The 57,671-nt window shown below is 57.7% G+C and carries 55 protein-coding genes (1 of these 55 running past the window's edge); 27 read left to right on the top strand and 28 right to left on the bottom strand.

The window, feature by feature from the left end:
• The 3 genes from AUC60_RS00270 to AUC60_RS00260 all read right to left on the bottom strand — a co-directional run.
• Positions 1-2,566: the 5' portion of a translocation/assembly module TamB domain-containing protein gene (locus AUC60_RS00270; protein ID WP_087263887.1), read on the bottom strand. It extends 1,124 nt beyond the left edge of the window; 2,566 of the gene's 3,690 nt are visible here — the first part of the coding sequence; the start codon lies at positions 2,564-2,566; the stop codon falls past the left edge of the window.
• A complete protein-coding gene (locus AUC60_RS00265; RefSeq protein WP_087264474.1) occupies positions 2,563-4,296 on the bottom strand; it encodes an autotransporter assembly complex protein TamA in 1,734 nt (577 codons plus the stop codon). The genes AUC60_RS00270 and AUC60_RS00265 overlap by 4 nt, the downstream gene beginning before the upstream one ends.
• A gap of 66 nt (positions 4,297-4,362) precedes the next feature.
• Positions 4,363-5,013 (bottom strand): GNAT family N-acetyltransferase, encoded by a 651-nt coding sequence (locus AUC60_RS00260; RefSeq protein ID WP_087263886.1) that lies wholly within the window; start codon positions 5,011-5,013, stop codon positions 4,363-4,365.
• Positions 5,014-5,353: 340 nt separating this feature from the next.
• Between AUC60_RS00260 and AUC60_RS00255 the strand changes: the two genes are divergently transcribed.
• Positions 5,354-6,280, top strand: coding sequence for a LysR family transcriptional regulator (locus tag AUC60_RS00255; RefSeq protein WP_087263884.1), 927 nt, complete (start codon positions 5,354-5,356; stop codon positions 6,278-6,280).
• A gap of 10 nt (positions 6,281-6,290) precedes the next feature.
• On the opposite strand, the gene pstB is transcribed toward AUC60_RS00255, so the two are convergent.
• The 4 genes from pstB to pstS all read right to left on the bottom strand — a co-directional run bounded on the left by pstB (position 6,291) and on the right by pstS (position 10,042).
• Positions 6,291-7,070 (bottom strand): phosphate ABC transporter ATP-binding protein PstB, encoded by a 780-nt coding sequence (pstB, locus tag AUC60_RS00250; protein WP_087263883.1) that lies wholly within the window; start codon positions 7,068-7,070, stop codon positions 6,291-6,293.
• Positions 7,070-7,954, bottom strand: a complete 885-nt coding sequence (gene pstA, locus AUC60_RS00245; RefSeq protein WP_027900519.1) for a phosphate ABC transporter permease PstA — start codon at positions 7,952-7,954, stop codon at positions 7,070-7,072. The genes pstB and pstA overlap by 1 nt, the downstream gene beginning before the upstream one ends.
• The gene (gene pstC, locus AUC60_RS00240) at positions 7,951-8,946 is read right to left on the bottom strand and encodes a phosphate ABC transporter permease subunit PstC (protein ID WP_087263881.1); all 996 of its coding nucleotides are present in this window, start codon (positions 8,944-8,946) and stop codon (positions 7,951-7,953) included. The genes pstA and pstC overlap by 4 nt, the downstream gene beginning before the upstream one ends.
• Before the next feature lie 70 nt (positions 8,947-9,016).
• Positions 9,017-10,042: a phosphate ABC transporter substrate-binding protein PstS gene (gene pstS, locus AUC60_RS00235; RefSeq protein WP_087263880.1), complete on the bottom strand. Its 1,026-nt coding sequence runs from the start codon at positions 10,040-10,042 to the stop codon at positions 9,017-9,019.
• Between the two features lie 341 nt (positions 10,043-10,383).
• Between pstS and AUC60_RS00230 the strand changes: the two genes are divergently transcribed.
• The 10 genes from AUC60_RS00230 (at position 10,384) to AUC60_RS00185 (ending at position 18,166) form a co-directional block, all read left to right on the top strand.
• On the top strand, positions 10,384-10,686 hold the full coding sequence (locus AUC60_RS00230) for a hypothetical protein (protein WP_087263878.1): 303 nt from the start codon (positions 10,384-10,386) through the stop codon (positions 10,684-10,686).
• 401 nt (positions 10,687-11,087) lie between these two features.
• Complete coding sequence (locus tag AUC60_RS00225) at positions 11,088-11,588, top strand: ureidoglycolate lyase (protein ID WP_158099081.1); 501 nt, start codon at positions 11,088-11,090, stop codon at positions 11,586-11,588.
• A gap of 5 nt (positions 11,589-11,593) precedes the next feature.
• The gene (locus AUC60_RS00220) at positions 11,594-12,502 is read left to right on the top strand and encodes an allantoinase PuuE (RefSeq protein ID WP_087263874.1); all 909 of its coding nucleotides are present in this window, start codon (positions 11,594-11,596) and stop codon (positions 12,500-12,502) included.
• Between the two features lie 81 nt (positions 12,503-12,583).
• Entirely contained in the window at positions 12,584-13,450 is an 867-nt protein-coding gene (locus AUC60_RS00215; protein WP_087263872.1) for a substrate-binding periplasmic protein, read from the top strand.
• A gap of 23 nt (positions 13,451-13,473) precedes the next feature.
• Complete coding sequence (locus AUC60_RS00210) at positions 13,474-14,145, top strand: amino acid ABC transporter permease (RefSeq protein ID WP_087263870.1); 672 nt, start codon at positions 13,474-13,476, stop codon at positions 14,143-14,145.
• A 7-nt stretch (positions 14,146-14,152) separates the two neighbouring features.
• The gene (locus tag AUC60_RS00205; RefSeq protein WP_087263868.1) at positions 14,153-14,824 is read left to right on the top strand and encodes an amino acid ABC transporter permease; all 672 of its coding nucleotides are present in this window, start codon (positions 14,153-14,155) and stop codon (positions 14,822-14,824) included.
• 34 nt (positions 14,825-14,858) lie between these two features.
• Entirely contained in the window at positions 14,859-15,836 is a 978-nt protein-coding gene (locus AUC60_RS00200; RefSeq protein WP_087263866.1) for an NAD-dependent epimerase/dehydratase family protein, read from the top strand.
• Between the two features lie 15 nt (positions 15,837-15,851).
• Positions 15,852-16,625 (top strand): SDR family NAD(P)-dependent oxidoreductase, encoded by a 774-nt coding sequence (locus AUC60_RS00195; protein WP_087263864.1) that lies wholly within the window; start codon positions 15,852-15,854, stop codon positions 16,623-16,625.
• A 43-nt stretch (positions 16,626-16,668) separates the two neighbouring features.
• Positions 16,669-17,412, top strand: coding sequence for an amino acid ABC transporter ATP-binding protein (locus tag AUC60_RS00190; protein WP_274521384.1), 744 nt, complete (start codon positions 16,669-16,671; stop codon positions 17,410-17,412).
• Positions 17,413-17,464: 52 nt separating this feature from the next.
• Complete coding sequence (locus AUC60_RS00185; protein WP_087263860.1) at positions 17,465-18,166, top strand: GntR family transcriptional regulator; 702 nt, start codon at positions 17,465-17,467, stop codon at positions 18,164-18,166.
• Positions 18,167-18,377: 211 nt separating this feature from the next.
• On the opposite strand, the gene AUC60_RS00180 is transcribed toward AUC60_RS00185, so the two are convergent.
• The gene (locus tag AUC60_RS00180) at positions 18,378-20,057 is read right to left on the bottom strand and encodes a VRR-NUC domain-containing protein (protein WP_087264473.1); all 1,680 of its coding nucleotides are present in this window, start codon (positions 20,055-20,057) and stop codon (positions 18,378-18,380) included.
• A 157-nt stretch (positions 20,058-20,214) separates the two neighbouring features.
• On the opposite strand from AUC60_RS00180, the gene AUC60_RS00175 reads away from it, so the two are divergent.
• Positions 20,215-20,739, top strand: a complete 525-nt coding sequence (locus tag AUC60_RS00175; protein WP_087263858.1) for a nucleoside 2-deoxyribosyltransferase — start codon at positions 20,215-20,217, stop codon at positions 20,737-20,739.
• Positions 20,740-20,939: 200 nt separating this feature from the next.
• Here the strand turns inward: AUC60_RS00175 and AUC60_RS00170 are convergent, their stop codons facing one another.
• Both AUC60_RS00170 and AUC60_RS00165 read right to left on the bottom strand, forming a co-directional pair.
• Entirely contained in the window at positions 20,940-21,170 is a 231-nt protein-coding gene (locus AUC60_RS00170) for a hypothetical protein (protein WP_087263857.1), read from the bottom strand.
• A gap of 97 nt (positions 21,171-21,267) precedes the next feature.
• A complete protein-coding gene (locus tag AUC60_RS00165) occupies positions 21,268-22,170 on the bottom strand; it encodes a LysR family transcriptional regulator (protein WP_087263856.1) in 903 nt (300 codons plus the stop codon).
• 118 nt (positions 22,171-22,288) lie between these two features.
• Here AUC60_RS00165 and AUC60_RS00160 point away from each other — a divergent pair, with 118 nt between their 5' ends.
• Entirely contained in the window at positions 22,289-23,377 is a 1,089-nt protein-coding gene (locus tag AUC60_RS00160; protein WP_087263854.1) for an AbrB family transcriptional regulator, read from the top strand.
• Between the two features lie 74 nt (positions 23,378-23,451).
• Entirely contained in the window at positions 23,452-24,240 is a 789-nt protein-coding gene (xth, locus tag AUC60_RS00155; protein ID WP_087263852.1) for an exodeoxyribonuclease III, read from the top strand.
• A 202-nt stretch (positions 24,241-24,442) separates the two neighbouring features.
• Here xth and AUC60_RS00150 read toward each other — a convergent pair whose 3' ends face one another.
• Both AUC60_RS00150 and AUC60_RS28675 read right to left on the bottom strand, forming a co-directional pair.
• Positions 24,443-25,687 (bottom strand): D-mannose isomerase, encoded by a 1,245-nt coding sequence (locus tag AUC60_RS00150; protein WP_087263851.1) that lies wholly within the window; start codon positions 25,685-25,687, stop codon positions 24,443-24,445.
• Positions 25,688-25,759: 72 nt separating this feature from the next.
• Positions 25,760-27,385, bottom strand: coding sequence for a methyl-accepting chemotaxis protein (locus AUC60_RS28675; RefSeq protein ID WP_087263849.1), 1,626 nt, complete (start codon positions 27,383-27,385; stop codon positions 25,760-25,762).
• Between the two features lie 262 nt (positions 27,386-27,647).
• Between AUC60_RS28675 and AUC60_RS00140 the strand changes: the two genes are divergently transcribed.
• Positions 27,648-28,130, top strand: a complete 483-nt coding sequence (locus tag AUC60_RS00140; protein ID WP_087263847.1) for a GFA family protein — start codon at positions 27,648-27,650, stop codon at positions 28,128-28,130.
• A 52-nt stretch (positions 28,131-28,182) separates the two neighbouring features.
• Here AUC60_RS00140 and AUC60_RS00135 read toward each other — a convergent pair whose 3' ends face one another.
• Positions 28,183-28,560, bottom strand: coding sequence for a VOC family protein (locus AUC60_RS00135; protein WP_087263845.1), 378 nt, complete (start codon positions 28,558-28,560; stop codon positions 28,183-28,185).
• A gap of 471 nt (positions 28,561-29,031) precedes the next feature.
• On the opposite strand from AUC60_RS00135, the gene AUC60_RS00130 reads away from it, so the two are divergent.
• Positions 29,032-29,781: a hypothetical protein gene (locus AUC60_RS00130; RefSeq protein WP_087264472.1), complete on the top strand. Its 750-nt coding sequence runs from the start codon at positions 29,032-29,034 to the stop codon at positions 29,779-29,781.
• 39 nt (positions 29,782-29,820) lie between these two features.
• Here the strand turns inward: AUC60_RS00130 and AUC60_RS00125 are convergent, their stop codons facing one another.
• Positions 29,821-30,486 (bottom strand): hypothetical protein, encoded by a 666-nt coding sequence (locus AUC60_RS00125; RefSeq protein WP_238599485.1) that lies wholly within the window; start codon positions 30,484-30,486, stop codon positions 29,821-29,823.
• Between the two features lie 395 nt (positions 30,487-30,881).
• Between AUC60_RS00125 and AUC60_RS00120 the strand changes: the two genes are divergently transcribed.
• Positions 30,882-32,012 (top strand): alpha/beta hydrolase, encoded by a 1,131-nt coding sequence (locus AUC60_RS00120; protein ID WP_405622783.1) that lies wholly within the window; start codon positions 30,882-30,884, stop codon positions 32,010-32,012.
• A gap of 123 nt (positions 32,013-32,135) precedes the next feature.
• Here the strand turns inward: AUC60_RS00120 and AUC60_RS00115 are convergent, their stop codons facing one another.
• Both AUC60_RS00115 and AUC60_RS27795 read right to left on the bottom strand, forming a co-directional pair.
• Complete coding sequence (locus AUC60_RS00115) at positions 32,136-32,849, bottom strand: FadR/GntR family transcriptional regulator (protein WP_087263840.1); 714 nt, start codon at positions 32,847-32,849, stop codon at positions 32,136-32,138.
• A gap of 217 nt (positions 32,850-33,066) precedes the next feature.
• On the bottom strand, positions 33,067-33,228 hold the full coding sequence (locus AUC60_RS27795; RefSeq protein ID WP_158099080.1) for a hypothetical protein: 162 nt from the start codon (positions 33,226-33,228) through the stop codon (positions 33,067-33,069).
• Between the two features lie 51 nt (positions 33,229-33,279).
• Between AUC60_RS27795 and AUC60_RS00110 the strand changes: the two genes are divergently transcribed.
• The 5 genes from AUC60_RS00110 to pncA all read left to right on the top strand — a co-directional run bounded on the left by AUC60_RS00110 (position 33,280) and on the right by pncA (position 38,718).
• Positions 33,280-34,629, top strand: a complete 1,350-nt coding sequence (locus AUC60_RS00110; RefSeq protein WP_087263839.1) for an MFS transporter — start codon at positions 33,280-33,282, stop codon at positions 34,627-34,629.
• A gap of 34 nt (positions 34,630-34,663) precedes the next feature.
• Positions 34,664-36,004, top strand: coding sequence for a glucarate dehydratase (gene gudD, locus AUC60_RS00105; protein WP_087263837.1), 1,341 nt, complete (start codon positions 34,664-34,666; stop codon positions 36,002-36,004).
• Positions 36,005-36,229: 225 nt separating this feature from the next.
• The gene (locus tag AUC60_RS00100; protein WP_087263835.1) at positions 36,230-36,883 is read left to right on the top strand and encodes a DUF1345 domain-containing protein; all 654 of its coding nucleotides are present in this window, start codon (positions 36,230-36,232) and stop codon (positions 36,881-36,883) included.
• Positions 36,884-36,946: 63 nt separating this feature from the next.
• Positions 36,947-37,903 carry a D-2-hydroxyacid dehydrogenase family protein gene (locus AUC60_RS00095; RefSeq protein WP_087263833.1) on the top strand — a complete coding sequence of 319 codons (957 nt, stop codon included), beginning with the start codon at positions 36,947-36,949 and terminating at the stop codon, positions 37,901-37,903.
• A gap of 176 nt (positions 37,904-38,079) precedes the next feature.
• A complete protein-coding gene (gene pncA / locus AUC60_RS00090) occupies positions 38,080-38,718 on the top strand; it encodes a bifunctional nicotinamidase/pyrazinamidase (RefSeq protein WP_087263831.1) in 639 nt (212 codons plus the stop codon).
• Between the two features lie 18 nt (positions 38,719-38,736).
• Here the strand turns inward: pncA and AUC60_RS00085 are convergent, their stop codons facing one another.
• The gene (locus tag AUC60_RS00085) at positions 38,737-40,506 is read right to left on the bottom strand and encodes a S8/S53 family peptidase (RefSeq protein WP_087263829.1); all 1,770 of its coding nucleotides are present in this window, start codon (positions 40,504-40,506) and stop codon (positions 38,737-38,739) included.
• Positions 40,507-40,561: 55 nt separating this feature from the next.
• Complete coding sequence (locus tag AUC60_RS00080; RefSeq protein WP_087263827.1) at positions 40,562-41,047, bottom strand: GNAT family N-acetyltransferase; 486 nt, start codon at positions 41,045-41,047, stop codon at positions 40,562-40,564.
• Positions 41,048-41,187: 140 nt separating this feature from the next.
• Between AUC60_RS00080 and AUC60_RS00075 the strand changes: the two genes are divergently transcribed.
• The 3 genes from AUC60_RS00075 (at position 41,188) to AUC60_RS00065 (ending at position 44,340) form a co-directional block, all read left to right on the top strand.
• On the top strand, positions 41,188-42,114 hold the full coding sequence (locus tag AUC60_RS00075) for a formate/nitrite transporter family protein (protein WP_087263825.1): 927 nt from the start codon (positions 41,188-41,190) through the stop codon (positions 42,112-42,114).
• Between the two features lie 173 nt (positions 42,115-42,287).
• Positions 42,288-42,971, top strand: a complete 684-nt coding sequence (locus tag AUC60_RS00070) for a response regulator transcription factor (RefSeq protein WP_087263823.1) — start codon at positions 42,288-42,290, stop codon at positions 42,969-42,971.
• Positions 42,949-44,340: a sensor histidine kinase gene (locus AUC60_RS00065; protein WP_087263821.1), complete on the top strand. Its 1,392-nt coding sequence runs from the start codon at positions 42,949-42,951 to the stop codon at positions 44,338-44,340. Before AUC60_RS00070 ends, AUC60_RS00065 begins: the two co-directional genes overlap by 23 nt.
• 290 nt (positions 44,341-44,630) lie before the next feature.
• Here the strand turns inward: AUC60_RS00065 and AUC60_RS00060 are convergent, their stop codons facing one another.
• The 3 genes from AUC60_RS00060 to AUC60_RS00050 all read right to left on the bottom strand — a co-directional run bounded on the left by AUC60_RS00060 (position 44,631) and on the right by AUC60_RS00050 (position 47,721).
• Positions 44,631-45,470 (bottom strand): amidohydrolase family protein, encoded by an 840-nt coding sequence (locus tag AUC60_RS00060; RefSeq protein WP_087263818.1) that lies wholly within the window; start codon positions 45,468-45,470, stop codon positions 44,631-44,633.
• Positions 45,471-45,552: 82 nt separating this feature from the next.
• On the bottom strand, positions 45,553-46,842 hold the full coding sequence (locus tag AUC60_RS00055) for an MFS transporter (RefSeq protein ID WP_087263816.1): 1,290 nt from the start codon (positions 46,840-46,842) through the stop codon (positions 45,553-45,555).
• 147 nt (positions 46,843-46,989) lie between these two features.
• Positions 46,990-47,721, bottom strand: coding sequence for a GntR family transcriptional regulator (locus tag AUC60_RS00050; RefSeq protein ID WP_167384290.1), 732 nt, complete (start codon positions 47,719-47,721; stop codon positions 46,990-46,992).
• Positions 47,722-47,890: 169 nt separating this feature from the next.
• On the opposite strand from AUC60_RS00050, the gene AUC60_RS00045 reads away from it, so the two are divergent.
• Positions 47,891-48,898 (top strand): DUF4917 family protein, encoded by a 1,008-nt coding sequence (locus AUC60_RS00045; RefSeq protein WP_405622764.1) that lies wholly within the window; start codon positions 47,891-47,893, stop codon positions 48,896-48,898.
• Positions 48,899-49,176: 278 nt separating this feature from the next.
• On the opposite strand, the gene AUC60_RS00040 is transcribed toward AUC60_RS00045, so the two are convergent.
• The 7 genes from AUC60_RS00040 to AUC60_RS00010 form a co-directional block, all read right to left on the bottom strand.
• Positions 49,177-50,466: an MSMEG_0569 family flavin-dependent oxidoreductase gene (locus AUC60_RS00040; protein WP_087263812.1), complete on the bottom strand. Its 1,290-nt coding sequence runs from the start codon at positions 50,464-50,466 to the stop codon at positions 49,177-49,179.
• A 143-nt stretch (positions 50,467-50,609) separates the two neighbouring features.
• Complete coding sequence (locus AUC60_RS00035; protein ID WP_087263810.1) at positions 50,610-50,930, bottom strand: MSMEG_0570 family nitrogen starvation response protein; 321 nt, start codon at positions 50,928-50,930, stop codon at positions 50,610-50,612.
• A gap of 1 nt (position 50,931) precedes the next feature.
• Entirely contained in the window at positions 50,932-51,960 is a 1,029-nt protein-coding gene (locus AUC60_RS00030; RefSeq protein WP_087263808.1) for a sll0787 family AIR synthase-like protein, read from the bottom strand.
• Positions 51,953-52,513 (bottom strand): MSMEG_0567/Sll0786 family nitrogen starvation N-acetyltransferase, encoded by a 561-nt coding sequence (locus AUC60_RS00025; RefSeq protein WP_087263807.1) that lies wholly within the window; start codon positions 52,511-52,513, stop codon positions 51,953-51,955. Before AUC60_RS00025 ends, AUC60_RS00030 begins: the two co-directional genes overlap by 8 nt.
• A 25-nt stretch (positions 52,514-52,538) precedes the next feature.
• The gene (locus tag AUC60_RS00020; protein WP_087263805.1) at positions 52,539-53,621 is read right to left on the bottom strand and encodes an MSMEG_0568 family radical SAM protein; all 1,083 of its coding nucleotides are present in this window, start codon (positions 53,619-53,621) and stop codon (positions 52,539-52,541) included.
• Positions 53,608-54,576: a Nit6803 family nitrilase gene (locus AUC60_RS00015; protein ID WP_087263803.1), complete on the bottom strand. Its 969-nt coding sequence runs from the start codon at positions 54,574-54,576 to the stop codon at positions 53,608-53,610. The genes AUC60_RS00020 and AUC60_RS00015 overlap by 14 nt, the downstream gene beginning before the upstream one ends.
• Before the next feature lie 293 nt (positions 54,577-54,869).
• Positions 54,870-55,352, bottom strand: a complete 483-nt coding sequence (locus tag AUC60_RS00010; RefSeq protein ID WP_087263801.1) for an MSMEG_0572/Sll0783 family nitrogen starvation response protein — start codon at positions 55,350-55,352, stop codon at positions 54,870-54,872.
• 239 nt (positions 55,353-55,591) lie between these two features.
• Between AUC60_RS00010 and AUC60_RS00005 the strand changes: the two genes are divergently transcribed.
• The gene (locus tag AUC60_RS00005) at positions 55,592-57,490 is read left to right on the top strand and encodes a sigma 54-interacting transcriptional regulator (RefSeq protein ID WP_087263799.1); all 1,899 of its coding nucleotides are present in this window, start codon (positions 55,592-55,594) and stop codon (positions 57,488-57,490) included.
• Positions 57,491-57,671: the final 181 nt, after the last annotated feature.

Raw genomic sequence — 57,671 nt, 5'->3', positions numbered from 1 at the left:
GGCCTCCAGAAAGCCGACCGCTGCCATTCAGACGCCCATTGAGCTTCTGCACCATGGGCACGAATGGCCGCGCAATGGAGAGATCCAGCCCGCTCAGGCTAAAGTCGCCGCTCAACGTTTTGTTTTTTGCCAAAGGATCAATTCGGGCGTTGACCTGCAATGCGCCAAGCTTTTCACCACGAAAATCCAGACGGCTGTCGATGAGCTTTGGAGTCAGCGTGCTGGTCAGCATCAGACTCTCATAGGGGAAGTCCAGCCATTGAGCCTTCTCCTTCACCCGTAGCGTTCCACCGCTGGCATTGACTGTGATTTGCCCGTTAGGGCCCGCAGCCGGGACGTCGAGTTGCACGTCAGCATTGAGCGAGCCTTTCCAGGCAAAATCCTTGGGAAACCACTGGGCCAGACTGTCGAGAGGAAAGTTCTTGAGGTGGTAACGCAGGCGCGGTTCGGGCATCAAACGCTGATCTTCACCACACAAGCTGGCCGCGCCTGATAACCAGCAATGCGCACCAAAGTTCACCTTGCCGTCAGCTAACCGCTCCAGCCTGGCCGGTTGCTGCAATTGCCAGCGCTGGCCGCCTGTCTGTACATCGCCACTGACCAGGCGTCCGCGCCAGTTGCCTTTGTCCAGATTGCCATCCAGCCCCATCGCCAGTTTGAGTAAGGGTCCCTGCAAGTCGAGTTTCATCTGTTGGCGTTTGATATCACCCTGAGCGTCGACGACCAGCGTACCCAATTGCGTGTCGCCTGCTTGAATACCGGTGCCTTTGATATCGATATTGGCCCGCTGGGCATTGTCGAGTCTGGCACTGACGTTCAAGGCTTTCAGTTGGTTGTCCTGAAAAGCCAGCTGCGAGCCTTGCAGCCCCAACTGGCCTTGCGGCGCTTGTAGTGTTCCGGCCACATCAAGACGACCTTTGACCTGCCCTTGCAACCCGGGCCATAGTTGTCCAAGTCGCGGCAGGTTGATTTCCAGCTGACCGAGCAGACGCTGCTGCAGGCTGCCATTACCCTGAATCCGGTTATCACCGAGACGCACTTCAAGAACACCGACGTTCCATTTGTCACCGGTACCATCGGCTTTGACCTGCAACGCCGCAGGCTGGCCGCGTAAACGCCCCTTGAGATCCAGGTCCGCATTCAGGCTCAACTGTTCGTTCCTGATCTGCCCTTTGCTGCGCAACGGTCCTGCCAGGGTGCCGGGCATCTGCGCGACCCAATAGGCAGGATCGATGGCGCTCAGATCCAGCGCAGTATCCCAACCAATGCCATTGGCAAATTTCAGGTTTAAATGCCCTGTGGCCTTACCCTGCCCGGCAACCATTTCCAACTGCGGCAGGAAGACCTGAGTCAGGTCACCACTAAACGGACTGACAAGACTGAACGCGCCTGCCGGGCCATCCAGATTGGCGCTGAAATTCCCCAGGTACTTGCCGCCGGTGTAGGAGACCTCGCCAGTGAACTTGCGCAAAGCCACCTGGGGTTCTTCGATCAGCGGGTACAAGCGGTGCCAAGGGAAATCAAGCCAGTCGAGTTTCGCGTCGGCACGTAATTCATGTTCCCAGTTCAGCGTGCCATTCAGGCTCAAACGCTGTTCAGCGCTGGCATTCAGGTCGAGCGCCTCAATCACTGCGCCCTTTGCATCCACGCGCCCCTTGAGCGCCAATAGCACAGGGCCCTGTTCGGCGGGCAGGCTGGCGGAACCCTGCAAGCGATAACCGCTCAGCAGGTCGCCCGCTGCATCCAGCAGCAACTGATTGAGCTGCAAAGTATCGGGCAGTGAATCGCTCGCTTTGAACGGCTGCGCACTGATCCTTAACTGCGCGGGCAGATTCTCTGCCAGCGGCTGCAATTCGCCGCTCAACAGGCCCTGCAGGTAGCCACTGCTAATGCCCTTGAGCTGCAAGGTGTTGAGCAGGTTGCCCTTGATATCCAGATTGAGCGTCCAGACGCGACCGTCAACGTCCGGCAATTTCACCAGCCCGGTCGCAGAAAGCGGCCAGTCCCCGGAAGGCTGAAGCAGCCCCGCCAGATCAAGCGCCATTTCATCACGACGAACATGCACGTTATCCAGGCGCAGGCCTTCAGCGGTCCAGTGCGCCGCCAATTGCAAGTCGGCGGCCTGCTCAGTGCCATCCAGAAGAAAGCTGCCGATACGCACATCGCCCAGACGGATTGCCAACGGAAGCTTCAGATCAGGCAATTGCAAAGGCTCGCTTTGCGCTGCGTCGGCACCTGGAGCCAATTGCAGGCGAACCTGATCAGCGTCTAACCGGTCGATGCACAGGGTCATTTTCAGCAAGCATCCCGGCGACCAGTCCAGCGCTGGCTTGTCGATTTCGACGCGCGTTCCGTCTTGCTGCCAGAACAGGTGATCGGCTTGCCACTCGCCGGCCAAACGACCGTGGAAGTTTTCCGTCTGCAAACCGGGCACTTGGGACAACGCCCATCGGCTCCCGGCTTCGGTACCCAGCAGGGCCCACAGACTGGCGAGCACCAGACCGACGATAACAATCAGCGCCAACCCCAGGATTTTCAGCGAGCGTTTCCAGTTGAACGGCCTCATAGCTCTGGCCCCATGGAAAAGTGCAGCCGAATACCGCCGTCATCGTCCAGTGCGTGAGCCAGGTCCAGGCGCAAAGGTCCTACAGGTGAAACCCAGCGCACACCTATACCGACACCGGTCTTGAGGCTCGGTAATTCCAGCGTGTTAAATGAGTTGCCTTGGTCGACAAACGTCGCCACTCGCCATTTTTCAGCGATGGAGTACTGGTACTCAAGACTGCCTGCCACCATGTATCGCCCGCCGATTCGGTCGCCGTCGGAGTTTTCCGGTGAAAGCGTCTGGTAGTCATAGCCGCGAACACTCTGGTCGCCGCCAGCGAAAAAACGCAGCGACGGCGGTATCGATTTATAACCGTTGGTAGCATTGCCGCCAAACTGCACGCGAGCAAGAAAACGGTGGTTGTCCCAGAGCGTGGTCAAGCCCTTGAGCAACACGTTGCCATGCAAAAGGTTCGAATCTGACATCAGCCCTTCCTTGGCGACTTGAGCATCGAACTGCAGACGATAACCATTGCGCGGATCGATGCGATTGTCGCTGCGCAGGTAGGAATAGCTGACACCCGGCATCAGTAACGTGCTGAGACCCGAATCATCCCCAAGTCGATACTCCTCACGCTGCCACTTCAATGAAATGACCCGCTCCCAGCCGCTCGGCAATTTGCTGTGCCATTCCGGGCCAACAGTCAGCAACTTGCTGAGGGTGTCAGTCCCGGCGATCTCTTCGTACTGATAGCCACCGGCGAAGCGCAGCTTGTCAGTCAGTGGTGGGTCCAGCGGAATGTCATACCAGAGACCAACGTTCTGGCGCGGCGCAGACAATTCACTTTCAATGCCGTAACTGTGGCCTTGGGGGTTAACCCAATGGCGAGTCCAGTTGGCCTTGCCTCGCGGCCCGACGTCTGTGGAATAGCCCAATCCGAGGCCCATGGTGCGAGGTTTGCGCGTTTCGAGCTGAACGGTTACCGGAATTTTCTGCCCCACCGCAGCGGTTGGCGTGGCATCGACACGCACGCCATCAAAATAACCACTGGTCTGCATCGCCTGATTCAGTTCAGCAATCAGCTCGGAATCGTACGGGGTGTTTTCCTTGAACGGCACCATGCGCCGCAGAAGGTCGTCATCAAAAGGGGCATCGCCACTAAAGCTGACCTTGCCCAGCGAATAGCGCGGCCCGCTGTCATACACTAGATCGATATCAGCGACGCCTGCTGCCGGGTCTACAGAAAGGCGCTGCTGGACGAATCGCCCGGAAAAGAAGCCATAACGAGACGCCTGGTTCTGGATCAGCCGCTTGGCGTCTTCGTAGTGACCATGATCAAGCACCGCGCCACTTTTCAGCGCATCGCTTTTAGGAACCCGAAATGCCTTGAGCGAGGCGGCCTCACCTTCGATACGCACATTGACAGTACGCAGACGGATAGGCTCACCCGCCTGAACTTTGATAACCAGCTGAAGCTGGTTATCTCGCCCGGCCTTCACTTCACTGGCAATTTTTGCCTGGTAGTAACCCAGTGCCTGTGCAGCGCGTTGCGCCTGTTCTTCGGCTCCGATACTGAAGTGAAGCAGACTGTCGGCATCACGATCGCCGGGGCTGCCCACATAGCCTTCGATATTGGCTTTGAGCGCGGAATTGGCAGGAGTGACCCTTACATCCAGCTGCGCATCGGCGAGCGCCGCGAGACTGGAAACACTGAGAATCAAACCGCTGGTGAACATTGCAAGAAGCTTCATGGCGCGAATGCTAACACGAGCAACGGCTTTCACTGGAAGACGCCAAGCAGTTGAAATTTCATGCCTTTACGCCATTGCTTGCAGCGAAACCTGCGGATTTGGTCGAAAAAATACGTGCTCGCGGATGGGTCCTACAGCAACTTCGCCAATTTCCTCATACCCCTGTCGCTTATAGAACTCCAGATAGCGGGCGTTCCCCGTATTGAGGACGACGCCTTGAGAGTTTTCATCCTCGGCACACCACTTGTGAACCGCCTGCAACAGTTGCTCGCTCAGGTGCTCACCTTGATATTCCGGATGAATCCCGAGCAGCGGCAGCACGTGAACGGACTCCGAGGGCAGATACGCCAGAACTGCGTTGTGGTACTCCAGATAACGGCGCGTACAGTTGAAGCCGGTGCTGAGCACCATGCGCAGACGCCAGGCCCAGCTTTCAGTAATGCCCAGCCGTCTTTGTGGGGGGGCAATCAGCGCTGCACCAACTAGACGGTCGTCGATAAACAGGCCGATGGCCGGTAAATCCTGAAGAAAATGTTGCTTGACCAGTTCTCGGACTGTCGCACGTACCCGTTGATCAAAACCGCTGCGTTCGGCGTTGAACAGGTAGGCAAAACCCGGTTCGTGGCGATAAGCGTGGTACAGCAGCGAGCGGGTTTCCCTCGAATAACCGCTGTCGAGTTGGCGGACTTCAGCCGCAATGGCAGACGATTCAGTCATGGAACAACCTCTCATTAACGGCGCAGCTCGGACGGCAGCGCTCCAGTGCTACAAAGGTTCGAGTCATGGCTCGCAGCCACAGTTCCAATATCCTTGGAGAGCGCCTCCTGGAGCTTAGGTGCCTGCACATCTGCATGCCGTGGATTTTGTGTGCATATATGTTTTTTTAAGGCACGGACTGCTAATCGATGCACTGAGCGCAGCGACGGATATGCGCACAAAAATTGCGATCTGCATTGATTGAGCTGGCAGAACCAAACCGTTTGCAGCTTGAGCGTTACCGCATGTAACTGATAGCTTGGCGCCACAACGCCAAAAGCCCTAACGGATCGCCAGCCCAATGAACCGAAACGAATTGCGCAAGGCCGACATCAACCTGATGGTGGTTTTCGAAACCTTGATGCAAGAGCGCAACGTCACGCGCGCAGCAGAAAAACTGTTCCTTGGACAGCCTACGATAAGCGCCGCGCTCAACCGCCTGCGAGCGCTGTTCGATGATCCGTTGTTTATTCGCGTCGGTCATAGAATGGAGCCCACGGCCAGGGCGCAGGAGATCATCCATCACCTGTCGCCAGCGCTGGACGCCATGTCAGTCGCCTTGAGCCTGACGCGGGAGTTCGACCCGGCAAGCAGCGACATGACCTTTCGTATCGGCCTCTCGGATGACGTTGAGTACAGCCTGATGCCCGCCTTGTTACGGGCGATCCGCAAAGAAGCACCGGGCGTCGTACTGGTCATCAAGCAGGTCAACTACTGGAATATTTCGGAACTGCTCATGTCCGGCGAAGTCACCGTGGGGGTGTGCCTGACACGAGAATTACCCGCCAACGCCAAACGCAAATTACTGCGCTCGATACAACCAATGGTGGTCCGCGCCGACAAATCGGCAACGCCCATGACGCTCGACGAATACTGCTCACGCCCGCACGTGGTGGTGTCACACGTGGCCAATATCAGCAGTTTCGCGGATGAATGGCTGGACGCCATTGGCCGTAAACGCAAGGCGGTCCTTTCAGTGCCGCAATACAGCACACTGCCCGCGCTGATGGAAGGCACTGATTTGCTGTGTAATTTGCCGGATCACCTGACTCAGGCAATGATCAAAACCGGCAGGCTGTATGGCGAACCGCTGCCCTTCATCACGCCCAATCTAGAGCTGTCCATGACCTGGCTGAGCATCATGGACACCGACCCGGCTGAGCGCTGGCTGCGTAAACGACTGGAAGAATTCATGGGAGACCGCGACAGGGTCTCCCCGATTCTCTGAGAAGGGACAATCAGCCGAAACGACCGGTGATGTAATCTTCGGTCTGGCTTTTTGATGGTTTGGTGAAGATGGTGTCTGTATCGCCGTGCTCGATCAGCTCACCCATGAACATGAACGCGGTGTAGTCCGAGCAACGTGCAGCCTGTTGCATGTTGTGGGTCACGATGATCACCGTGAACTGCTCTTTGAGCTCGGTGATCAGTTGCTCGATACGGCCGGTGGAAATCGGGTCGAGGGCCGAAGTCGGCTCATCGAGCAGCAACACTTGTGGACGCAGCGCGATGGTGCGGGCAATGCACAGACGCTGCTGCTGACCACCGGACAAACCGGTGGCGCTCTTGTTGAGCTTGTCTTTGACTTCATCCCACAACGCAGCACCACGCAGGGCCTCTTCTACGCGATCTTCCATCTCACGACGCGACAGCTTTTCGTGGTGTTTGATGGCGTAGGAGATATTGTCGAAGATCGACATCGGAAACGGCACAGGCTTCTGGAAAACCATGCCCACGTGGCTGCGCAGGCGGTTCATCGAGTAACCAGGCGCCAGGATGTTCTCGCCATTGAGCAGCACTTCACCTTTCGCTTCCTGCTTGGGGTACATCGCATAAATGCGGTTGAACACGCGCAGCAGTGTCGACTTGCCGCAACCCGAAGGACCGATGATCGCGGTGATGCGCTTTTCCGGGATGATCATGTCGATGGATTTCAGCGACTTCTGTTCGTTGTAGAAAAACTCCAGACCACGAACTTGAATCTTGGTTTTTTCATTGGCAAGGGAAAGGTTATTCATCAAGACGCCCTATTGCGCAAAAGAATTAAGCGGGAAGCGAGGCTGAGAACCAGCACGAACAGTGTCATAACCAGAGCGCCTGCCCAGGCCAGAGAGTGCCAATCATCGAACGGGCTCATGGCGTACTGGAACACCACAACCGGTACGCTGGCCATCGGCTTGAGCAGATCGCTGCTCCAGAACTGGTTGCCGAACGCGGTGAACAGCAGCGGCGCGGTTTCGCCGGTAATACGGGCCAGCGCCAGCAGGACGCCTGTTACCACACCGGCCTTGGCGGCACGCAGCACGATCTGCAGAGTCAGCTTCCATTGCGGCACACCCAAAGCCAGCGCAGCTTCGCGCATGGTTGAAGGCTGGAGCTGAAGCATTTCATCGGTGGTACGGACCACCACAGGAATTACCAACAGTGCCAACGCCAGCGCACCGGCGATCGCCGAGAAGCCGACCTTGTGATCGGTCCATTCATTGAGTGGCAGAATCACTGCGGTGTACACAAACAGGCCAAGCACAATGGAGGGTGCAGACAACAGAATGTCGTTGACGAAGCGCACCGCGTTGCCCAGTTTCGAGTAACGGGCAAATTCTGCCAGCCAAACGCCAGCCATCAGGCCAATCGGCGTACCGATCAACAGGCCTATGCCGGACATCAGCACGCTGCCGTAGAAGGCGTTGGCCAGACCGCCTTCAACACCCGGCGGTGGGGTCATGCCGCTGAACAGGCGCAGGTTCAATGCATCCACGCCATTGATAATGGTGGTCAGCAGAATCCACACCAGCCACAACAGGCCGAACGCCGTCGCGGCGCAGCTGAGGACCATGGCAGCCTTGTTTTTGAGGTCGCGAACCCGGTACAGGCTCTCGTTGCCAGTCACATCCTTACTCATAACCCCTCCTTGCGGGACAGACGCGACAGCATGATGCGGGCCAGAGCCAGCACGATGAAGGTCACTACGAACAGCAGGAAGCCCAGGGCAATCAACGACGAGCGATGCAGGTCGGTGTATGCCTCGTTGAACTCGTTGGCGATTACTGAAGCAATCGAACTGCTTGGCATCATCAGCGACGCCGAGAACTGGTGGGAGTTACCCAATACGAAGGTCACCGCCATGGTTTCACCCAATGCGCGGCCCAGCCCGAGGAAAATGCCGCCGACTACCGCAGAGCGGGTGTAAGGCAGGACGATGTCCCAGACCACTTCCCAGGTCGTGCCGCCCAACGCGTAAGCAGACTCTTTAAGGGTGGTAGGAACACTTTTGAATACTTCGACCATCACGGAGGTAATGAACGGCGTGATCATGATCGCCAGCACGATACCGGCGGTGAGCATGCCGATACCCAAAGGCGGCCCCTGGAACATCGTGCCTATAACGGGCAACTCGCCAAGGTTGTCATTGATCCACGGTGCGATATGTTCAGCCATGTAAGGACCGAACACGAACAGCCCCCACATGCCGTAAATGATCGAAGGAATGCCTGCCAGCAGCTCGATAGCCGAAGAAATCGGCAGTCGCAACCATGGCGGTGCTACTTCAGTCAGGAAAATCGCGATGCCGAAGCTCACCGGAACGGCGATCAGCAACGCCAGAAAAGAGGTCACCAACGTACCGTAGATCGGTACCAGTGCACCAAACTTGCCGTCGACCACGTTCCACTCGGTGCTGGTCAGAAAGCCGAAACCGAACGTCTGGAATGCAAGGCTGCCGCCCCACAAGGTCGAAAGTGCGATACAGCCGAGCAATGCCAGAACCAGCATCGCAGCACCGCCCATGGTGCGCTTGAACCAGCGATCATGACGCTGATCGCGAGCCGCTCGGCGCTCACCCTCGGTTACGGAAGCAGGGATCGCAGCGGACAAATATTGGGTGTTTTCAGTCATCTTGGGTCCACTCGCAAAGAAACCCTGTCATCGGGCAGCGATGACAGGGGTGAGCCGGAGAAACGTCGAATTACTTGGTGAACTCGGTTTTCCAGTAGTCCTCAACCTTGGTGACCAGGGCTTTTGGCAGTGCTACGTAAGACAGTTTCTCAGCTTGTTCTTGACCGTTTTCCAGCGACCACTTGAAGAAGTCGAAAGCGGCAGCGCTTTGCTCTGCGTTCTTGGCCTTCTTGTACATGATGATCCAGGTAGTGGCAGTGATCGGCCACGCGGTTTCACCCGGAGCGTTGGTCATGATCAGGTTGAAGTCTTTGACGCTGTTCCAGTCAGCAGTATCAGCTGCAGCGGCGAACGCTTTGGCATCAGGCTTGATGAATTTGCCAGCAGCGTTCTTCAGCTGGGTGTAAGACAGTTTGTTGGTCTCGGCGTAGGAGTGCTCAACGTAGCCGATCGAACCTTTGATCTGCTTCACGTAGGCCGAAACACCTTCGCTACCCTTGCCGCCTACACCCGCCGGCCATTGCACGGTCGAACCGAACTTCAGCTTCTCGTTCCACTCCGGACTGACTTTGCTCAGGTAGTTGGTGAAGTTGTACGAAGTACCCGAACCGTCCGAACGGTGAACAACGGTGATGGCCTGGTCTTTCAGTTTGTCTTTGAGCTCTGGGTTCAAGGCTACGATGGCTGGATCGTTCCACTTCTTGATTTCACCCATGAAAATCTTGGCCAGTGTCGGGCCGTCCAGCTTCAGTTGACCAGGCTCGATGCCTTCAACGTTAATGATTGGCACGATACCGCCGATGACGCTTGGGAACTGACCCAGGCCGCCTTTTTCTAGGTCTTCAGCAGACAGCGGGGCGTCGGATGCGCCGAAGTCAACAGTTGCAGCCTTGATCTGAGCGATACCACCGCCAGAACCGATCGACTGATAGTTGATGCGGTTAGGAGCAGACTTGCTGTAGTCCTGCGACCACGCAGAGATAACCGGAAAAACGAAACTCGAACCAGCGCCTGTAACGTCAGCCGCATGAGCCATACCACTCAGGCACATCGAAGCGAGCAGAACCGACAAGCGTTTTTTAGTCAGCAGAATCACGGCGATACCTCAACAAGGGAAATTTTGTGGCCCGTCCATGGGAAGGCCCGATGCGGATTTAAACCCTCAAATGTTTCGGTTTCATGACAATCAGTCGAGTCACCCCCTCCAGGGACTGTTTTGTACGTCTTGGCTGACAACGAAACCGCTGAGAAAAATGGGTTTCGCGCAATAAAATGAAGGGCTTAAGGGTTTTCAAGGCATACCTGACCCACTACTAGCTCTACGCCATTATTTTCCCGGCTAAAAGCGATTTGCCATTGGTCGGGACTCGCGGCACCTATCTCATTGCCCCATACACCAATGGAAGTAACGCCCTAACAACAATGGAGACTCATCTCATGAACAACCGCAGATTGACGGCCTTAGCGCTGGCCAGCCTTATGACAGTGGCGACCGGCTCGGTAATGGCAGGTGCCACTGGACCTACCGATCCGGTGGATGGTTCGTCCAAAACGCCGCCTCCTGTCCTGAAGAAAAACACCGACGGCAGTTCATCAGGCTCTGAAGGCACAAGCCCAGGCACCAAAGGCATGGATCCCGAACCGCAGAAAGGCGGCGCAGAAGGCGGCGGAATGAAGAATGATCAAGGCATGGGCGGCAGTGGTGGCGGTGCCGAAGGCGGGGCGAGCGGCAGTAAGTGATCAGGGTTGCGCGAATGTCTGATTCGGCATAACCCCATGCCTGAACTGAAATGCCTTGTCTGTAGGATCGCGCGAGCACCGCGAGCACCGCGAGCACCGCGAGGCCGCGATAGCGGTATGCCTGACACACCACCATCGCGGTGCTTGTGCGCTCCTACAGGTCTTTGACTCGCTCCGACAGCGTGGTCCGTGACTCAAAGCGGCGCACTGCATGCACCTACTGGTGCAACTCCCCCTTGAAACATTTCACCACCGCCCTTCTCAAAATCCTGATAAACCTATTTAAATCAGTTATTTAGATCAACCGCAGATACCTTGGCATCAATACTGCTTTATCGAAATACAAGTGGGATACCACCTGTATCCAGATATAAATGCTCGTTGATCAAGGCTTCCAGCTCATGAGTTCTCCGTCAGCCTACCCGGCGCGGGTGGTGTTAAAGCCCCTCACCGCAGAAGCGTTCGCACCGTTTGGAAATGTCGTCCAACTGGGTGATGGGCCGCGTCGTCAACATGTCACCGGTGCCGCTGAACGCACCGAACATGCCAGCGAACCACAGTTATGGATCGCCACCGTACAACAGGCGGTGACCTTGCCACTGACACTGAAAGCGCTGGAGCGCCATCCCTTCTCGGCTCAGACGTTCATCCCCCTTAATGCCTGCCCTTATCTGGTCGTGGTTTGCCACACCGATGACAGTGGCCTGCCCGATCTGCAGACCTTGCAGGCGTTCCGCGCCTGCGGCGATCAGGGCGTGACTTATAAGCGCAACGTCTGGCACCACGGTCTTTCGGTGCTCGAGGCCCGTGCCCAGTTCGTGGTGTCCATGGCCTTCACCGGCGAACAGAACGACGACGTCTTCACGCCGCTGCAAACGGCCTTCGAACTGCTGGAGGCTTGACCCGGATGACCCAACATACCCGTGATTTCATTGGCTATGGTGCCAACCCGCCGCATCCGAACTGGCCAGGCAGAGCGCGGATTGCGCTGAACTTCGTGATCAATTACGAGGAAGGTTCAGAGCCTTCCATAGACGACGGTGACGGGTTCACCGAGTCGGGCCTGACCGAAGGCGGAGCCGGCTCGTTCGAGGGTCGTGATCTGGCCGCCGAATCAATGTTCGAATACGGCAGCCGGGTAGGTTTCTGGCGTCTGTCTCGCCTGCTCTCGGAACACGGCATGCCCGCCACGGTTTATGGCTGTGCATTGGCGCTGGAACGCAACCCCGAAGTCGCTCAGACCATCCGCGACCTCAATTACGACGTCTGCGCCCATGGCTGGAAATGGGAACGCCATCAACTGTTGAGCGAAACCGAGGAGCGCGACCGCATCCGGCGCACTGTGCAAAGCATCACTGAAACCACCGGCGAACGCCCGTATGGCTGGTATTGCCGTTATGGCGCCGGTCTCAATACCCGACGCCTGCTGATGGAAGAAGGCGGTTTTCTATATGACAGCGACGCCTATAACGACGAGCTGCCCTATTGGCACCACGGGGCATCGCAGGTGCAACACCAACCCCACCTGATCGTGCCTTATAGCCTGGCAAACAACGACGCCAAGTTCATCCGCGGCGGCATGAGCACCGGGCAGCAGTTTTTCGAATACCTGCGCGACAGCTTCGACATGCTCTACGCCGAAGGTCTGACTGCGCCGAAGATGATGTCCGTGGGCCTGCATACGCGAGTGGTCGGCCATCCGGGGCGCGCCGCCGGACTGGCACGCTTTCTCGACTATGTGCAACAGCATGATCGGGTCTGGGTCTGCCGCAGGCTCGACCTCGCCCGACACTGGTACGCCGAACACGGCGCCTGAGCTGACACATTGACCTCCAAGCCTTTACCTCCAAGCCTTCCCCCAGGCTCTAACCTTCAAAGACAGGACGACCCCGTGGCCATGAATCGAGTATTTCGCAACGCGCTTTTGATCTGCACGTCCAGCCTGTTGCTGGCATCCGCTGGATTGCATGCAGAGGAATCCGAACACCCGCAAGACAAACCGCTGATCGTAGGCAGCGACTTTGGCGTGGCACCGTGGATCATGCGCGGCACTAACGGCCCGGAAGGTTTCGGCGTCGATCTGGTCAGCGAGATTTCCAAACGCCTGAAGCGTCCGGGTGTCGAGATCGTGGATATCAACTTCTCGGGGCTGTTCGCCGGTCTGTTTTCCAAGCGTATCGAGTTCACCGTCAACCCGACCACCATCACCGCCGAGCGCTCAGAGCGGATGTTGTTCTCGCAACCGATCATGTCCACCGGCAACGGCTTCATGGTTAAAGCAGCCAACGACATGAAGGGCTTCGATGACCTCAAGGGCAAGGATGTGGCGGTCAATCGCGGCACCATGTCCGACACTTGGGCCACGGCGAACGCCGAGAAGTATGGCTTCAACGTGCAGCGCTACGACACCTTCCCCGACACCGTTCAGGCGTTGATGACCAACCGCGCATTCACGGCCATTAACGAAGTGCCGACCACTGTCTACGCCGCCAGCAAGAACAAAGCGATCAAGGTGGCGTTCAAGGACCTCAGCTCGCCCCGCAACTTCGGCTACGCCTTCCGCCTCGACAACGTGGAGTACCGCAACAAGGTCGACGACGTCATCAAGTGCATGAAGATGGACGGGACCATGGCCCGCCTGCACGAGAAATGGTACGGCGCCAAACCAGAAGACGGCTCAGCGGTGACTACTGTCTATCCAGGCTATGGCGCACCGGGCTTCAAAGGCTACGTGGCGACGTCCCCGGCACCGGTATGCAATTGAAGCAGGCTAAAGGCGAAGCTTGAATGGACGCGTTGATCGAAAACTTCTTCAATCTGCCGGTCATGGTTGGTGCCCTGCCCGCAATGCTGCCGGGGTTCGGGCTGACCGTGCTGGTGTCGTTGCTGGTGATTGTCTTCGGCCTGACCAGCGGACTGGCCCTGGCGATTCTGCGCTCGTTGCAACTGCGCGGGGTCAACGGCCTGATCACCTTCTACGTCGATGTGTTCCGCACCTTGCCGCAGTTGGTGATCATCATCTTTCTTTACTTCGGCATGCCATACATGGGCGTGACGCTGTCGCCACTGGTCACCACCGTGCTCGCGCTGGGCGCTGTGCTGTCGGCGTTTGCCTGCGAGATCTTTGTCTCTTGCATGCAAGCGCTACCCAAAGGCCAGACCGACGCCGCTCAGGCGTTGGGTTTCGGCCGATTGCGCACATTGTTCATGATCGTGTTGCCACAGGCGATTCGCATGGCCGTTCCGCTGCTGACCAACCGGGCGATCTCCATCAGCAAAGGCACCGCGCTGGGCACGGCCGTGTCACTGCCGGAGACCCTGGGTCAGGCCCAGAGTTACATGTCCATCGTGGCCAATCCGTCACCGCTGACACTGGCAGCCGGGTTCTATCTGCTGTTGTTCATTCCGCTGGTGATCCTGAGCCGCTGGCTCGAACACTCCAGCCACAAAGGTCGCTGATATCGCCATGGATATGTTTCTCGAGAACTTCGCCAACCTCGACTCGCTGCTGATGATTTATCCGCTGCTGCTTCAGGGGCTGAAACTGACCTTTCTGTTGAGTATCGTCACCCTGCCCCTGGCGCTTCTTGCCGGTCTGCTGCTGGCGATTCTCTACAGCTTCGATATTCGGCCTCTGCGCGGAGCCGTGCTGGTCTATATCGATATTTGTCGCTCGTTTCCCGTGGTGGTGCTGCTGGTGCTGATCTACTTCGGCCTGCCTTCCGTGGGCTGGCAGATCAGTGGGTTCAACGCCGCGGTGCTGGCCATGGTGCTCAACCACTCCGGCTATTTCGGCGAGATCTTTCGTACCGGGGTCAAATCAATCCCCAACGGTCAATACGAAGCAGCACGAGCCTTGGGTTTTCGCCCGCTCCGGCTGGCGGTGATGATCGTTCTGCCTCAGGCGATCCGTAACGTGTTCGCGCCCCTGGCGGGCAACTCTCTGGAACTGGTGAAGACCACATCAATAGCCGCGATGGTGGCGCTGCCCGAACTGCTGCGCTCGGCGCGAGTGGCTCAGGAACAGACTTACAACCCCACGCCCTTGATGGCCGCCGCGCTGATCTTCTTTGTGCTGCTCTGGCCGTTTGCCCGCTGGGTCGCCCGACTCGAACGCCGGATGCTGGTGACTCGCTAAGCAGGTTCGTCCTTAACCATTTTCAGGAGCAGTCATGTCGACTCTCATCACTGGCGGCAGTGGTTTTATCGGTCTGGCACTGGCCGAACAGCTGTTGCGCAACGGACAAACCGTGGTGCTCTTCGATCGCCAACCGGCACCGTCAGCGCTGCTGGACGCGCTGCCCGAAGGGGCCGTGGAGCAGGTCACGGGCGATATTCGCGATGTAGCTTTGTTAAAAAGCGTCATGGCTCGGCATGCGGTTGATCGTGTGGTTCACGCCGCCGCGATCACCCCGGACCTGCAACGCGAGACCCGCGATGCAAGCACCGTGCTGGACGTCAACATCAACGGCACCGTCGCGCTGATTCAGGCCTGCACAGAGCAACCGTCAATGCGCCGGGTGCTGCTGCTTAGTTCGGTGGCGGTTTATGGCTTCACACCGCCACCTGGCCCGACGTACCGCGAGGATCAGGCCTGGCCACAGCCCACCGGCCTGTACGGCATCAGCAAACTGGCCTCTGAACAAATCTCCCTGCGCATGGCCGAGCTGCATGGCCTGGATCTTTGCGTCGCGCGGCTGGGACCGGTTTTTGGCCCTTGGGAATACGCAACCGGGGTTCGTGACATGTTGAGCCCCCACACCCAGACCCTTGAAGCAGCCCTGGACCACCAGTCGGCCTGCCTGCCGCACAGCTTGCAGGCCGACTGGATTTATTCCCGTGACGCATCTGACGCTCTGGCGCGGCTGCTGAACTGCGCAACCCTCAAGCACAAGCTCTACAACGTTGGCGGCGAGGTTCAGACCGACCTGTCGCAATGGTGCGCGCACCTGAGTGAACACTGGCCGACCTGGGCCGCGACCCTCGCCCGGTGCGCGGAAGACGCCACCGTTCGCTACGGATTGCCCGGCACGCGTCCGGCGTTATCCACCGAGCGTCTGCGCCAGGACACCGACTGGTCTCCCGCTCATTCCCTGGCCGAGGCCGCAACCGACTACATCCGCTGGCGATCACAGATCACTGCCAGCTAACTGGAGAACTCCGGCATGGGCCGTCTTACTGATAAATCGATCCTCATCACCGGTGCCTCGTCCGGCATCGGCCGTGCCATTGCGCTGCGGTTTGCCGCCGAAGGCGCTCGCCTTTTGCTGGCTGACCTCAGCACCACAGTGCGCGAAGGCGGAACCCCGACCATTGACCTGTTGCGTGAGCAAGGTTGCGTCGCCGATCACGTCGACATGGACGTGTCCTCCGAGGCTGATGTCCAGCGGGCCGTCGATGCGCTGATCGAGCGTGACGGCAAAATCGATGTGCTGATTAATGACGCAGCCGTCAGCGTCGGCAAACCGCTCACCGAAACCAGCCTTGATGAATGGAACCGGGTCATCGGCGTCAACCTGACCGGCGTATTCCTGATGTCACGCAAAGTGGTCGAGGCGATGCTCAAACAGCCTGAGCGCGATGGTGTGCGGGGTCGTATCGTCAATATTTCTTCGCAACACGGCATGGTGGCCTGTCCACAAGATGTGGCTTACGGGACCTCCAAGGCCGGCGTGGTCTATATCACCCGGCAGATTGCAGTGGACTACGCCGCTCAGGGCATCATTTGCAACGGTGTGGCACCGGGGAAAATCCTCACCGGCAAGACCGGCCGGGCCATCGCCCCTGAAATGCTCGCGTACTCACAATCGCGCACTGCCCTGCCGCGGTTGGGTCGCCCTGACGACGTGGCCAATGCCGCGCTTTTCCTCGCCAGTGAAGAAGCGACCTTCATCACCGGTGAGAACCTATTGGTCGATGGCGGCTGGATGGCTGGCTGATCACAGAGGATTGACTTCAATGAAAACCACAACGAACACAGCAATGACCAGGCCGGCCCCCATGATTCAGCTGATCGGCGTTAACAAGTGGTACGGCGAATTCCAGGTACTCAGGAACATCGATTTTCATGTAGATCCAGGGGAACGCATCGTGGTTTGCGGCCCGTCCGGCTCTGGCAAATCGACTATGATCCGCTGCATTAATCAACTGGAAGCACACCAGAAAGGCCGCATCGTGGTCGATGGCCACGATCTGAATGCCAGGACCAAAAATGTGCATCAGGTGCGTCAGGAAATCGGCATGGTGTTCCAGCAGTTCAACCTGTTCCCGCACCTGACGGTATTGCAGAACCTGATGATTGCTCCGGTGCAGATCCGCAAACTGCCCAAGGCCGAAGCCGAAGAGCGCGCCCGGCATTATCTGGAGCGCGTACACATCGCTCACCGGGCCGATCACTATCCGTCGCAGCTTTCCGGCGGGCAGCAACAGCGCGTGGCGATTGCCAGGGCGCTGTGCATGAAACCCCGGGTCATGCTATTCGATGAGCCGACCTCCTCCCTCGATCCGGAAATGATCAAGGAAGTGCTGGATGTCATGGTCGATCTCGCCAAAGAAGGCATGACCATGGTCTGCGTCACCCATGAGATGGGCTTTGCGCGCACTGTGGCTGATCGCGTGGTATTCATGGACGCCGGAGAAATCGTCGAGCAAAGTGCGCCGGAGCAATTCTTCAGCGCGCCGCAAACCGAGCGCGCGCGGCTGTTTCTCGGCAATATATTGCACTGAACGCACATCGACGAGCAGTGATCGCGAACCCTATGCATAAGCAGGAAGCACCATGAACGATCTTGACGCTTCAGTGACCGACGAAGGCAGCAGTCGGCGCCCCAGCGGCACTAGCCGCCGCCCGGCCGAGAGCGTGACCCGGCAAACCTATCAGGCCTTGTTCGATCTGATTGCCAGTCGGCACCTGGAACCTGGCGATCTGATCGAAGAACGCAAGCTCGCCGAGCGCTTTGAAGTCTCCCGCACTCCCATGCGCGCCGCGATCAGCCGACTGCTGGGTGAAGGTGTCCTGCAACTGCTGCCCAATGGCCTGCTGGTGGTTCGCGAAGTGGACATCACTGAGTATCTGGAACTGCTCTCGATCCGGCTGATGCTGGAAAGCGAAGCTGCGGCGCTGGCAGCCACGAATATCCCTCTGGCGCCGCTGGACGAGATTGAAAGACGCTTGCAGGACGTTGTGGCCCGGCCTTCACGGGAAAATGAAGGCTTGTATCTGGATGACGACATCCATGTGCTGATTCTTGCCCATTGCGGCAATCAGTCACTGAGCCACTTCATCCGGGAAATCCATAAACGCATCCGCATGCGCAACCTGACCCGCATACCCGAACGCTTCCTGCCGGCCTGTCACGAGCACCTGGCGCTGGTGGCGGCACTCAAGGCTCGTGACCCGGAAAAAGCCCGGCAATGCATGCTCGCTCACCTGAACAGTGCGCGGGACAGTTTTCTGGAGTCGGTGGGTATCAAGCGTTGATGGCGTGGCACGAGCTAAAGCACTGGCCTTGTACTGCGACATTGACCCTGTAGGAGCGCACGAGCACCGCGAGGCCGCGATGGCGTCCTGCCTGATACACCGCCATCGCTGCCTCGCGCTGCTCGTGAGCTCCTACAGAAAAGCATTCCAAATCAGATAGTTGTAGTTTGTTTGAGAAGAGCCATCTTTGTTGGCAGGCATAGTGTCGGGCTCACGATCTCCCGAACAAGTTCGCTCCTACCGGAATAGCATGCTCCTCCCACTGCACATAACACACCACGACCGGCATATCGTGCTCGGCGCAGAAATCCAGCCAACGCAGCTGGTTATCCTGCAGGCGGTCGCCGGGACCTTTGACTTCGATCATTCGGTAACGCTTTTGCGCGGGAAAGAACTGGATCAGATCCGGCATACCGGTGCGATTGGCCTTGATATCCAGTAGCAGACGTCTGAACCAGTGCCGAAGGTGATCGACCGGTAAACAGTGCAGCGCTTGTTCAAGCAGCTCGGGGGTTAATGTGCCCCAGAACACGAACGGCGATTGCAGACCGTATTTGCTCTGGTAGTGCTCACGGATGGTGTGCTGCCAGAGATCCGAGTCTAATTGCGCAAGACATGCATCGAACAACACGGCTCGGCGCGAGTAAAAGTCCGGACTGTGCAAATCGCTGGGGCCGCTGTGAAACGGATGGAAAAACGCACCTGGCAGTGGCGCGAAAATCGCCGGCCAGCAGAGCAACCCAAACAGCGAATTGATCAGGGCATTTTCGACGTAATACAGCTCACTGCCCTCCTCCGCCAGATGCAGCTGGATCATCTGCTCGACACTCAGGTCGGGACGCAGCGGAACGCTCACATCCAGTCGCTCGACTTTGCGCGTGACCCGGCGGACCTTGTCGATAAGGCCAAGTTTGCGTTGCAGTCTTGGCAACACTCGACGCGCATGCTGCACCTCGGCATCGCTTTGTGGCGTGGCCTGTACCTGCTCAAGCAGCGTCAAGGCAGCGTGATAGTCCTCGCAACGCTCCAGCACTCTAACGCGCCGGGATCGCGCGCCGGGATAATTACTGCACTCGTACACACTCAACGCCAACGACCAGTCCTGCGCACGCTCGGCTTGCTGACCGATCTGATACAGCGTCTTGCTTCGCCGCATTTCCAGCCATGGGTTACGCGTGTCGATGGCCAGGGCGCGCAATGCCAGCGTCTGGAGTACCGCGCCCTCATCGAGGGCCTGACGGCAAGCGTGCAGCTCAAGGCAGGCGTCGATGTCCGCACGATCATTGATGGTCCGCGAGTCCAGCGAAAACTCAACCGTTTCATAGCGGTATATGCCCAGGTCAGCCAGAACGAACTCGGACCATTCCTGATAAAGATTGCCGAAGTACAGCAATCGCAGGCGGTCACAAAGCGGCATGACCTTGAGGGCAAAGATCGTTTCGTCAAGCTCTGCATGCCAGCAGTCCAGTGTCTGTGCGCACTGATGAAGAGGCTGCAGCAGTTCCAGCAGTTCGTGCTTTCGTTCGGTCCCGCGTATGCCGTGCGCCTTGAAGCACACCGCTAGCTCGGCCTTGCGCAGCAGGGTGAACAACTGCTCAAGGTGCAGTTCAGGACGAGGATCAACCCAGCCGTGAACCAGCAACGGCTGCACCGCTTCCCGCGTGTCGCCCAGTTCCGGATAACTGAGTTTGCTGGCCCGAAACAGCTCGCCCTTGCGCATGACCATACGCACCAGCAAACCTTGCGCCGCCTGTGGCAGTTGCGCAAAGTGGTCGATGAATTGCTGTTCTTGCGTATCGAGTAAATCCGCGTAACGCAGGGCAATCCAGCGCAGCACCTGGCGGAAGTTTTCGAGGTAGTAGAACGGGTTTTCCAGGGGCGAAGTATTCACAACAAAGCTACGCAACAAGGCCAGACACGCCTGCAAGGATACTGTTTATCCGTACAGATTCCAGCGCTGAATTGATCGCCTGATAAATGGTCTGCGGTATCGCAATGTGTGAAGCGCTAGAATCCGGACACGTTAACTGCCATGCCGGAGATCGATCATGCAGATCAACACAGCACCGCAGGTTTATCTGGCGGGTTTTGATGTATTTCGCGCAGATGCCATAGAGCACGGCCAATACCTCAAGGCCTTGTGCACTGCCCATGGGCTTGAAGGCCTGTATCCGTTCGACAACGAAGTGCCTGGCGGGCTCTCGGCTCGGGAAACCGCGCAACTGATCTGCTCGATGAATATCGCCATGATCCAGCGCAGCACGGCAGTGCTGGCCAACCTCAATGTGTTTCGCGGTCTTGAGCCGGATTCCGGTACGGCGTTTGAAGTCGGTATGGCTATCGCGATGAACAAACCGGTCTGGGTTTATTTCGAACCGGTGGAGTCACTTCGTGATCTGGTGCCCCACGACCTGGATGGCTACGACGAGCACGGTTATCTGGTGGAGGACTTTGCCCTGCCCAGGAACCTGATGCTGGCGTGCACATGGGCGGGCTCCAGTTCGACAGTGGAACTGGCGGTTGAGGCGTTGTCGCTGTATCTGGCGCGGAATGCGCCGGGTCTCGGGAACTAAACGCGCTTTGATGGGGGGAGATTCCAGGTTTGCCCGCAAACCGACGTGGGACCGGCTTTAGCCGGGAATGCGGCCTTTATGACGATAAAGATGTACTGAATGTACTGGCCTCTTCCCGGCTAAAGCCGGTCCCACGTCGTTATTCAGCTGCAGGCCAACCTGGAATCTCACAGGATGAAGACCGCTTCAGCCAGCAACACTCAATTCACCGATGAAGAACCCACATCGCTGCTGAAAATCGGATCAAGCTTGTCCGAGTCACTGAACTCGTCCAGGCCCAGTACATCGAGATCGAGATAACCTTCCGGATCAGTGTCCTCATCAGCATCGGCGTCATTCAACGGCGACTGATCACCACCAAAATGGTGGTCAATACACGCAAAAAAGTGCAATGGAGCTACCTGCGCGTCGAGCGGTGAAAGTGTCTGCATCTATCGTTTCTCCTGAACATTTCCCTGTGCCAACGCTGCTATTACGTTTGCATGGCCACAGGCTAACCCAGCCCGTAGGAAAATGGAGCTACCGACGTCAGCTCCAGCTCAAAAATTCTCCGCTGCTGTCGCGCAGCATCTGCACCATGGCTTGCGCCACAGGCGACAGGTAGCCGCCTTTACGGACCGTGCAGCCAATGGTGCGCTTCATCGTCGTTTCCTTTACGACCACTTCACGCAAGTGTTGCATGTTGTTGCCAAACTCGAGGGTCTCCCGGGCTGTGAAACTCAACAGGCTGGTGCGCTCGATCAAACCGGGCAACAAAGGAATCGAATTGGCTTCGATCTGAACCACGGGCAATGGGAGCTGCTGGGCACTGAACGCCTGATCCAGCCATTTGCGGGATGAAACACCCGATGGCGGTAGCACCCAGCGATAGGCGCAAAGATCAGCCATGTGGTATCGGCTTTTGAAGATGGGATGATCCTTGCTGGCAATCACCACCGCTTCGTCCTTGAGAATCGGAAAACTCTCGAACTGCTCGTCATCGGTGATCAGCGCACAAATAATCATGTCCAGTTGCCCGGAACGCAGAGATTCACGCAACAGGTCGTCCTGACCGATGACCATCTTCAACGTCACGTCCGGGGCACGCTGCAACAGTGCCGAGGTCAATTTCGGCAGCAGGTACTCAGCCATGGTGGCCGCACATCCAAGACGGATATTGCCCACCGCACCGCTGGCGAAATCCCGCACCTCGCGCTGGGTCTGAGCGATGCTCTGTTGTAGAACCTTACCCCGAGCCTGCAGCAACTCGCCTACCGGGGTCAGCTTGATCCGTCGGCCATCGCGCTGGAACAACCGGGTGCCAAATGACTCCTCCAGCCGCTGGATGCTTTTGGTCAGCGCAGGCTGGCTGCGATTGAGTTTTTGCGCAGCCCGGCCCAAATGGCCCAACTCGGCAATCGTTTCGAAATAGGCAAGATCGCGAAGATCCATAATCCATCAACCAAAGTTATCAATTCATGACTATTAGAAAATAGACTTGATCGATTGAAGTGTCGATACTCTTGCCGTACGAGCGTCCTGTCTCGCTCGCCTCGCGGAGCCCACCCTCTTGTCACGCGCCTCTGGCTTTTCGCTGCACACCTTGCCTAAACCCGCTCAATGGGCAGCCCTGATTCTGGTCGCAGGTGCTGCTGGCCAACTTCTCAAATACTGGCAGATGCCGGCCGCATTGTTTCTGGGCCCTATGCTGGTCGCTATCTGCTTTGGGGTGATGGGCGCGAATATTCGCCTGCACAAAAATCTGTTTCGCCTGAGCCAGGGCACGGTCGGCGTGCTGATCGCCCACTCGATGACCATGGCAGTTCTGGTCACGGCGCTGCATTCCTGGCACGTCATGCTGTTTGCCACGGCACTCACGGTGACGCTCAGCGCTGGAGTCGGTTTGTGCCTGGTGCGTTACGCCGGGATCGCGGGCAGCACCGCCGCCTGGGGCACTTCACCGGGTGCAGCATCGGCCATGGTTGCCATGTCGGAAGATTACGGCGCCGACTCGCGGGTCGTCGCCACCATGCAGTATGTGCGGGTAGTTTGCGTCGTGATGGTCGGTGCAGTGGTCAGTCGTCTGATCGGCGTGGAGGGCGGCGGCACCGAAGCCCATAGCGCAGACGTCGAGCTGGAAGGCGCAAATCTGCTGAACTTTGCCTTGAGCCTTGCGGTGATCGGAGTCGGCATCATCCTCGCCAGCAAAATCCCTGCGGGTGCCTTGATGGGGCCACTGCTGATCGGCGGCGCTCTACAGCTAAGCGGCCTTTTGCAGATTACGCTGCCCTCCTGGATGCTGACGCTGGCCTATGGCGCGATGGGCAGCTACGTGGGTCTGCGCTTCGACCGTCCCACCATCAAATACGTCTGGCGTCGCATGCCGGCGATGATTCTTGGCTCAATGCTGCTGATTGTGCTCTGCGCGCTTTCAGCCTGGTTGATTGCTGCCATGCTGGACAAGGACTATCTCTCGGTCTACCTGGCCACAAGTCCTGGCGGTCTGGACGCCATGGCGATCATCGCCATCGACACCCACTCAGACGTGGGCTTCGTGCTGGCTATGCAGACCTTGCGGCTGATCGGCGTGATCCTTACGGGCGCGTTCTTCGCTCGACAGATCATCCGGCTGACCGATAAGGGCGCGACTTCGCACTGACTGCCGTTACCCATTGAATCTATCGCGCTGCGACCTCTCAAACAGCTAATCACCGCGTCTTTGAGAGGACCACCGTGAGCACAATCAAAATTGCCACGTTTAACATCAATGGCATTCGCAGCCGCCTGCCAATCCTGCTGGACTGGTTGCGCCGCGAAAGTCCGGACGTGGTTTGCCTGCAGGAATTGAAAGCTGCCGACTTGGCCTTCCCCATCGATGAAATACGTGACGCGGGCTACGGCGCCATCTGGCAGGGACAACCTTCGTGGAACGGTGTGGCGATTCTGGCCAAGGGCATGGAGCCGCTGGAAATTCGTCGCGGCCTGCCCGACTTTGAACAGGACAGCCAGAGTCGCTACATCGAAGCAGCAGCCCATGGCGTGATCGTCGGCTGTCTGTACTTGCCCAATGGCAATCCTCAGCCTGGCCCGAAGTTCGATTACAAACTGGCCTGGTTCGAAAAACTCATCGAGCACGCTGAATCGCTGTACGCGAGTGGACATCCGGTGGTATTGGCTGGCGACTACAACGTGGTGCCGACGGACGAGGATATCTACAACACGCGGTCATGGCTCAAGGATGCATTGCTGCAACCTGAGAGTCGCGAGTGCTTTCAGCGCCTGCTGGATCAGGGCTGGACCGATGCCCTGCGCACCTGCTTTCCGGACGAGCCGATTTATACGTTCTGGGATTACTTTCGCAAGCACTGGGAAACCAATTCCGGACTGCGAATCGATCATCTGCTGCTTAACGCAGAAACCAGCGCCCGGCTTGAACGCGCCGGGGTGGATCACTGGCCGCGCAACGAGCCACATCCCAGCGACCATGCACCGACGTGGGTAGAGTTGGAGATGGGGGATTAGTGTGGGATCGAGAAGGCGGCGAGCGGCACTCCCGAAGGACTCACTGTCGTGGGACCGGCTTTAGCCGGGAATGGTCCGGTACAGTCGCTGCATTTCCGTCCTCAGTCATGAAGCCTTCCCGGCTAAAGCCGGTCCCACGTCGGCTTGCGGCCGAACATAGAGTCCCCCGGGGAATCATTGCCTTACGTGAGACCGCATTGACTCAACCCATCCCCGCCAACGCACTCGCCAGACTCGGTGCCAGCGGCAATACCGGCAGCAACGTCGCCTGATAGGCGTGATAGAGGTCCGGCTTGCCTCCCCATATATCCGCACTTGGCTGGTTGAGCGGGCTGAGTTCGTGATGCCAGCTGCCCAGTTCGCGATCAATGAATAACGTTTCGTTGAACTCCCAGAAGCGGCGATACCAGTCCTCATACTGCTTTTCGTCCGTTCGCTGCAACAACGCGGCCGCAGCGGCGGCCGCCTCGCAATGGACCCAATGCAAGCGGTGACGCACCACCGGCTGCTTCTGCCAGTCCAAGGTGTAGACAATGCCCGGCAGACCGTCGACATTCCAGGCGTCACGACATGCATTGGCGAACAACTGACGTGCGTCCGAGAGCAGCCACGACGGGGTTGGCAACTTCAAGCGCTGACGCGACGCCTCCAGATGCAACAACAAACGCGCCCATTCGAAGGCATGCCCCGGGGTGGTGCCGTAGGGACGGAATCCATCGGCACGATTGTCGTGGTTGTACTCCGGCAGAGGCTGCCACGAGAGGCTGAAGTGCTCGATCACCTGATGCTCATTGGCAGCCGCGTGACCGTGAATTACCCGCTCGACAATCCGCAAGGCCCGATCCAGCCACTGAGCGTCGCCGGTCACATCGGCCAATGCAAGAAAGGCCTCGGTGCTGTGCATGTTGCTGTTGGCACCGCGATAGCTTTCCTCATGCGTCCAGTCGCGAGCGAAGGACTCTCGCATCGCCCCCTCCTCCTCACTCCAGAAACGACGCTGGATCACTTCGATGGCATCCGACAACAAAGCCTGCGCACCGGGCCGCCCGGCAACGACAGCCGAGCTGGCCGCCAACGCGACGAAGGCATGCAAGTAAGCCTGTTTGTCGGTTTTACTCTGGTGAGTGAGGGGCGCACTGAACCAGCCGCCATGCTCTGCATCCCGCAGCGGCCCTGCCAGCGACGCGATGCCGTGGTCAACTAATGCGGCGCAGCCGGGTATGCCGCGGATGTGAGCCATGGCGAAGCTGTGGGTCATGCGAGCGGTGTTCATGGTTTCGGCTTGAGCGTTTTCGGGCAGGACGCCACGTTCATCAAGATTGCCGAACCCTTGGGGCAGCCGTGAGGCCTTGGCGAAGGTCAGCAGTCGATTACCTTCACGGGCCAGCCACTCATGGTGACCGGGGGCACGAAGCCAACTGCTGAAAAGATTGTTCTTATTGTCCATGAAGCTGTTTCGCCTCTGTCATTGAGCAGAGGCGAATCATGCCCGGCGCTACCCGCCGACGGCAAGCATGGATCAGACCTTGAAGCGCGACACGACCTGATTCAAATCACCCGCCAGACGCGAGAGCTCATTGCTTGAAGCACTGATCTGGTTGGCGCCTTGGGTCGACTGCATGGACAGGTCACGAATATTGACGATGTTGCGATCCACTTCCCGGGCGACCTGCGCCTGCTCCTCGGCAGCGCTGGCAATCACCAGGTTGCGTTCGGAAATCTGGTTGATGGATGAGGTGATGTCGGTCAGCGACTCACCCGCACCCTGCGCCAGGGTAAGGGTTTCGCTGGCGCGCTCGCTGCTGGTCAGCATGGATTCCAGTGCCTGGGCAGAGCCGCTACGCATGGCACTGACCATTTTGTCGATTTCCAGTGTCGACTGTTGGGTGCGATGTGCCAGCGCGCGAACCTCATCCGCCACGACAGCGAAACCACGACCCGACTCACCGGCCCGTGCAGCTTCAATGGCAGCATTGAGCGCCAGCAGGTTGGTTTGCTCGGCAATAGAGCGGATCACGTCGAGCACCTTGCCAATGTCCTGCGACTGGTCGGCAAGATTCTGCACCAGCGCCGAAGTGGCCTGGACGTTGGTGGTCAATGTCTGGATCGATTGTACGGTTTCGACGACTCGTGTCTGCCCAGCCTGAGCCGAGCGATTGGAATGGTTCGACGCATCAGAAGTGGACACGGCGTTGCGCGCGACTTCTTCCACCGCCGAGGTCATTTCGTTGATGGCCGTAGCGGCCTGATCGATTTCAGCGTTCTGTTGGTGCAAGCCGCGATAGCTGTCTTCAGTCACCGAGTTCAGCTCGGTGGCGGCCGAGGCCAGTTGCGTCGCGGAACTGCCAATGTGTTGCATGGCCGAGCGCAAGTTGACCTGCATCTTGTCCAGTGCAACCAGCAAACGAGTCACTTCGTCGCTGCCATCAACCGTGATGCGTTGAGTCAGATCGCCATTGGCCACGTGTTCAGCAGCCGTTACGGCGACTTCCAGTGGGCGCACGATACTGCGAGTCAGCAGCAAGGCCAGGGCGATGGTGCCCAAGCCAGCAAGCACCACGAAAATGAACACGATGTTGCGCGACTTGTCGTACTGCTCTTCGGCAGCCTTGCCTTCTGCGTCAACGCGCTGGGCGTAGAACTCACCCAGATCAGCCAATTGCTTGCCGGAGCCATCAACGATGGTTTTCATGTCCACCAGCAGTAACTTGTTCAAGGCCTCACGATCGTTCTGCGCGGCGATCAAGAATGATTTATCGAGCGCCTTCTGATACTCACCCAATGTTGCCCGGAACTGGTCGCTGAGTGCTTTCTCCTCAGGGGTGTCCACGAACGAAGCAAAGAGCTCGAGCTTTTTGTTCAGGTCCTGATTACGGACGTCGAGCTGGCTGCGGTAGGTCGCGATGTTGTTTGGATCAGGGTCCAGGGCCATCCGTAGTGAAATAGTACGGATACGCAGCATGTTTTCGCGGATGTCGCCGACCACACGCATGCTGGGCAGCCAGTTCGTTTCAACCGCAACTTCACTCTCACGAATCGCTGACATCTGAACCATGGCGAACCAGCCCAGCAAGGCGACCAGTAGGGATATGAGCGTAAAGCCAAGACCGGCTCGGCGGGCGATAGTCAAATTGCGTAGGTTCATGAGGAAAGCTCTTTTTATTGGCAGGAGGATCAAGCTGAACAGCAAAAAGTTGTAGGACAACATCAACTATCGACTGCCGAACCGGGTTCTTGAGGCAGGTACCCGCTAACTCAGCAAATATTTCCGGTTGCTCACCTTTCAAGCGTGGGTGTCCGACGAACGCTTTGTGCAAAGTGCCCATAACCTTGTCTAGACCTGAGACAGAGCCAAAAAAACGCCCGGCTATTCCAGGCGTTCTGAAGACCTGAAAGGAGAACAAATCATGCATCTGGAAGGTTCCTGCCATTGCGGCGAAGTCGAGTTCAGCCTGAACAGTGCTCATCCCTACCCTTATCAACGCTGCTATTGCTCGATCTGCCGCAAGACCCAAGGCGGAGGCGGTTACTCGATCAACCTGAGCGGTGACGCGCAAAGCCTGAAGGTCAAAGGCCGCGAGAACATTTCGATTTACCACGCAAAAATCCGCGAAGACCACAAGGTCCGTATCAGCAGCGCCGAGCGGCATTTCTGTAAGTTGTGCGGCAGCGGTCTCTGGCTGTTCAGCCCCGAGTGGCCGGAGTTGATTCACCCTTTTGCGTCAGCCATCGATACGCCACTGCCATCACCGCCGGAGAACACCCACCTGCTGCTGGACTCCAAAGCCTCCTGGGTTGAGGTTCACGTACATGAGGGCGACAAGCAGTTCGAAGGTTACCCGCAGGAGTCGATTGCCGAATGGCATGAGCGACTGGGCTTGGTCCGCTAAGCCGCCCTGACTTATGCGGACCCGTCGTTTTCGCCAGTGCCCCTGAAAATTGCTATATCCGCTCAGAAATCTCGATCAGGTTCAGGTCCGGGTCGCGCACATAAACCGAACGAATCGGGCCGGTCGCCCCTGTGCGCATGACTGGCCCTTCAATGATCGGCCAGTTGGCCTCCTGTAAACGCTGGATCACCTGATCCAGCGGTATCGATGCGATAAAACACAGATCCAGCGCGCCAGGCACCGGCACATGTGCCTTGGGCTCGAACTCCGCGCCACGAATATGCAGATTGATCTTCTGCTCACCGAACTTGAACGCCATGCGTCCCGCGCCAAAGGTTTCCAGTTTCATGCCCAGCACCCGGACGTAGAAATCCTTGGTGGCTTCGCCATCTACGGCCGTCAAGACCAAGTGGTCAAGGTGATCGATCATTGCAGGTGCTCTTTTCAGGAAAACGTAGACGAATCAAACGCCAGTAGGCGGCCGAAAGTCCAGTGTCATGTTTCTTGCGCGGCGCTACTGTTCGTCACCAGGCAGTTCCCCGTCCTTCCGATTCTGAAATCTGCTTCCAATAAGTTAGTAGGAACTTTCTCTATAAAACAGACTTGTAGGAAACGTCTTGTTTTAAACAACCTGGATTGACTGGTTATTAAAATCTCTATTACGTCGATTTTGTCAGTGGCATACCGCCCTGTATAAATTGATTAGAGAACTTCCATGAATACTTTTAAAAAGACACCCATTCAATCGGCGCTCCTTCTGGCAGTAGTGACCGCAGGCTTAACCTGTGGCGCATCTGCCAGCACAGACACCCAACAAACAGCCGCCCTTTCACGCAACGGTGACGCAGTAACACCTCAAGCCGCAGCTAGCCAGGAGTTTGCAGAGCCAAAGTTCATTGTATTGGAGGACAAGCTTCACTCGATTAACGATTCGCTCACCAGCAGGCACCCGGTTCACTACTATGGATTTGTGGCCAAACGCGGCCAGGATATAATCCTGGGATTTCATGGCGACGACCCCGTCAAAAATGCCTGGAAAGTCGATTATTACCAAGACGGTGAATGGCATACTGAAAATATGAAAACCAAGATATTTACCGGTCTAAAAACTGAAGCCGAAGTCATTATCCGAGTGATGCCTCGTCACCCAGAGAAAGGGACAAACATCGCCTACTCACTCAATTTCGGGTCTTACCCGGTTCTCAAAAAATACGATTTGCATGACGAACCTGGCGTTATCAGGATCCCGAGTGGTTATACCGAGCCGGGGTGGTTGGCGACTCAGGTTTATAAAGAAGCCCTACTCGAGGTGAAATTCGAAGATACCAAGGGTGCTCCTTTGGAGGGAGGCGTGATACTGTTTGCACTGAAGTACCGTGAAGAAAATACCGCCGTCAAATTGTTATTGACTAGCGACGCCAGCGGTTTCGCTTCCCGAAAAATAGAACTTGGCCGATGCTATGACGGAACGGAAGCCCAAGACTTTGTTGACAAGAATAAGGGATTCAATACTTGGCGTAGCTACTACAAGGTAGCAAATTACGCAATAATGAATCTTGCCTTAAGCCCCCATACCGTGACACCTAATACCTTTTATCTCGGGCACATCTGCACACAACGGCTTGTACAAACGATACGACCGCGCAACTAACCCCGGCGTCAGTCTGGCAACATTGCCAGACTGACTTTTTCATGCTTCCGAGGAGATGTATGGAAAGTCACGCCGCTCAGCATTTTGCTGAATTTGCGCAACCCACTCACTTTGCATCTTTTCAACAGACAGACTCAAAATTCTGCCAAAATCGATTACAAACTGAAAACTTTCAATACCCAATTTATGCCGCCCGCCAAAGGTCTCATGATCATGATCAACGAGCGCCATGAAGCCCTTGGCTGCGGATTTTGAATGTAGCTTTAATCCGTCAGTATTACTCAAAGAATCAATCAGGAAACGCCGTTCACTATCGGTGAGAACTTTGTTGTAGTCGATTATCTTTATGGAGGCGTCCGCATCCAGGGTAAAGCCAAAGCTCTTGCTCGCAATCTCCGGATGGGTGTCTGCGAGTTTTTTCATGAAACTATCGTGCGCGAGCTTCGCCAAACCAAGGTCGAGCATTACCTCCATACTCTTCCACGCCACATACTCTTTTAGATTTGAGGCGAGCTCGTAGCCGGGTTCCGTCAGCCAGGGCTCTTTCTGATACTCATAAAACGGGGGGTCTTTGGCCACGCTGGAAGTAGATTCAACCGTTTCTTCCAGCATGATTTTTTCGCTTGTCTTTACTGGCTGCTTATTGAGCACTGATGTGAGCTGCTGCAAACCCACCTGACTGTTTGATATACCGTTAATGTTCAAGACATTGCCCTCCATTTGGCGTCATCTCTCATAACGGCCAACCCTGAAAAAACTTGGCCTGATAACGCAGTAGGAAGTTTCCGATGAGGGTACTGTTGTGATGATGTTCTCAACATCAACCGCTATTGCGTATTCAACTGGCAAATAAAATGGAATCTTTTACGAATAGGCGCGCATTTCCTGTAGGAGCTGCCGAAGGCTGCGAAAGCGATCTTCCTGACACTGCCGTCGCAGCCTTCGTCGGCTCCTACAGTTCAATGCCTGCCATTAACAGCACTGACGGAAGCTGGCAGCAAACGGGACGCTCGTGGCAAAGTGCAGCTCATCTCGTAATCACACGCTGAAGAGAACCCCGGATCTTGGCCAAGCACCGAATCGTATGCCTGTTCCCCGCCCTGTTTGCACTTCAGGCCTGTGCGTCATCGGCCAGTAACGATCAGCCAACACAGAGTTTTGATGACTATCGTCAGCAGACGCTGGAATGGATAGAGCAACGCCGAAGCTTCCAGACCACCGATCACGCTGCCGAGCTGCAATGGAATGCGCCGCAGGAGTGGCGCCCGTCGGGTCAGCCCAAAGGCGGTATCTTGCTGGTTCATGGCCTAGGCGATTCGCCGTGGTCGTTCCATGACATCGGAGCAAAGCTTGCAGCTCAGGGCTTTCTGGTGCGGACTGTGCTGCTGCCCGGTCACGGCACGCAGCCATCCGACATGCTTGATGTCACCCTGAAGCAGTGGCAGGACGTGGTTCGCGAGCAAGCCCGGACTCTCGCCCGAGAAGTCCCCAAGGTGTATCTCGGCGGATTTTCCACGGGTGCCAACCTGGTGCTGGATTACGCCTACGATCACGATGAAATCGCCGGTCTTGTGCTGTTCTCTCCTGCCTTTCGCTCCGACAGCCCTTATGCCTGGGCGACGCAGTGGATCGCCTGGGCGCGCCCTTGGCTGGCCAGCCCCAAGGATCCGTTACGGCCCTTGCAAACTCCGGTGCGTTACTTGAACGTGCCCACTAACGGCTTTGCCCAGTTCTATCGCAGCAGTGTGCTGGCGCAAGATCGTCTGGGCGAGCGCCGTTACGACAAGCCGGTGTTCATCGCCATCACCCAACACGACTCGGTGCTGGACACCCACTATGTGCTGGACAATTTCAATCAACGCTTCAGCAACCCGGCCAGTCGCCTGATCTGGTACGGCGACAGCCCGGTAGACGCTGCGAACACACCTCGCGTACTGGTTCGCAAGGATTACCTGCCTGATTACCGAATCAGCCAGTTTTCGCACATGGGTCTGCTGTTTTCTCCGGACAACCCACTGTACGGCGTGGACGGCAAGCAGCGTATCTGCTGGAACGGCCAGGAAACCCCGGACATGCAGAAATGTCTGGCCGGTGATCAGGTGTGGTACTCGGACTGGGGCTACCGCGAGCCCGGCAAAGTCCATGCGCGACTGACCTTCAATCCTTATTTCGAGTGGCAGTCGGGGGTGATGCTGCAGGTGCTGGGGGATGCGCAGAAGTTTTCTAAATAGCGCATTACTCTGACGTGGGACCGGCTTTAGCCGGGAATAGGCCAGTACAGCCACTAAAAATGGTCGGTAGAGATACCGCCTTCCCGGCTAAAGCCGGTCCCACGTCAGCTTGCGGGCAACCACTCAATCCAGCGGCGCGAAGCGTTCCCGGCTGTTACTCAAATGCGTCCACATTGCCGCACGTGCGGCGTCCGGATCCTGGCGGCGGATCGCAGCGAGCAGTGCTTCGTGTTCAAGATTCGCCAGGTAACCGTGGTGCGCCAGATTGGCCCCCGCACGCTCGCTTGAGGCGATGCGATTGCGAGGAATGATCGCGTTGCCCAGGTGCAGCATGATCTCCGTGTAGTACGAATTACCGGTGGCTTCGGCGATCAGCATGTGAAAGCGCCAGTCGGCCTCCACACAGCTGTCTTCGTTGGCCAACAGGTCCTGATAGTCATCCAGCGCCTGACGCATCGCGGCCAGATGTTCGTCAGTGCGGCGCAATGCGGCAAGTGCCACCGCTTGAGTTTCCAGACCGATACGCAACTCGATGATGTCTCGCACGCTGGCGGCGGTTTCGACCTTCAGATGCAGACCCGTCTGGTTGCCCCGCTCCAGCACAAATGTGCCGACGCCATGATGGGTTTCCACCAGACCGGAAGCCTGCAATTTGGAGATGGCCTCACGAACCACTGTGCGGCTGACACCGTGCTCACGAACGATCTGATTTTCCGAAGGCAGCTTCTGCCCCGGCGGGATCTTGCCGAGCAGAATCCGCTGACTCAGCTCGGTCACCAGATCGGTTGCAAGATTGTGAGGTCGGCGCTTGGGTGCCTGACGCGTGGGCTGCTGCATGGAGACTGTCCTGACACCAATTTTGCCGGGATCATAGCACCGCTCATGGGGCACTTGTCATACAAGCGAGGCTGGATGAACTCATCCGACTTGTATGACAACACAAGAAATCACTCTCCACTGACACGGGCTTCAAACCCCCATTACTCAAGACTTCGCTGAAATACCGAAAAAAATCAGCCCAGCACCCAGGCACATCATGAGGCCTGAAAATCAATCATATTTCATTGATTTTAAAAGGATAAATCACCAGAATCGTCAGTTGTCCAATCCGCCACATCCCAGCTGAACCGCCTACATCACCTGGCAAATAATCCTGCAAAATCTGCAATCCCCCTCTTGCGCGACGAACATCTACTTGTATGATGTCCATCAACAAGCCCGCAGCTTGTCCTGACCCGCATAAAAATAACGAGTGGGAGATTCATCCTTGAACGCATCCAATACCCGGACGGGTGATGGGGCAGATTCGACTTTGGTTTCAGCTGTATCCAAGGTCAAACGCCACATCCTGCCACTGTTCGTCATCATGTTTATCGTCAACTACATTGACCGCGTGAACATCGGCTTTGTGCGCTCGCACATGGAACACGATCTGGGCATCGGCGCAGCCGCCTATGGCTTTGGTGCCGGCCTGTTCTTCATCGGTTACGCACTGTTCGAAGTCCCTTCCAACATGCTTCTGCAAAAGGTCGGTGCCCGCATCTGGCTGACACGGATCATGTTCACCTGGGGCATCGTCGCCACCTGCATGGCCTTCATCCAGAACGAAACCCACTTCTATATCCTGCGCTTCTTGCTGGGTGTAGCCGAAGCGGGTTTCTTCCCGGGCGTGATCTACTACTTCACCCGCTGGTTGCCGGGTGTCGAGCGCGGCAAAGCCATCGCAATTTTCCTCAGCGGCTCGGCCATTGCCTCGCTGATTTCCGGTCCGCTCTCTGGCCTGCTCCTGCAGATCAGCGGCTTCGGCATGAAAGGCTGGCAGTGGATGTATTTCATTGAGGGCATGTTCTCGGTGTGTCTGTGCGCCTTCGTCTGGTTCTGGCTCGACTCAAAACCCCATGATGCCAAATGGCTGACCCGCGAAGAACAGGACGCACTGGTCAACGCGATTGATGAAGAGCAGCGCGCTCGTGAAGCCGCCAGTCCGATCAAAGCCTCCATCGGCAAGCTGCTCAAAGATCGTCAGATCATCCTGTTTTGCCTGATCTACTTCTTCATCCAGTTGACGATCTACGCCGCTACTTTCTGGTTGCCGAGCATCATCAAGAAGATGGGCGACCTCAGTGACATTCAGGTCGGGCTGTTCAACTCCATCCCGTGGTTGTTATCGATTGTTGGCATGTACGCCTTCGCCGCCATGTCTGCCAAGTGGAAGCGTCAGCAAGCCTGGGTTGCCGCAGCGTTGCTGATCGCTGCTGCCGGGATGTTTATGTCCACCACCGGTAGTCCAATCTTTGCCTTCGTTGCGATCTGCTTTGCTGCGCTAGGCTTCAAATCTGCCTCGTCGCTGTTCTGGCCCATCCCTCAGGCGTATCTGGATGCCCGGATCGCCGCAGCGGTGATCGCCCTGATCAACTCGGTAGGCAACCTCGGCGGTTTCGTCGCGCCCACCACGTTTGGTCTGCTGGAACAACACACTGGCTCGATTCAGGGCGGCCTGTACGGCCTGACTGCGACCTCAATCATTGCCGCCATTATCGTTTTCGCTGCACGCAATACTCCGAAGCCCGGCAAGATCCCGGCAGAGCCAACGGCTCCAACTGCCGCCCACTCTTGACCGCCCGCTACGATTATTAAAAGGACCTATAACAATGAGTCAGAACCTGAGCAAAGCACCTGTTATCACCAGCATGCAGGTCGTCCCGGTCGCCGGTCACGATGACATGCTGCTAAACCTCAGCGGCGCCCATGGCCCCTACTTCACTCGCAACATCGTCATTCTGCAGGACAACGCCGGGCACACCGGCGTGGGTGAAGTCCCGGGCGGCGAACGCATTCGTCAGACGCTGGAAGATGCGCGGCAACTGGTGGTGGGCAGCTCGATTGGCACCTATCAAAAGATTCTTAATGACGTTCGCAAAACGTTCGCCGAACGTGACTCTGGCGGGCGCGGTTTGCAGACCTTTGACCTGCGCATCACCATTCACGCCGTGACGGCTCTGGAAGCGGCGCTGCTCGACCTGCTGGGTCAACACCTGGACGTGCCGGTTGCTGCACTGCTTGGCGAAGGCCAACAACGCGACGAAGTGAAAATGCTCGGCTACCTGTTCTACGTCGGTGATCAGGGCAAAACCAATCTGGATTACCGCAAAGAGCCGGATGCCGATAACGACTGGTTCCGCGTTCGCCATGAAGAAGCTCTGACGCCGGAGGCGGTTGTTCGTCTGGCTGAGGCGGCTCAAGCGCGCTACGGTTTTCAGGATTTCAAACTGAAAGGCGGCGTGCTCAGCGGCGATGCGGAAATAGAGGCTGTTACCGCCCTCGCCGAACGCTTCCCGGATGCTCGGATCACACTCGACCCGAATGGCGCCTGGTCACTGAAAGAAGCCATTCGTCTGTGCCGCGATCAGCATCATGTGCTGGCCTACGCCGAAGACCCCTGTGGCGCGGAGAACGGTTTTTCCGGTCGCGAAGTCATGGCCGAATTCCGCCGTGCAACCGGCCTGAAAACAGCCACCAACATGATCGCCACCGACTGGCGTGAAATGGGCCATGCGATTCAGTTGCAGTCGGTAGACATTCCACTCGCCGACCCACACTTCTGGACCATGCAGGGTTCGGTACGGGTAGCGCAAATGTGCAACGAATGGGGCCTGACCTGGGGTTCGCACTCCAACAACCACTTCGATATTTCTTTGGCGATGTTCACCCACGTGGCCGCCGCTGCACCGGGCGATATCACGGCCATCGACACTCACTGGATCTGGCAGGACGGCCAGCGCCTGACCCGCCAGCCGCTGCAGATCGTCGGTGGCGCCGTGCAAGTCCCGAAAAAACCTGGACTGGGCGTCGAGCTGGACATGGATCAAGTGCACAAGGCACACGAGCTTTACAAAGGTATGGGCCTGGGTGCCCGCGACGATGGCGTCGCCATGCAGTTCCTGGTGCCGGACTGGAAATTCAACAACAAGCAGCCGTGTCTGGTGCGTTGATTTCCAGCACCCCATGAATGAACGCCGTTCCCGTAGGAGCTGCCGAAGGCCGCGAACCTCGGTATTCCTGCCAGGCCGCCATCGCAGCCTTCGGCAGCTCCTACAGAAACTGAAAAACCCTTGCCTAGCTGGCATACGACGCGTAACCCCCTTGCGCGTCGTTTTTTATTGCGCCACAAAAGCCCGTGCTAATGTTCGTGAATCATCCGTCATGAAGTCCGGCCCATGTCACATATCGCTCACACCCACCCACGTTTGAGCATCGCCACCGCGCTGGGTCTCGCCAGTGGGCTTGCTGCAGCAATCATCGCCCCACAGATCTCCATCACGAGTAAGTGCCTGATTGCCTGGAACGTTGCCGTCTGGGTGTATCTGGTATTGATCCTGATCCGCACGTTTCGCACCAACGCGGCCGATGCGGAACGCATCTCCATGGTCGAGGACGAAAACGCCGGGCTGGTGCTGGTCACCGTGTGTATCGCCGCACTTGCCAGCCTTGCGGCAATTACCCTGGAACTGGCTGGCAGCAAGGAAATGACTACTAATGACCGGGCGCTGCACTATGCCTTCACTGCACTCACCGTGATCGGCTCGTGGCTGGTCACCGGGGTGATTTTCAGCCTGCATTACGCCCGCCTCTTCTATACATGGAAGGGCAAAGAACCCGCTCTGCGCTTCGCCGACGGCGAGAAGCATCCGGATTACTGGGACTTCCTGTATTTCTCCTTCACCCTCAGCGTTGCCGTGCAGACCTCGGATGTTGGCGTCGCGACGCCGGGACTGCGCAAGATTGTCCTGGCCCAGAGCCTGATCGGCTTTATCTTCAACACGGCGATCCTCGGATTTTCGATCAATCTGGCTGCCGGGCTGTTTGGCTAAGCGACTGTCTGGCGCTAATGTGACGGCACAACCTTAAAAAACGTGGCAAAAGGCGAATCCGAGATGACGCAAACGAAAATTGCAGTGCTGGATGACTGGCAATCCGTGGCCAGTAATATAGTGGACTGGTCAGTATTGGATAGCATCGGTGAGGTCAGTTTTCTTCACGACTACCCCGCCGACACAGGCACCATGGCGGCGCGCCTGCAAGCCTTCGATGTGATTTGCGTGATGCGCGAGCGGACGATTTTCGACGAAGCCTTGCTCAGCCAATTGCCCAATCTCAAGCTGCTGGTGACTGGCGGCATGCGCAACGCGGCCATCGACGTCAAAGCTGCCGGGCGCCTGGGCATTCAGGTGTGCGGCACTGAAAGCTACAAGCACGCTGCGCCGGAATTGACCTGGGCGCTGATCATGGGCGTGACCCGCAATCTGGTGGACGAAGCCAATTCGTTACGCAGCGGTCAATGGCAGACCGGCATTGGCAGCGACCTGCATGGCAAGACACTGGGCATTCTCGGGCTCGGCAGCATCGGCAAATGGATCGCCCGCTACGGCCTGGCGTTTGGCATGAAGGTCATCGCCTGGAGTGAAAATCTCACGCCTGAAGCCGCTGCGGAATCGGGCGTGACGTATGTCAGCAAGCAGGAGTTGTTTGAGCAGGCGGATATTCTGTCGATCCATCTGGTGCTCAGTGACCGCAGCCGTGGGCTGGTAGATGCTCAGGCGCTGGCCTGGATGAAGCCGACGTCTTACCTGATCAACACCTCACGCGGGCCAATCGTCGATGAAGTCGCGCTGATTGAAATTCTACAGCAGCGGCGCATCGCCGGTGCGGCGCTGGATGTGTTTGCCGTTGAGCCACTGCCTGTCGAGCATCCGTTTCGCACACTGGATAACCTGCTCGCAACGCCTCACGTGGGTTACGTAACGGAGAACAACTACCGGATGTTCTTCAGTCAGATGATTGAAGATATTCAGGCGTGGGATGCTGGAGCGCCGATTCGGGTGTTTGGTTGAGTCATCCCTGACACCCGCTGTCGTGCGGCAGACAGAAAACCTATATTTTCTGGCTCGACCAAAGTCCTGTAGCCGCCCCCGAAGGCTGCGAAGCGTTCATTCTGATACAGCGCCATCGCAGCCTTCGGCAGCTCCTACAGGGAAGGCGTTCCATTTCAGAATTCAGGAGTTACACCATGAACCCAAACGCATTCGGTCTCGACAGCGTTTTGCTGGTCATCGACATGCAATACGACTTCATGCCCGGAGGCGCGCTGGCAGTGGCCGAGGGCGATGCGTTGGTGCCGCTGATCAACCGGCTTGGCCAGCAGTTTCAGGGCGTGGTCATTACACAGGACTGGCATCCGGCTGGGCATATTTCCTTTGCCTCCAGCCACTCAGGTCGCGTGCCATTCGAAATCACCACCCTGCCCTATGGCCCGCAAACCCTTTGGCCGGACCACTGCATTCAAGGCAGCCATGGCGCACAACTGCATGCGGATCTGGACCTGCCCCACGCGCAGCTGATCTTGCGCAAAGGCTGCAACTCGCACATCGACAGCTATTCCGCATTCCTCGAAGCTGACCGCCAGACACCCACAGGCCTGGCCAGCTACCTGAAGGAGCGCGGCGTTCAGAACGTGTTTGTGGTCGGTCTGGCGCTGGACTTCTGTGTCGCATGGTCAGCACTGGATGCAAGAGCCGCCGGGTTCACCACCCTGGTCATCGCCGATGCCTGTCGGGCCATCGACATGAACGGCTCGCTGGACAAGGCCTGGCAAGACATGACGGCGGCAGGCGTGACACGCATCGAAAGCAGTGAACTGCTCAAATAACCGTTCAAAGATAGCCGATCAGCGCTCTCGTTTGAGGCTCTGTACCGACAGATCCAGCGCCTTCTGCATGTCCAGACGTGCCGAGCGGCCGATGTTCTTGTCGTCCATCTGATAATTGCGTTCAGACGGCAGAATCGGTGCCGTAAGGTCATCGGCGTCCATGGCTTCGAAATCGAAGTTGCCACCGATAGGCATGGCGCTGCGACGCAACAGCATGCGCAGTTGTTCGGGCGTCAGCTTCGGGTTGATCGACAGCATGGCCGCGACAATCCCGGTAACCATCGGCGTGGCGTAAGACGTACCGCAATGCACCGCGCCTTGCTCACCCGCTGTAAGGGTCGATGCCCGTGTGCAGGCTGCGGCCATGATGTCGACACGACTATCAACGTTGGATGACTCGCGCTTCTCGACGTAAGCCGGATCATCAATGGGCAGATCGTCATCCTTGCTGCGCTGATGTCCGCCCACCACCAGCAACTGATCCGTGATGAACGAAGACGGCAAGCGGTACTCGTCCGTCCCGGAGAACGACGAGCCGTTGCCCGCCGAGTTGATCACTACGACGTCGGGGTGTTTACGCCGCAACCAGAGAAAAAACTCTTCCAGCAATTCCTCGTAGCCCGACATTGCGATGCCAGACCTAAGTAACGAATCCACCTCATCGCCCTGCACGTTTTTCGCGCCGACCCGATGCAGTCCCCAGCTCCAGTTGAGCACCCGCGCGCCGTCTTCCACCAGATTGACCGAGGCCGCGACATTCGCGGTGATGCCCGCATCCGAGTTGCGCTCGACAATCACCTCGAAGCCATCGCTCACGCCGTCAAGCGCCCGAAGGAAGCCGGTGTTGCCGCCTTTCGCCGTATCCGCCGCCAGAATCCCGGCCACGGTGGAGCCATGCCCGTCGGGCTTCTTCGCGTCACGGGCGTACAGGCAGGTGCGCGGCTTGCCTGATTTGCAGTCGCCCAGGTAATCGGAGAAATCAGGGGCATCAAAATCCACTTCGCGCTCGATGATCCCAATGCGAATCGGCACCGGCTTGATCGGCGACGTGACCGCGGGAATCCTGCGCTGGTAGTAATTGACCGCGTCCATGAAACGGTTGGCCGCCCACTGATCCTGAGTCGGCTTGGCTTGCTTGCCATCGCTGGGGGCTGCTTCGCCTTCAGGAGATTCTGCGGCTGACTCCTCGACCACCACGGCATCGACACTGACCTCACTGCCCATGCGCAGCACCATGGCGTCGCGCTGCACCAAGTCAGTCACCGGCAGGCGCAATTGGTAAGTGTTGAGCGGCGCGATGGAGCCGACGACCGTGGAGCCGTACTTTTTCGCAATGCGCTCCGCCTCTTCTGCACCCTGGAATTTTTCTTCGATGATCACGCTGACCAGATCGACGTAACTGGTCAGGCCATCCATGTTCCTGGCGACTTGTTGTGGCGTGGCTGCCAATACATGACTGCCCGCCATGCTCAGCCACACAGCATTACTGCTCTGCCCGGCCTGCTCCAGCCATAACGGTCCGCTGCGCCAGTTAGCAGAGGTCAGGCGCAATTTGAGTCGCTCACCGTCACGCTCAAGCAACTGAACCGGTACTGCCTTGCCGTCCAGTTTGAGCTGTACATCTCCGGCTTCAAGCCCGCGCACGCCGATGCAGAAGGTTTGCTGTTCACGTCCCAACAGATCGCCACAGCGCTGCAGCCGTTCGATACGAAGAGCCTCATTGGCCTGAACGGTTGAAACACCCGCCAGAGCGGCCATTAACACGGGGAACAACGTGCGACTGAGCATTGAACATTCCTGGGGACGTGACGTTAGCAGTCTGACTGCCGCGCCACTTCAGGGTTCAGGCTTCACCCAGCGCGAAGCGTTTGAGATTTTCCCCTTCCATTCGATAGCGCACCCACTCGTCCTGCGGCTCCGCGCCGATGGACTTATAGAAGTCGATGGCAGGCTGATTCCAGTCCAGCACGCTCCATTCGAAACGACCGCAGCCTGTGTCGTGGGCAATTTTAGCCAGGTGGCGCAACAGGTGTTTACCTGCACCGATACCGCGATGTTCGAGTGAAACGAACAAGTCTTCCAGGTACAGCCCCTTGCGACCCAGCCAGGTGGAATAACTCAGGAAGTACACGGCAAAACCGATCGGTTGATCATCCAGCAGGCAGATCAATGCCTTTGCCGGAGACGCTTCGTCAAACAGGCTACGCTCGATATCAGAGATGTCTGCCAGTACTTCATGCTCGGCCTTTTCATAGATAGCCAGCTCGGTAATGAAGCCCAGAATGACCTTGGCATCCGCTCTGGTAGCTTCACGAATCTGCAACGTCACGAATCTCTCCTTTTAATGATGGCTTTTTATGATTGAACCGGGTGTTCACCAGCGAACGACCGGCGGTGGATTGTGTCTCAACCATCAGCCCGGCGCAGCATTAAAACATCTACGCCTTCACTCGCATTTAAGGATGTTGTATGGAAGACAAAACAGAAGGCAGAACCCCCGGGTTATCCGCAGAAGAAGAACGCGAAGTCGACGAGAACCAGCCTCCCCGTGCGGCGGTGCTGCACGAGACCATTCGCATTCAGGGCGATCATGAACTGGAGCGCAGCGTTGCAGCGCTCTGGTGGTCGGCGTTGGCCGCAGGTTTGACCATGGGCTTGTCGCTGATGGCCATGGGATTGTTCAAGTCCCGCCTGCCGGACGTCGAGTCCAGCCATGTCATCGCCAGTCTCGGTTACTCGGCTGGTTTTCTCGCGGTCATCCTGGCTCGACAGCAATTGTTCACCGAAAACACGTTGACTGCGGTGCTGCCGATCATGAGCAAGCCGACCTTGAGTAACGTAGGTCGGTTATTGCGTTTATGGGGCGTGGTGCTGTTCGGCAACCTGTGCGGCACGCTGCTGGTGGCTTATGTGATGTTGAATTTGCCGATTTTCGATAGTCAGACTGACAAGGCGTTTCTGGAAATCGGCCGCAAGGTGATGGAAAACGACGTCATTCACATGTTTTCCAAAGGCATCGTGTCCGGCTGGATGATCGCCACCATGGTCTGGATGATTGCTTCCATGGAAGCCGCGAAGATCTGGATCATCGTGCTGATCACTTACCTGATGGCCCTCGGCGATTTCACCCATATCGTGGTCGGTTCGGCCGAGGCTTCGTATCTGGTGTTTGCCGGCGAGTTGTCCTGGAGTGACTTCTGGCTGGTATTCGCCGCACCGACACTGGGCGGCAACATCATTGGTGGCAGCTTCATCTTCGCCATTCTCAGCCATGCGCAGATCCGCAGCGAGAAAGACACAACGGCCAAGCTGGAGCGGGACCGCTTGAAGAAAATCGAAGAGAAGAAGCGCTTGAAGGAAGAAGAGCAGGCAGCTGCCGTCGAAAAAACGACCTGAATTGAAGTGATATCCCCTGTGGGAGCGGGCAAGTCGGGATGCCTCCCAGTCGCTTCCACAAGGGAAATCGCATTTCAACTCAGGCCAAATGCCAGATGAAATTTCTTTCAGAAACTGTTCAGGTCACATCAGCGAGAATAGGTTTTTGGCTGTAATCCCTTCAGGCAGGCAAGATGACCCGAATTTTGACCATCGAAGACGATGCCGTGACCGCCCAGGAAATCGTCGCGGAGTTGAGCAACCATGGCCTGGAGGTGGACTGGGTCGATAACGGCCGTGAAGGCCTTGCCCGTGCGGTGAGCGGCGACTACGACCTGATCACCCTGGACCGCATGCTGCCCGAAGTGGACGGCCTGGCCATCGTCACCACCTTGCGCGCTCAGGGTATTTTCACGCCAATCCTGATGATCAGCGCCTTGTCCGATGTCGACGAACGCGTACGTGGCCTGCGTGCCGGTGGCGATGACTATCTGGCCAAGCCCTTTGCCTCCGACGAGATGGCGGCCCGCGTTGAAGTCCTGTTACGCCGCCGCAACCCGGTGGCCGCTGCGGAAACCATTCTGCGGGTCGCCGATCTGGAGCTTAACCTGATCAAGCGCGAAGCCAGCCGCGGTCAACAGCCACTGAGTCTGCTGCCCACCGAATACAAACTGCTGGAATTCCTGATGCGTAACAGCGGGCAGATCATCACTCGCATGATGATTTTCGAGGAAGTCTGGGGTTATCACTTCGATCCCGGCACCAACCTGATCGACGTACACATTGGTCGTTTGCGGAAAAAAATCGATCCACCCGGCATGACCCCATTGATTCGAACCGTGCGAGGCTCGGGTTATGTCATTGCTGAACCCGTCTAAAGGCTGGCGTTCCTCTACCAGTCGCTTGCTGGCGCTGTACAGTTTTCTGTTCGTGGCCTGGAGCTGCACACTGATCGGCGTGGTGTACTGGGAAGTCAGCAGCTACCTGGAAAACCTCGCCCGCCACTCCCTCATGCAACGCCAGCAACTGTTTGCCCGCTTTGAAGGTGAGCAGTTGATCGAGGCGCTGACCTCCAGCATGACCTTCGACATGCGCGCCGTGGATGCCTACGGCCTGTTCGACGCGGAACTGCGCCCGCTCAATGGCCCGATAAAAACGGTTCCGGCCAGCCTGCCACTGGACGGCAAGATCCACCAGCTGAGCAACTGCGTCGACTCCGAAGATCCGCACATGCCGCAGGACACTTGTGATGCGGTGGCCAGTCAGACTCGCGACGGGCACTGGCTGGTGCTGGTGCGGGACAACGGTTCGCTGTTCGCTGTGACCACCCTGATTCTGCGCGCCCTGCTCTGGGGACTGTCACTGACGATTATTCCCGGCATTGCTGGCTGGCATTTGCTAAGCCGCCGGCCGCTGCAACGCATTCGCGATATTCAGGCCAGTGCAGAGACAATCGTCGCCGGCGATCTGGGTCGCCGTCTTCCGGTGTCGGCGCGCCGTGATGAACTGGACATGCTGGCGGTCATCGTCAACGCCATGCTCGATCGCATCGAAAAACTGATGAACGAGGTCAAAGGGGTCTGCGACAGCATCGCCCATGATCTGCGCACACCGCTGACCCGCTTGCGGGCGCAGTTGTATCGCATCCAGCAACAATCACCGGAAGGCTCGTTGGTTGCGACACAAATGGGTCAAGTGATTGCCGAGGCAGATACGCTGATGGCGCGCTTTCGCGGCTTGCTGCGCATCTCGGAAATAGAGGACCACCAGCGCCGCTCGGCGTTTGTCGAAGTCGATCCTGGCGAGTTGCTGCAAGAGGTCCATGATTTTTACCTGCCGCTGGCCGAGGAAGGTGGCGTCAGCCTGTACCTGCGTGTGGAAGATCCACTGCCCCCGCTACTGGGTGATCGCGCCCTGCTCTTCGAAGCGTTGGCCAATCTGCTCAGCAACTCGATCAAATTCACCCCGCCCAATGGCAGTGTGATCCTGAGCGCAAGGGCGGATGGCGACAGCACCTGTCTTGAAGTTCAGGATTCCGGCCCCGGCATCCCGGAAGCCGAACGCCAGGCAGTGTTCCAGCGCTTTTACCGCAGCGAAGGCAGCACCCAGAAACACGGCTTTGGCCTCGGACTGTCAATCGTTGCGGCGATCGTCAACCTGCATGGTTTCACCCTGCACATCGGGACCAGCCCGCTGGGTGGTGCGAGGTTGACTCTGGAATGTCGGCAGACTGTAGCGTTGGTGTGACTGCGCGCAATAACAACAGTCAAGTTAGAACTGTAGGAGCGCACGAGCACCGCGACGCCGCGATGGCGGTAGTCAGGCGGGACGCTATCGCAGCCTTCGGCAGCTCCTACAGATCCCATGTTTGCTGCGCGACAGCGTGGTGTCACGGACACCGGGGCGATTCTTTCAGGTACAGATAATGAATGAACCCTGTAGGAGCGCACGAGCACCGCGAGGCCGCGATGGCGGTTATTCAGGCAGGACGCTATCGCAGCCTTCGGCAGCTCCTGCGGGTCATTCACGATTTCATTTCAAGGCACTTGAAAGCCAAACAGCACCCGCGGCGCCTCGACCATCAAGCCACGAAGTTCAGCGCCGGAACATCCAAGCCCCTGCAACTGGCCAATGACCCGAGCGAAATCAACCTCACTCTCATGCTGCGTATGCGGCCAGTCACTGCCCCATACCAGACGATTCAGACCGAAGCACTTGATCAGCAAAGGCATGGCCGCCCTGGCAAAACCGGCGTTTTGCTCAGCGCTGCCACCCAGACGGTAAATAGCCGAAACCTTGACCCATACCCGCCCGCTCAAACCACATTCCAGCAAGGCCTGAAATGCCGGATGATCAATTCCGAGCAGCGCGTCAGGGCGGCCAAAGTGATCCACTACGATCTTGCAGCCAAATGGCATCAGGCCCCGAATCAAGGTTGGAATATCTTCTACACCGCGATGCAATTCCACGTGCCAGCCCAGCGCTGATACTTCATCAAGAAGAAGCTTCCAGGCCGGCTCGGTGAAGTCAGGTAAAGGCTTGCCCATCAGGTTCAGACGAATGCCGACGATGCCCTGCTCGTCCATCTGCCGCAGCTCTTCGCGGCTGATGTCACTGTCAACCACCGCCACCCCACGCAGTTGCTCGGGCGCTCTGGCCAGCGCGTCCAGCAGATATTTATTGTCAGTGCCGAGAAAGCTCGGTTGCACCAGCACGCCGTGGCTCAGACCGTTGTCACGGAGTTGCTGCAGATAAGCCTCAAGGGTGGCGTCATAGTCGGGCGTATAACGGCGACCTGCCGTCAGGCTCAGATCACGGCTGAACACATGGGCGTGGCCATCGATACCGATGATCGGGAAGGTACTGGAATCAGGCATGGAGCTCATCTATCAAGGAGGCGCGGTGCATACGCACCGCGCGTGGATCTACTGCAAACCAGACGCTGAATCAAACATCAGGTCAGGCTTGCTGTGGCGCTTCACGTCCTTGAGTCGCATCAGTTTCAGGCGTGGTCGCTTCCAGACTGCGGCCACGGGTTTCGGGCAGGCAAAGCGCGGCGATCACTGCCACGCCGTAGGCGATACCGGCATCGATGCCGATGGCGGTGCCCAACGACATGGACTCGCTCATGTGACCGACCATGAACGGGAACACTGCCGACAGCACACGGCCGAAGTTGTAGCAAAAGCCCACCCCTGCACCGCGCACATCTGCCGGGTAAAGCTCGTTGAAGAACGAACCGAGGCTGGCCGGAATACCGGCGGCAAAGAAGCCCAGCGGGAAGCCGAGGAACAGCATTTGCGTGTTGGTCAGCGGCATAAACACATAGCACTGCACCGTCACCACGCAGCAGATGGCGAACAGCAGGATGTTCATGCGGCGACCGATACGGTCAATCAGGAAGCCACTGGCAACGCAACCACACCAGAACGCAACGATGATCACCGCCAGATAACCGCCGGAGTTCAACACCGACAGGTTGCGCTCGGTTTTCAGGAACGTCGGCAACCAGGTCATCACCGCGTGGTAACCACCGTGAGCCCCCAGACCGAGGATGCCGCCAAGCAGGGTTACCCGCAGCAGTTCAGGACGGAAGATACCGGCCATGGATTTGAAGAAGCTTTTCGGCGTGGTCTTGTCTTTTTGCTGACGCTGGAAGCTGTCCGGCTCTTCAACGTTACGGCGTACCCAGATGATCAGCAGGGATGGCAGCAGACCCACGAGGAACATCGCCCGCCAGGCAATATCCTGCGGTACCAGCGAATAAATCAGGGTGAAGACAAGAACGGCCAGACCCCAACCTACCGCCCAGGCGCTCTGCACAGTGCCCATCACCTTGCCGCGATATTTGGACTGGATGGTTTCTGCCATCAGCACCGCACCGGCCGCCCACTCGCCGCCGATGCCGAAGCCTTGCAGCGCCTTGACGATCAACAGCTGGTTAAAGCCGGTGACGAATGCCGACAGAAACGTGAAAAACGAGAACCAGAGAATCATCCACTGCAGAGTGCGTACCCGACCGTAACGATCCGACAGCGTACCGCCAACCCAGCCGCCCAGCGCCGACGTCACCAGCGTCACGCCGCTGATTAACCCGGCATCGCCCTTGGTCAGGGCAAACGCGGCAATCAGCGCGGGAATCGCCAGACCGAACATCTGTACTTCCAGCGCATCCAGTGACCAGCCACCAAAGCAGGCCCAAAACGTTTTGCGCTCACGAGGAGTGACTTGGCGATACCAACTGAACATGGTTTTTTGTCCTTAAAAGGGGTTACCCGGCGACGCTGCATGGGTCATATGGGAGCGAATTCATTGGCGAATGAATTCGCTCCCACCTGTGCATCCGTTTCAATCCAGGCAATTGCGGTTGTTTTATAAAAAGCTGCGGACGAACCGTCAGCGGATTTCCACGCTGTAACGGAAATGACTGGCGTGCCCACGCGAGCGGCGCCACTCCAGAGGTTCCCCGGCGTAGTTACGCGCCAGACGTTCAATCACCACCACCGGGCTGTTGACCGGAATCTGCAACAGACGCGCATGCACGTCGCTGACCGCTTCTGCCGTCAGGCTTTCTTCGGCGTAAGCGACCACTTGACCGCACAACGCTTCATAGATCGGGTAGAGCAACGGCCCCTGGCGCTGAAGGTCGTTGTCGAGCAAGGCCTGAAACTGAACCCGAGGCAGCCAGATTTCTTCGGCCAGCACCGGCTGCGCATCGAGCAAACGCAGACGCACCATACGAATCACCGGCGCGTCCGGAATCAGGCCAAGTGCCTGACTGACCGCCGACGGTGCAATCATGGGTTCAATCGACAGAATCCGGCTTTCCGGCACCTGCCGGGCACCCGAAGCGGTCTGGAAGCGGAAGAATCGGAACAACGAAGACTCAAACTGCGGACGACGGATAAACGTGCCACGGCCTTGCTGACGCTCAAGAATATTGTCGGCAACCAGCATGTCGATGGCTTTGCGCACCGTGCCGGTGGACAGGCAATACTCGCTGGACAGTGCAGCTTCGGTAGGAATCGCCTCGCCCGGACGCCAGCGATTGTTGGCAATCTGCTCGGCTAACTGGTCGCGCAGACGTTGATAGAGGGGTAAACGTTCGTCACTGGATAATCTGTTCATATTTTTATTTATCTAGTCATCTATATGAATGCAAGGCGAAGTATTGTCGCGATATCCAGGGTCGTCAAGGTAACCAGACGACATTTTTTCGTCCCGTTCTATAAGATGATCAGCTTTTAGCCTTTGCTGCTTCTGCAGAGGGCGATCTTTAAATGTGTAGTGAAGCGAGATGATGCAATTGACCGAAATTGATGCCGGACTGGCTGACTGGAACGACCTGAGAAATGCCCACGACGAAAGCTGGGGGTTATTGATGGGCAACGGTGCGAGTCTGGCGGTCTGGAAGAACTTCGCTTACGACTCGCTGTTCGACCTGTCCCAGACCACGCGCAGCAACCCGATGAGCCGCACTGAACTGGCCGTGTTCAGCGCCATGGATACACACAATTTCGAGCCCGTGCTGGCTGCGCTGAAATCAGCAATGCGGGTCAATGCTGCGTTGACCATCAGCTCGTCGTCGCCACGCAACCGTTACTTCGCCATCAAGGAAGCGCTGATCCACGCGATCCGTTCGGTGCATATTCCGTGGAAGCTGATCGAGGCCAATACCCTCGCCCGGCTGAACTCGGAGCTTCAGCTTTACACCAGCGTCTACTCAAGCAACTACGACCTGCTCGCTTATTGGGCTGTCATGCACGCGCCGGAGCACTTTGACGATTTGTTCAACGATGAGGCGACGTTCAATCTGCATTCTGTCAAGACCAACGCGACCCGTGTGCTGTATCTGCACGGCGGCATGCATCTGGTGAAAAACCTCGATGGCACGGTACGCAAGCTGTTGTCATCGGAAAGCTCGCTGCTGGGCAGCTTCGCTATCAATGCACTGGACGATGTGCCGCTGTTTATCAGCGAAGGCAGCAGCGCCGAAAAGATGAAGCTTGTCCGGACTTCGGATTACCTGTCGTTCTGTCATGGGCAACTGGCGCAACATGCTGACGCGCTGTGCATTTTCGGTCATGCACTGGGCAAGCAGGACGCGCATATCGTCGCCGCTATCCGCCAGGCTCGGCCTAAGCGAATCGCGATTTCGGTCCTGCCACGCAGCGCTGCGTTCATCGAGTTTCAGAAGCGGCATTACATTGAGTTGCTGGGTGATCTGGGTACCGAATTGAGCTTTTTCGATGCAAAGAGCCACCCGTTGGGCAGTGCGGAGTTGCTGGTTTCCAAAGCGCCGTAGTATCGCTTGTCCACTGACCCTCTAGCGGCCAAAGCCACTCTTAAGGGATTGCGCTCCTATCAAACGGACCTGAGCCTTTTCGGCCGGGGTAGGAGCGAACTTGTTCGCGAGGCGGTGTGCCTGAACAGCCGCGTAAACCCTCTCGCCAACAAGTTGCCTCCTACCTTAGAACGCCGCAAGCCTGGGCCTCTGGGGTGCAGACCTTCTCGCCTACAACTGCGCTCCTACCGGCCAGTATTTGCTGCGCGACAGCGCTGTGTCAGGGACACAGGGGCAGCCTACCCCGCACCCACCCGCCGCACCGGAGCCAACGCTTCAGCGATGTGCGCCACCAGATACTCCGCATCGCGCGCCACACCGGAAAACCTGCCCGAACCCCAGCTGTACAGCCACGGCAAGCCAAGGAAGTACAAGCCCGGCTGGGCGGTGATACCCCGTTTATGGCCGGGATGGCCGCGACCGTTGAATACGGGCGCTTCGACCCACGAGAAATCAGGCGTAAACCCGATGCACCAGACGATACTGGTGATGCCCGCCGCGTTCAGATCCAGCTCGGTACGCTCTTGCTCAGGCGTCCATTGCGGTGAATAAACCTCACCGGCCGGAGCATCGATACCGTGCTCCAGAATGTATTTGTCGATGGAAGCATTGATCCGGTTATAGACCGCGTCAGCGCTGTCGAGGCTTTGCCTGAGGTTGCTGGCAAATGTCAGCGTGTTGTCCTGCAGGCTCTGCAGACGTCCGAACAGTTCCATCCCCTCAACTGCGAAACGACGCAGGTCGATGTCGCGACCGCCATCACGCCCCGTGACGTAATGGTTGGTGTTGTCGCGCACGCCTTCCCGTAGTGGATGCGTGTCGACACCGATGTCGTAGTAGCCCATTTCGGCCAGCCAGTCGACTACGTCCTTGCCACGATAAAAGCGAGCGCAACGGGGTGCGTCGCCGACCGCCAGATACACCTTGCGCCCGGCCAGGTGCAGATCTTCGGCAATCTGCGCACCGCTTTGCCCCGAGCCCACCACCAAGACATTGCCTGCAGGCAGCGACTCAGCGTTGCGGTATTGCTCGGAGTGAATCTGGGTAATCTGCGTTGATACACGCTCGGCCAGACGCGGAATGATCGGCGTGTGATAACCGCCCGAGGCGACGATTACCTGATCAGCAGTGAACTCGCCTCTGGAGGTATGCACCTCAAAGCCGCCAACGGCTCTTGGCAACACACGCTGGACCACCACGCCCTCAAGCGCAGGCGCATTGACCGACGCGACAAAGCCCGCCAGATACTCGTTGATTTGATCCTTGGTCATGAAGCCATGAGGGTCTTTACCTTGATGCTCCACGCTGTAGCGATAACCCGGCAGCGCGCACTGCCAATTGGGGGTAACCAGACTGAAAGCATTCCAGCGCTGGGTACGCCAGGTGTGGGTCAGGCTGTGCTTTTCCAGTACCAGGTGATCAATGCCGTGAGCCTGTAAATAATGGCTGGCAGACAACCCGGCCTGCCCGCCGCCGACGATGATCACGCTGTGATGGGGTGGTTTGATTGACGTGAGAGGACTGGTCATGGGGGCTCCGGGATATTTAATTGAAATGAGTCCGTTGTGGGAGCCGGGCTTGCCCGCGATAAGAAAGGACACGATTCGATGTCAAACCGCGTCCAGCCTTATCGCGGGCAAGCCCGGCTCCCACAGGACCGCGACGTACTAGCCTAAAAAGAACTCCATCCCGAACTCGGCACGCGGCCGCCACCTTCAGTGCGCATGCTGATGACCTGCACCGCGCCCTCTTCCTGACGCATGGCCTGGCTCTTCAGGGAGTTGAGGGTGTCCATCGCCGAACTGCAGTAGAAGCCTTTGACCTGCTTGACCCGCTCCGAAGCATTGTTTAGGCCGCCCTCGATGCGAGCCAGAAAGTCCGCCAGCGGATAACTGGCGCCTTCCTGCAAGTGGTCGTAGATCACCGTCGAAGGTGAATAGCCGGATGCTTCTTTGCCGTTGGGCCAGCGAATGGTGAAATTGACAGCGGGCATGTCAGTGCTCCTGTTGGGTATTCAATGAGGACAGATCAAGGTGGCCGTAACTGAACCCGGTGAACGCCTGTTCGGTGAGATTCCAGAATGACGCGTGTTGCGAACCCGTCTGCACAGTCAGCGCAGCGCTGGCGTTGACCTGACCGATGCGTTCGCAGCACAGCCCTTCAAAGGCGAAGGCGGCCTGCACGTTGGGCCAGTCTTTTTCGTCAAGGGTCATGAGGAAGCCGTAGCTGGGGAAGACTTGCAGCCAGCGCTGCGGATCTGCATCCGGCGGGCATGGCAGTGCGCTCAAATCCACATGCCCGCCACAACCGGTGGCCTCCAGCAGCATCAGCAGGCTGCCCAATACTCCCGCGTTGCTGATGTCCTTGGCGGCATGCAGCAACTGCGCTTCGGCCAGACGTGGCAACACTTCCAGCTTGCTGCGCAGCCGTGAAGCCGGGACACCTTCAAACGCTTTCCAATAGGTTGTGTCCGCATGCCACTGGCCTTCGAGGTCAACCACCATGGCAATCACTTGCCCCGGCGCGACATGCAGGCTGGACAGCAATTTGCTGGCGATACCGGTAATCGCCACAGCCAATGCCGTCGGGTTGCCGTTGGCCAGGCTGGTATGCCCGCCCGCCAGCATCATCCCGTAGGCTTCACAGGCGGCGCGAATCCCTGCCAATACCTGCTGCGCGGCGTCTTGATCATGGTGCCAATACGCATTGACCACGGCGGTGGCCCTACCGCCCATGGCAGTGATATCGCTGACATTGGCCATCACCGCTGACCAGCCAGCGAACCACGGCGCGGCGCTGACGAATCCCGGCAACATGCCTTCAATCGCCAACAGCTGATAATGCTCGCCACAGGCAATGGCGGCGGTGTCATCGCCGGGCAAGGCGTACAACTCGGCACGGGTGAGCGTTTTGTCAGTCACACCGATCAATGAGGCAGACTGCTGAATAGCCTGCTTGGAGAGCATCGCCGGGGTGTTGCGCAACAGTTCGAGCAGTGCTTGCAGATCGTTGATCTCACGCATGGCGAGCCGCCTTCAACGTGCGCAGGGACACCTGACGCGGCATGAAGGGATAGCGCGTCAGATCGGCCTGCATCAGGCAGTGAGGTTGGCCGAGCAATTCAAGGTGATTCAGGGTCTGCCAATGCAGCGCCTGAAAATACAGCTCGTTCGCTGTTTGCACAGTGGCGTGAAAGACCTCGCAGCCCAGATCCTTGGCCCGCGATACCGCTTCGTTAACCAGCGCCTTGCCAATCATGCTGTGGCGTCGATAGGCCGGCGCAACGCACAAGCGTCCGCCAAACCACAGGCCAGGTTCGGGCTGGTAAATCCGTACCGCGCCGACCACCTGATCAGCCATGCCGCAATTACCGGCCAACGCAACAATCGCAATCGCCTGAAAGTCGTGACCGTCCTTGTCTTGCGCCAATAGTTGTTGCTCATCGGAGAACACCGCACGGCGTAGCGCGTAATAAGCCTGTTTCTCCCAATGTTCGGTGGCCGGTTTAACCAGCAGTTCACCGGCACGAAACGGCTCGAACGTGCTGTCGACAAGCGCAAAGGCAAGGCTGGACATAGCGTTTCTCCCTGGATAAACCGGCTTACTCGTAGTTCTTCAATGCCGAGCACGCGCCGCACTTGGCGCAACCGGCGTTGATCTGCTCGGAATGCAAACCGTGGCGACGCAGGCTTGCGCCGATCTGCGGGTACAAGCGCGCCATCATGGCGCTGTCGGGTTTGGGATGACGGGCCAGTGGAGTGCCGTCGATGGGTACAAAAGGCACCACGAACGGGTACACGCCCAATTCGCACAAACGCTCACTCATTTCGGTGATCGCCGCTTCGCTGTCGCCGAGTCCAGCGAGGATATAAGTGCTGACCTGACCGCGACCGAACACGTCGACCGCCGCACTGAACGCATCGAAATAACGCGACAGGGGCACTTCGGCCTTGCCCGGCATGATCCGCTGACGAACCGCGTCCGTAACCGCCTCCAGGTGCATACCCAGTGACACCACTCCGCTATCGCGCAGACGGGTGAACCAGGCGTCGTCATCCGGCGGCTCGCATTGCGCCTGAATCGGCAGATCTACTGCGGCCGTCACCGCGGCTGCGGACTCACACAGAATGGCTGCACCGCGATCAGGTGTTTGTGGCGTGCCGGTGGTCATCACCATGTGTTTGACGCCATCGAGCTCAACCGCCGCTTTTGCCACTTCAGCCAGTTGCTGCGGACGTTTGCGGGCAATGGTTTTACCCGCAGCAAGGGATTGGCCGATGGCGCAGAACTGGCAGGACGTACCGCGATCATTGAAACGAATGCAATGCTGCAGAACGGTCGTTGCGAGCACATCGCTGCTGTGCAAAGTGGCGATTTTCCAGTAGGGAACGCCGTCATCGGTGCTCAACCCGTAAAACTTCGGCACGCCGGGCATTTTCACTTCGCCGACCTGCAAACCCTGACGAAAGATCAATGCCTGGCTGCCGTCCTCGCTGGGCTGCGCCTGATACGGAGAATCCTGAGAAGCCTGATTGAGGATCGGCACCATCATGGTCCGACTGCCGAAACTGAGCGCCTTGTGGTCTGACGGCCCTGCGCCACCCTGACGCGACAAACCGTTGTGCGCGGCGGGCCAGCGCACCCCGTGACATTGCAGCTCGGCCAGCAATTCATTGGTCCGCATGGGCAAGCTCCTCGGTTTTCAACTGCGCTGCGCGTTCGTGCACATGGGCAGTGGGGGTGCGATCAATCAGCAGGCTGAGCAGTTCCGGACGGCTGTAATGCCCCACCGAATCCATCATGCGTTTACGCTTATCGATCAATGCCAGATCCAGATCAGCAATCACCCAGCCTTCACCGGAACGCAGTGGCTCGCCGAGCAACTTACCTTCTGGAGAGACAATGGCCGTGAAGCAACCGCCGGAAATTGGAGCCAGGCTGCAGCCGGTGTCCTGCATGATCTGCCCTTGCTGATCGGCGTCCAGCCAGGCCGTGGCGTTGACCACGAAGCAGCCGGATTCAAGGGCGTGATGGCGGATAGTGACTTCGATCTGCTCGGCAAAAATGTCCCCTACCAATGAGCCGGGGAACATCGCCACATGAATCTGCTCGCCGTCGGCCATCAACGCATAGCGGGCCAACGGGTTGTAATGCTCCCAGCAGGCCAGCGAGCCAATGCGGCCGACCGCGCTGTCCACGGCACGCAACCCGGAACCATCGCCCTGCCCCCAAACCATTCGCTCGTGGTACGTCGGGGTGATTTTGCGGCGGTGCTGAATCAGCGTGCCGTCGGCATCAAACAGCAGTTGTGCGTTATAGATCGTGCCGCCGTCGCGCTCGTTAACACCGATGGAAGCGACAATCCCCGCTTCGCGACAGGCCTCACCGATCTGTCGGGTCACGTCGGAAGGAACCGTGACGGATTGCTCAAGGAGTTTCAGGTGTTCCTTGCCCATGGCGAAAGGCGGCTGGACGAAGGAGAAATAGGGGTAATACGGCACCACGGTTTCCGGAAAAACCGCGAACTGCACGCCCTCGCGCCCGAGCGCCAGCAAGGTTGTACAGAGCTTGGCGACAGTGGCTTCCCGGGAATACAGCACCGGGCTGAACTGAACGGCGGCGGCGCGGATGGTGGTCATGGTGGAGGTCCTGATAATGGATTTCGTACTCAAGCCCGTTGCTCCTGCACTACGCTGTTGCGCGGCAGACATTGGGCCCTGTAGGAGCGCACGAGCACCGCGAGGCCGCGATTGCGATGTGTCAGAAAGGACGCCATCGCTGCCTCGCGGAGCTCGTGAGCTCCTACAGAAAGTCATTTCAAATCAAATAATTAACTTATTTTGGTGAGAGCTGCCGAAGGCTGCGATGGGTAGAGAGTCAGGAACATCGCTTCGCAGCCTTCGGCAGCTCCTACAGGGGAATCCGTATTCTGTTACGCCGTCCAGGTATCGATAATCATCGCGCCCTCGCGGCGCATCAGCAGGCGCAGGTCCATGACGTCCAGCGGGTTGATGGGCCGAATACCTTCGATCAGGGCTTTTTCAGTTTGGCCGTACAGAGCCTGCAAGGCGAAACGGCAGGCGTAGACTTCGCCGCCTTCGGCCATGAACGCCTTGATCTGGTTGTTCACTGCCAGATGGCCGGGGAAGGCTTCCGCGCCCAGCGTCGGGAAACCGCGCTGCACACCCAGTTGCACGCCTGGCCCGTACAACAGGATTTTGGTCTCGAAGCCTTTGCGCAGCAGGCGCTTGGCCTGGAGCATGTTGACCAGCCCGATGGAACCTTCGAAAGCGATGGTGTGAAACGTGAGCAGGGCTTTTTCGCCGGGTTCGGCTTTGACGTCCTCGAAGACTTTTTCTTCGTAATTGACCAGGAAGTCGCCGTCTTGATAGTGAGCAATGTCCACGCTTGGCATATCGTCGTTCTCCAGTAAGTCATGTTTTTATCAGCGGCTTGCAACCGCCGGGGTGACACGAGGGAGAGAGCGAACGCCGTGCCAAAAATAAAATTGTTGTGCGTATGCAGGCTAACTCACTGATTATCTTTAAGATTCAAATCTGATCCGGTTTTTACGGATCTATCTGAGCCTATCGCTGGATCACGCATTCCCGTAGAAATACGAATCTTCGTAGCGCTGAATCACGAGATTTCGTAATGAGCGAGCCAGATTCTCTGACCGGCTGGGCCGATTTGGCCTATTCCTCGCGGCACATGGTGTTCGAACACTGCGCCGAGGCCATCGCCCTCCTCGACCCTGTGGCAGATCGCTTCGGCGACCTGAATGTGGCGGCCTGCAAGTTGCTCGGCTATCCACGTCAGGAACTGCTGGAGCTGCCGGTCAGCAAGTTGTTCGGTCATCAACTGGCCGATCTGATCGTCTTTACTCAAGCAGTCATGAATAAAGGCCGCGGCTGGACTGAAGACCTAAGCTGCAATTGCAAGACCGGCGAGCGTATCGAGCTGGAGTTGTCGGCGACCATCCTGCAGGTCAAAGGCAACCCGCAGCTGATTCTGGTGATGCGCGAAGCCAGCCATGAAAAGTATCAGCGTGATCAGGCCCACACCGAGCGCACCATGCGCGGCGGGCTGCTGGAATGGCGCAATATTCTCAACCTGTTTCAGGAAACCGAGCGCGACAATCAATTGCTGCTCAGCGCCGTGGGTGACGGTATTTACAGCATCAATACCGACGGCCTGGCGACTTTCGTCAACCCGGCCGGCGCGCGCATGCTGGGCTGGGAACCGGCAGACATGATCGGCAAGAACATCCACCGCATTCACCACCACACCCACGCCGACGGCAGCCATTACCCGGTAGAAGACTGCCCCATTTACAAAGCCGTACGCGATGGCGTGGTTCATGAAGGTCGGCAGGAAGTTTTCTGGCGTCGGGATGGCAGTTCGTTTCCGGTGGAATTCACCAGTACGCCGGTGATTGCCGATGGGCGCATTGCCGGTGCGGTGGTGGTATTCCGCGACATCACCGAGCGGCGGACTACGGAGAACCAACTGCACAACGCGCTCGAGGAGCTCAAGGTGCTCAAGCAGCGCCTTGAAGAACAAAACGCTTATCTGCAGGAAGAGATTCACATCGAACACAATTTTCGGGAAATCGTCGGCCAGAGTGAGCCAATCCTGAAAATCATCAAACAGATCGACGTCGTCGCGCCGACCGACGCCAGCGTGCTGATCAATGGAGAATCCGGGACCGGCAAAGAGTTGATTGCCCGGGCGATCCATCAGGCCAGTCGACGCAGTGCCAACCCGTTGATCAGGGTCAACTGCGCGGCGATCCCAACCGAGTTGTTTGAAAGCGAGTTCTTTGGCCATATCCGCGGCGCGTTTACCGGCGCGATTCGCGACCGCGTCGGGCGCTTCGAACTGGCGGATGGCGGCACGCTGTTCCTTGACGAAATCGGCGAGATCCCGCTGGAGTTGCAAAGCAAGCTGCTGCGGGTTTTACAGGAAGGTCAGTTCGAGCGGGTCGGTGAAGAACGTACGCGCAAGGTCGACGTGCGGATCATCGCGGCCACCAATCGCGATTTGCGTCAGGAGGTGACCGCCAGGCATTTCCGCGAGGATTTGTATTTCCGTCTGAACGTTTTTCCGATCCAGTCCCCGGCTTTGCGCGAGCGGCCTATGGATATCGCGCCGCTGGCGGCACACTTCCTCAAGCAGACCGCCAAGCGCCTGAACATGCCAGGGCGTCGACTGCGCAACAGCGACATCGAACGCCTGCAGCGCTATTCATGGCCGGGCAATATTCGTGAGCTGCAGAACGTGATCGAACGCGCGCTCATTACCTCTCACGGTGCTGATTTGAATATGGACTTGCCGGATGAGCCCAACAAAATCGAAGCCGCCCCTGCTCTGCTTTCCGCCACGAGCATCATGACCGACGCTCAAGTGAGAGAACTGGAACGAAGCAACATGCAGGCGGCACTCAAGGCCTGTAATGGCAAGTTGTTCGGCAAGGGAGGTGCAGCAGAGTTGCTGGGTTTGAAACCGACGACATTGGCGTCGCGGCTGAAGCGGCTGGATATTATCCTTTAGGGGTTCAAACACAGGATCTATTCGCGAGGCAGTTTCCCGCGTATGCAGGCCCAGCGCCCCGCCAACAAGTAAGCTCTCATCAAGCAAAATAAAATTTTCTGAGTTGGTTCGAATCCTGTAGGAGCTCACCGAGGTTACGAGGCCAGCGATGGCTGCGTGTCGGATAAACCGCCTTCGCTGG

Origin of the sequence: Pseudomonas caspiana (assembly GCF_002158995.1) — a bacterium.
Classification (GTDB): domain Bacteria; phylum Pseudomonadota; class Gammaproteobacteria; order Pseudomonadales; family Pseudomonadaceae; genus Aquipseudomonas; species Aquipseudomonas caspiana.
This window is presented reverse-complemented; position numbering and strand designations above follow the sequence as displayed.

Coding starts and splice junctions, on each gene's coding strand:
- AUC60_RS00205 (WP_087263868.1), top strand. CDS start 14,153: ATGGATATGTTTCTCGAGAACTTCGCCAACCTCGACTCGCTGCTGATG.
- AUC60_RS00135 (WP_087263845.1), bottom strand. CDS start 28,560: ATGATCGATCACCTTGACCACTTGGTCTTGACGGCCGTAGATGGCGAA.
- AUC60_RS00055 (WP_087263816.1), bottom strand. CDS start 46,842: ATGTTCAGTTGGTATCGCCAAGTCACTCCTCGTGAGCGCAAAACGTTT.
- AUC60_RS00025 (WP_087263807.1), bottom strand. CDS start 52,513: ATGTCCAGCCTTGCCTTTGCGCTTGTCGACAGCACGTTCGAGCCGTTT.
- AUC60_RS00185 (WP_087263860.1), top strand. CDS start 17,465: ATGAACGATCTTGACGCTTCAGTGACCGACGAAGGCAGCAGTCGGCGC.
- AUC60_RS00005 (WP_087263799.1), top strand. CDS start 55,592: ATGAGCGAGCCAGATTCTCTGACCGGCTGGGCCGATTTGGCCTATTCC.
- AUC60_RS00060 (WP_087263818.1), bottom strand. CDS start 45,470: ATGCCTGATTCCAGTACCTTCCCGATCATCGGTATCGATGGCCACGCC.
- pstA (WP_027900519.1), bottom strand. CDS start 7,954: ATGAGTAAGGATGTGACTGGCAACGAGAGCCTGTACCGGGTTCGCGAC.
- AUC60_RS00070 (WP_087263823.1), top strand. CDS start 42,288: ATGACCCGAATTTTGACCATCGAAGACGATGCCGTGACCGCCCAGGAA.
- AUC60_RS00230 (WP_087263878.1), top strand. CDS start 10,384: ATGAACAACCGCAGATTGACGGCCTTAGCGCTGGCCAGCCTTATGACA.
- AUC60_RS00140 (WP_087263847.1), top strand. CDS start 27,648: ATGCATCTGGAAGGTTCCTGCCATTGCGGCGAAGTCGAGTTCAGCCTG.
- AUC60_RS00020 (WP_087263805.1), bottom strand. CDS start 53,621: ATGCGGACCAATGAATTGCTGGCCGAGCTGCAATGTCACGGGGTGCGC.
- AUC60_RS00225 (WP_158099081.1), top strand. CDS start 11,088: ATGAGTTCTCCGTCAGCCTACCCGGCGCGGGTGGTGTTAAAGCCCCTC.
- AUC60_RS00220 (WP_087263874.1), top strand. CDS start 11,594: ATGACCCAACATACCCGTGATTTCATTGGCTATGGTGCCAACCCGCCG.
- AUC60_RS00100 (WP_087263835.1), top strand. CDS start 36,230: ATGTCACATATCGCTCACACCCACCCACGTTTGAGCATCGCCACCGCG.
- AUC60_RS00190 (WP_274521384.1), top strand. CDS start 16,669: ATGACCAGGCCGGCCCCCATGATTCAGCTGATCGGCGTTAACAAGTGG.
- gudD (WP_087263837.1), top strand. CDS start 34,664: ATGAGTCAGAACCTGAGCAAAGCACCTGTTATCACCAGCATGCAGGTC.
- AUC60_RS00085 (WP_087263829.1), bottom strand. CDS start 40,506: ATGCTCAGTCGCACGTTGTTCCCCGTGTTAATGGCCGCTCTGGCGGGT.
- AUC60_RS00175 (WP_087263858.1), top strand. CDS start 20,215: ATGCAGATCAACACAGCACCGCAGGTTTATCTGGCGGGTTTTGATGTA.
- AUC60_RS00050 (WP_167384290.1), bottom strand. CDS start 47,721: ATGAACAGATTATCCAGTGACGAACGTTTACCCCTCTATCAACGTCTG.
- AUC60_RS00010 (WP_087263801.1), bottom strand. CDS start 55,352: ATGCCAAGCGTGGACATTGCTCACTATCAAGACGGCGACTTCCTGGTC.
- AUC60_RS00065 (WP_087263821.1), top strand. CDS start 42,949: ATGTCATTGCTGAACCCGTCTAAAGGCTGGCGTTCCTCTACCAGTCGC.
- AUC60_RS28675 (WP_087263849.1), bottom strand. CDS start 27,385: ATGAACCTACGCAATTTGACTATCGCCCGCCGAGCCGGTCTTGGCTTT.
- AUC60_RS00255 (WP_087263884.1), top strand. CDS start 5,354: ATGAACCGAAACGAATTGCGCAAGGCCGACATCAACCTGATGGTGGTT.
- AUC60_RS00165 (WP_087263856.1), bottom strand. CDS start 22,170: ATGGATCTTCGCGATCTTGCCTATTTCGAAACGATTGCCGAGTTGGGC.
- pncA (WP_087263831.1), top strand. CDS start 38,080: ATGAACCCAAACGCATTCGGTCTCGACAGCGTTTTGCTGGTCATCGAC.
- AUC60_RS00150 (WP_087263851.1), bottom strand. CDS start 25,687: ATGGACAATAAGAACAATCTTTTCAGCAGTTGGCTTCGTGCCCCCGGT.
- AUC60_RS00095 (WP_087263833.1), top strand. CDS start 36,947: ATGACGCAAACGAAAATTGCAGTGCTGGATGACTGGCAATCCGTGGCC.
- pstC (WP_087263881.1), bottom strand. CDS start 8,946: ATGACTGAAAACACCCAATATTTGTCCGCTGCGATCCCTGCTTCCGTA.
- AUC60_RS00200 (WP_087263866.1), top strand. CDS start 14,859: ATGTCGACTCTCATCACTGGCGGCAGTGGTTTTATCGGTCTGGCACTG.
- AUC60_RS00215 (WP_087263872.1), top strand. CDS start 12,584: ATGAATCGAGTATTTCGCAACGCGCTTTTGATCTGCACGTCCAGCCTG.
- AUC60_RS00210 (WP_087263870.1), top strand. CDS start 13,474: ATGGACGCGTTGATCGAAAACTTCTTCAATCTGCCGGTCATGGTTGGT.
- AUC60_RS00265 (WP_087264474.1), bottom strand. CDS start 4,296: ATGAAGCTTCTTGCAATGTTCACCAGCGGTTTGATTCTCAGTGTTTCC.
- AUC60_RS00035 (WP_087263810.1), bottom strand. CDS start 50,930: ATGCCCGCTGTCAATTTCACCATTCGCTGGCCCAACGGCAAAGAAGCA.
- AUC60_RS00260 (WP_087263886.1), bottom strand. CDS start 5,013: ATGACTGAATCGTCTGCCATTGCGGCTGAAGTCCGCCAACTCGACAGC.
- AUC60_RS00030 (WP_087263808.1), bottom strand. CDS start 51,960: ATGCGTGAGATCAACGATCTGCAAGCACTGCTCGAACTGTTGCGCAAC.
- AUC60_RS00045 (WP_405622764.1), top strand. CDS start 47,891: ATGATGCAATTGACCGAAATTGATGCCGGACTGGCTGACTGGAACGAC.
- AUC60_RS00195 (WP_087263864.1), top strand. CDS start 15,852: ATGGGCCGTCTTACTGATAAATCGATCCTCATCACCGGTGCCTCGTCC.
- AUC60_RS00115 (WP_087263840.1), bottom strand. CDS start 32,849: ATGCAGCAGCCCACGCGTCAGGCACCCAAGCGCCGACCTCACAATCTT.
- AUC60_RS00170 (WP_087263857.1), bottom strand. CDS start 21,170: ATGCAGACACTTTCACCGCTCGACGCGCAGGTAGCTCCATTGCACTTT.
- pstB (WP_087263883.1), bottom strand. CDS start 7,070: ATGAATAACCTTTCCCTTGCCAATGAAAAAACCAAGATTCAAGTTCGT.
- AUC60_RS00040 (WP_087263812.1), bottom strand. CDS start 50,466: ATGACCAGTCCTCTCACGTCAATCAAACCACCCCATCACAGCGTGATC.
- AUC60_RS00015 (WP_087263803.1), bottom strand. CDS start 54,576: ATGACCACCATCCGCGCCGCCGCCGTTCAGTTCAGCCCGGTGCTGTAT.
- AUC60_RS00075 (WP_087263825.1), top strand. CDS start 41,188: ATGGAAGACAAAACAGAAGGCAGAACCCCCGGGTTATCCGCAGAAGAA.